This window comes from Azospirillum sp. P4_B5, assembly GCF_056402275.1.
Map to the genome: position 1 here is coordinate 1 of NZ_JBFUHT010000015.1, position 57671 is coordinate 57671.

Sequence of the window (57671 nt, forward strand, 5' to 3'; positions counted from 1 at the left end):
CGCTGCGGGCGCCCTTTTCGTTTTGCGCGAAACAGCTTACTCGCCGAGATCCTTGAAGCCCATGTCGCTGTCGGCGGCGGTGACGAACCAGTTCTTCGGATCGCCGATCAGCGGCGTCAATTCCGGACGGTCGGCCGCGGGGCGGGCCATCATCCGGGTCGGTTGGCGCAGTCCGTTCTTCAGGCACAGAAAACCCATCATCGACAGGGGACGGGCGGCCTGCGCGTTCAGCGTGCGGCAGACCAGGGCGGCCAGCCGGTCCCGCCGGGCGCGCTCGACCAGCAGGGCGAAGGCGGGCATCAGCCAGCCCGGACGGGCCAAATAATCGCAGACCACCCCGACGCTCTCGCCGCGCCAGCGGTCCACGCGCAGAACCACATAGGCCATCACCGTGTCGCGGCGCATGACGAGGAAACGGCGGTGCCGCGCCGCGTTCGGGATCTTGTCGAAGCGCCACTGGAGATAGGCGTGGTCGCGTCGGGCGGCGCAGAGATGCTGCGGGGCCGCGGCCTCCCACAGCCCGTCCATCCGCTCATCGAAGCGGTCGACCTCGACCAGCCGGGCGCCGAAGGTCCGAGCCGCCGCGTGGCCGATCAGCGAGGCGGCGCTCATCGCCGGCTTGCCCAGCCGCGCCATCAGGCGGGCCAGCCCGCCGTCGTAGGGGCTGACGCGCAGGCAGCGCTGCGGGTCGATCACGCGCAGATAGGTCGGGATGTTCCCGAGATCGAGCCAGCCCGCCCGCTTGTAGGATTTGTAGGCGGCGTCGGTCATCGACAGGGAGACGCTCACCTCGCTGGCGGCGGCGTGGGTCTCCGAGAGGCCCGGCCCGACGCCGCGCAGCCGCCATTCCGGGGCGACCATCAGGTCGATCGCCCAGGAGGCGCGGCGCACCCGCTGCCCCACCTTCAACGCGAAGGGAATGCCCGCCTGCTGGCCGACGATCCCCCCGTTCCGCTTGCAGACCCAGAGCTGCATCCCCTCCGGATCGGGGGTCGGCGGCTCCTCGAACAGCCAATTGAAATGGGTGTCGTCCAGCAGCGGGGAGTCCGCGCCGAAGTGGTCGCGCTGGAAGGACTCCAGCGCGACGCGATCCTCGGACATGAACCGTTCCACACCCCGCTGAAGCCAGGGCATTGCGGTCATGCGTCGCTCCCATCCACCTCGACCGGCTGCACCAGCGCGGCGTTCCGCAGGATGCGGCCCGACGTGCGGCGCTTCAGGACGATGTCCTTGTAGACGCGGCGGACCTGCTCGACCGACAGGTTGAGGGCGCGGGCTGCCTCGTCCTCCGGCACGCCGCGGCCGTAGGCGCAGAGCGCCAAGTCCAGCTTGTCGTAGGGGATGGCGTAGTAGAACTCCTCCTGCGACTGCGGCAGGGTGTAGGTGTCGGTGCTCGGCGACTGGCTCTGGATGTCGTCGGGCAGGCCGAGGTACGCGGCCATCTGGTAGACCTGGGTCTTGAACAGATGGGCGATCGGCTTCAGGTCGGCCAGACCGTCGCCGCCGCGCACGAAGAAGCCCAGCTCATACTCCAGCCGGTTCGGCGTGCCGAGGACCGCGTAGTTCAGCCGGTCGGCGTGGGTGTATTCCATGGTCTTGCGGACGCGCTGCTTCAGGTTGGTGGCGGCGACCACCGACAGATAGACGTCCACCGGCATGCGGCTGGTCTGACGGTCGCCCTCCGGCGATTCCACCGTCATGGTGAAGTAGTTGACGCGGTCGGCGTCGAGCAGGCCGGCGGCCAGACCGATCTTCTGCTTCCAGCCCGGACCGTATTCCGGGAAGAGGCGGCGGATGGCGCTGTCGCGGCGGTCGTAGCAGCCGAGCGCGGTCAGCGGAGCGGTAAGGTTCTCCATGATCGGCTCGATGCCCAGGCTCTCGCAGAGCAACCGGCCCCGGCGGGTGCTGTCGGGCGAGGATTCCTTCTCCGGCATCAGGATGGCCAGGACGCGCTCCGGCCCAAGCGCGCGGACGGCCAACGCCGCGCAGACTGAGCTGTCGATGCCGCCGGACACGCCGAGCACGATGCCCTGGCGCTTCAGGTCGTGGGCGACGGTGCGCTGGATGAACTGTTCGATCTCCCGGGCCGCGGCCGCGCAGTCGAGCGAGAGGGCGTTGGCGTCGAAGGGATGCAGGGCGTTCAGCATGGTGTCGGTTTTCCCGGTTGGCGTTGTTGCATCGACTGTGGAAGGGGGACTGTGGAAGGGGGACTGTGGAATGGACTCTGCCTTGGGGACCGCGCCGGTCCGCCCGATCAGGCGGCGGCGGCGCTGTCCAAATGCTCTTCGAGAATGTGGATGGGCGCGGCGTCCAAGCGGGCGCGGAGCGTCGAGGCCCGGCCCGGCAGCTCGTCCAGCACGTTCCGGGCGAGCATCTGGAGGGTGAGAACGCCGACCAGGGCCATCTCCTCGCGCTCGCCGGCCATGCGCCCGTCGGTGCGGTGGGCCTTGGCGGCCAGCGCGGCGACGCCGGCGGCGTCGACCAGCCCGTAGCGGTTCAGCGACTCCTCCGACAGCAGGTCCTGGACATAGGCCGGGGCCTGGGCGCCGAAGAGGGCGGTGGTCATCGGGGCGCGGTAGGGGCGCTTCGGGCGGTGGAAGATCTCCGCCGGCAGCAGGCGCGAGGCGACCCGGCGCAGCGCCAGCTTGTCGCGCAGCCCCAGCATCTTGACCCGGTCGGGCAGGGCGGCGCAGAGGTCGTCCACCTCCGGGTCGAGGAAGGGGTAGCGGACCTCGATGCTGTTGGCCATCGCCACCCGGTCGCCCTGGCTGGTCAGCAGGTAGGGCGACATGAAGGCGGCGATCTCCGTCCACTGGGTGCGGGCGAGCGGGCTCCAGCGCGACCAGCCGGCGGGCAGATGGGCGGAGACGACGTCCTCGAAGGCCTGCGCGTTGGCGGCGGAGCGCACGTCCGGCGCCAGCAGGCGCTGCGTCCAGGCGGTGTTCTGCCAGCGGATGCGGTGGGCGTAGAAGGGATCGTCCGTCTCCGTCATGCCGCGCTTCCAGAAGGCCTGCCAGAGCGGGCTGTCCTTCTGGCCGCTGGTGGCGGCGTAGGGATGGATGCGGCTGAGCAGCTTGGGGCGCGCCGTGGATTGCGGCTGCCGCGCCCAGAAGCGGCGGACCTTGTCCTCCTTGAAGATGTCGTAGCCGGCCAGCCACTCGTCGGCGCCCTCGCCGGACAGCACGACGCGGATGCCGCTGTCGCGGACGAGGCGGGAGAGCAGGAAGAGCGGCGCCGGGGCGGTGCGGACCAGCGGCGACTCGCCGTGCCAGATCACGTCGGGCAGGGCCGCCTGGATGTCCTCCGCCGTGCAGAGGATGTCGTGATGCTCCGTCCCGACATGGCCGGCGACCAGCCGCTGCTGCGGCGTCTCGTCAAAGGCGTTGTCGGCGAAGCGCACGCCGAAGCTGTGCATCTGCGTGGTGTCGAGCTTGCGCGCCAGCGCCGCGATCACCGAGCTGTCCAGCCCGCCGCTGATGTAGACGCCCACCGGCACGTCGGCGCGCAGCCGCAGGCGGATGGCGTCGAGCAGCTTCTCCTCCAGCCGGTCCGCCGCCTCGTCCAGCGTGATGCCGGACAGGGCGGGATCGCCGGCCATGTCCGGCTCCCAATAGCGGGCCTCGTGCAGGCGCAGGTCGGCGTCGATGCGGATGGCGGTGGCCGGCGGCACGCTCTGCACCCCGGCGAAGACGCTGCCCTGGGGGGCGACGCTCCAGTGGGTGAAGACCTGGGCGAGGCGGGCGGCGTCGAAGCGCGGCTCGATCCGGCCGCCGCCGAACAGGGCCTTGGCCTCCGACGCGAAGGCGAGATGGTCGCCGCTGCGGGCGTAGAACAGCGGCAGGATGCCCAGCCGGTCGCGGACTAGCCACAGCTCGCGCTTCACCGCGTCCCACAGGCCGATGGCGAACTGGCCGTTCAGCTTGGCCCAGGCGGCGGGGCCGTACTCCTCGAAGGCGTGGACGATCACCTCGGTGTCGGTGCGGGTGTAGAAGCGGTGCCCGCGCGCCTCCAGGTCACGCCGCAGCTCGACGTGGTTGAAGATCTCGCCGTTGAAGGTGATCCACAGCGTCCGCTCCTCGTTGTGGATCGGCTGGAAGCCGCCGGCCAAACCGACGATGCTGAGGCGGGCATGGGCGAGCCCGATCCGCCCGTCGCGGTAGAAGCCGTAGCCGTCCGGGCCGCGGTGCCCGATCATGGCGATCATGCGCTTCAGTTCGTCGAGTCCGGCGGGCTCGGCACGCGGCCCGGCGAGAACTCCGGCGACACCACACATCGCACGCTCTCCTGTGTGTTGAAGGCCAGCGGAAAAGGATCAGGCGGAAAAGGGTCAGACGGTTTCGGCGAGCATCGCGCGCTTGATCTTGCCGGACTCGGTCTTCGGCAACTCGTCGCGGATCTCGATGAATTTGGGCACCAGATGGCTTTCCAGGCGGCCCCGGCAGTGCTGGCGGATCGCCATCTCGGTCAGGGTGGCGCCGGGGCGGACGACCAGATAGGCCTTCACCGCCATGCCGTCGGCGGGGTCGGGCACGCCGAGGACGGCGGCCTCGACCACGGCCTCCAGCTCGTAGAGGGCGTTCTCGACCTCCTTGGGGCTGACCTTCTCGCCGCGGCACTTGAAGACGTCGTCCTTGCGGCTGACGAAGTAGAGGCAGCCGTCGGCGTCCATGGTGAAGAGGTCGCCGGTGTAGAGCAGCGTCTCGCCCTGCGGCCCGCTGCGCAGGCGCTTGGCGGTTTCCTCCGGGCGGTTCCAGTAGCCGCGCATCACGTTGGCGCCGCGGACCACCAGCTCGCCGACCTCGCCGGGCGCGGCGCGGTTGCCCAACTCGTCCACCACATAGGCTTCGCAGTTGGGGATGGCCCGGCCCACCGAGGCGGTCTTGGTGCCGAGGTCCCGCGGGTCGAGGTAGCAGATGCGGGTGCAGCATTCCGTCATGCCGTACATCGAGTAGAAGGCGGCATCGGGAAAGCGCTCGCGCAGGCGGTCGATGTGGGCGGTCGGCAGCGGGGCCGCCGCGTTGGTCAGGTAGCGCAGCGAGGACAGGTCGGCGGTCTTCATCGCCTCCATCCCCAAGAGCGTAGAGAAGAAGGTCGGCACTCCGGGCAGGCCGGTGATGCGGTGCTTCACCATGCGCGCCAGCGTTTCCGCCGGGAAGGCGAAGGAGCGTTCCAGGACCACCGTGAAGCCGACCCGCGCCCCGGTCAGGATCTGCGACAGGCCGTACCCGAAGGTCAGCGGCAGGACGCACATCACGACGTCGTCGGGCGTGTTCTCCAGATAGGTGGAGATCGACCAGGTGGTGTTCACCAGCGCGGCGTGGCTGAGCATGACGCCCTTGGGCCGCCCGGTGGTTCCCGAGGTGTAGAGGATGGCGGCCAGATCCTGGTCGATCAGGCCGCGGTTCTGCGGCTTGGTGCCTCCGGACTGCGGGTCCGGGTGGGTGGCCACGATATCTGTGAAGGAGAGCCCGCCGGCCCCGGCCGGCACGGCGGGCCCGACCCACAGCGTGGTGGCGAGGTGGGGTGCCTCACCAGCCGCCGGCACAACCTGCCGGGCGAGCGCGGCGGGCGCGATGAGCGCCCGCACGCCGGCGTCGGTCAGGATGTAGGCCAGCTTGTCCGCCTTGGTGGACGGGTTGACGGGGACATAGACAGCCCCGGCCTTGAGCGCGCCGAACAAGCCCGCGACATACTCGATCGAGTTCTCCAGCATGACCGCCACTCGGTCGCCGCGCACCACCCCGGCGGACTGGAGCGCGCAAGCGACGGCGTCGCTCTGGCGGTCCAGTTCGGCGAAGGTGACGGCGTTCTCACCCGCGATCAGCGCGGTGTGGTGAGGCCGCCTTGCGGCGGTTTCGCTGAGAAGCTGATGAAGCAGGTGCGCCATGACGCTGTTCCCTTGCCTGGCTTCGGTGACTGTCCCGATGGCCCGTTCCGTCCTGGCGGAAGGATCAGGCCGCGTCCTTCAGGGCCCGCTTGCGCTCGACATAGGCGGCGATGCGGCTGACCGATTCGAGGTTGTCGGCCACCATGTCGTCGTCTTCGACGATGATGCCGAAGTGCTCCTCCAGGAAGGCCACGACGTGCATGATGCCGGTGGAGTCGATGATGCCGGTCTCCAGCAGGGATTCGGCGTTGTCGAAGCCGGAGTCGCTGCCCAGCAGGAAGTTCTCCACGATGAAGGCGCGGATCTCCTGGGTGGCGGGTGCGCTCAGGGTCGTCGTGTCGGTGGGGATGGCGGTCCGCATGTCGCTGGCAACTCCTGTGGGTTTGGTCGTCGATCCTTGGCCGGCAGATCGGGACGGAGAGGCCGGCCCCAGAGGGGGTTAATCCAAAGGGGCCGGTCCGTTCCTTTCGGTGCTACCGCCTCGTTGCGTGGGATCGGGAAAGGCATTTCCCGTTCTTTGCAGTGAGGTCCCGGCAACGCCGCCGAGTACGTCATTCTTTATTGCATTCGAATGCGGTGTTTTCGAGAGTGCAAAGGATGATCGGGCGGTGAAGACAGTGGCTAACCACTCAGGGTCATTGCAATTGATCAGGGAATACCTTCTCGTACACTTGGCGAGCCCTCTCTGACTTGCGGCGTAGGCGGGCCTATCGCTCACGTCGTGGTTGCTGAGGGGTGGCGGGCATACGAACCCCCACCCTAACCCTCCCCCGCTCCGCAGGGGAGGGAACTGCCGCCGCTTCGCAGAAATCGCCCTCCCCTGCGTTAGCGGGGGAGGGCCGGGGTGGGGGCCGAGAGAGTGATTTTGCCAGGATCACGCCGCCGGAAGCGGATCGCCGTGCGTCGGGGCCGGGGCGGGTGCACCGCCGCCGTTCTTGCGCTTGCGCAGCCAGGCCGGAATGCCGGTCACCTGCACCGACAGCCAGTCCACTGAGGCATCATCGGAAATGGGCACGGCGTGCAGCCGCAGCGGGTCGGTCTTCGGGCCGTTCCAGCCCGGATCGATGGTGCGCGCGGTGCGGTAGCCGGCCTGCCGGATGATCGCCACCTCGCGGTCGCTGAAATCGCCGTTGGGGAAGGCGAAATGGCGGCAGGGCTGGCCGATGGCCTCCTCCAGCTCGGTCTTGCACAGCGCGATCTCCTCGGCGCAGCGCTGGTCGTCGCATTGCAGGAGGATCGGGTGGGTGCGCGTGTGGGCGCCGTAATCGGTGACGGCGGCAAGATGTCGCACCTCGTCCCAGGTCAGCGACTGGCGGTCGGCGCCGTCCCGGTCGGGATCGTCGCCGGCTTCGGCGAGCCGGCGGCGGCGCTCGGGGTCGGGGAGGCGTTTCAGCGTCTCGGCGCCGATTCGCCCGGCCGCGGCGGTCTTCCACCAATAGGGGCGGGCGGTGCCGACCACCCGGCTGCACAGGTAGATGGTCGGGCGAACCCCGAACTCCTTGAACAGAGGTTCCAGGCGGGCGTTGTTGCGGTGGCCGTCGTCGAAGGTGACGACAAGCGGATAGGGCGGCAGGTCACCCCACCGCCCGCTCTCCATCGCGTCGGCCACCGCGTCCAGCGTGGTGAAGCTGTAGCGTTCGGCGTACCAGGCGAGGTGCGCGCGCATCACCTCCGGGTCCGGGTCGTGATACACGACGATGGTCACGTTCCGGCGCGCGAACAGGTTTCGGAACAGGGCACCGACTCCCGTCCAGCGCACGATTCCGGCCGCGATGGCTTGCTTCATGGGGATTGGACCTCTGCTGTGTGTCCGGTCCTTTGTTCACGGCTGGCGAGGCGGTTGCGGACCGGTTGAAAGGCAGGACGGGCCCGGTTCGGAAGCGGGCCCGGATCGGCGGGACGGTCAGCCGGACCGCGCCCGGCGCGGCCCGATGGATGCGGCCGGCGCCGGTTCGGACATCCAGCCGCGGGCGTTGCGTCGGTAGATCTCGACGATGCGCTCCCGGTAGACGGCGATGTCGAACTGGCGCTCGAAGCGGCGGCGGGCGCCCTGGCCCAGCCGGCGGCGCAGCTCGGCGTCGTCGATCACGCGGGCCAACGCCTCGGCCAGGGCCGTCCGGTCGCCCGGCGGCACCAGCAGGCCGGTCTCCTCGTCGGCGATGGCGTCGCCCACGCTGCCGACCGGGGTGGCGACGATGGTCAAGCCGTTGGCCATGGCCTCCAGCACCGACATCGGCAACCCCTCGAACATCGAGGGCTGGACCAGCACATGGGCCTGCACCAGCTCCTTGCGGCAGCCGGTCTGGTCGAGCCAGCCGGTGAAGCGCACACGCTCCTCCAGCCCCAGCGCCTTGGCCTGGGCGCGGTAGGTCTCCAAGTCGCCGTCACCGGCGATGGTCAACTGCCAGGAGCGGCTGCGGCAGGTCTCCGACGCCAGGGCGTCCAGCAGGACGTCGATGCCCTTCAGCTTGATCAGGCGGCCGAGGAACAGCAGGCGCACCGGCCCGTCCTCCGCACGCTCCGGGATCGTCTCCGGCCCCGGCACGGCGTTGTGCAGCAGGGTCGCGCGGCGCACGGTCGGGAAGGTGGTGACCACCCAGTTGCGCCAGTATTCGCCGAGCACCACCACCTCGCTGGTCATCTCCATCATGTGGCGGATGGCCCAGCGGGAGAGCGGCTTGGCGTCCTCGTAATGCTTCGGAAAGCGGCCCCCGTGCAGATGCAGGACGACCGGCACCCGGAACAGCGAGGCCATGGCGACGATCAGCCCCTTGCGCAGCACGCTGCCGTATTCGGCCATGTGGATGTGCACGAGCTGGGCCTTGCCGGTCGCGAAGCAGCCGAACAGGCGCAGCAGCGCGGCGGCGAAGTAGAAGGGCATCAGATGAAATTTCGCGTCCGGCCCATAGCTGTCGATCACCTCGAACTTCACGTCGGGACGGTTCTCCCGTAAGTCCGTCGTGAAGTTGTCGACGATTCGCCCCATGCCGCCCTTTTCGAGCGTGCCGCCGGGTGAAACGATGTAGATCATATCCGCTCCTGACTGTCGCGCTCCCCTCGCGAAGCTTCAGGGAGGAAGGAATTAGGGACGCCGCGGAAAAATGGGTTCTTACTGCCGGCCCGCGCGGGTCAGCGATGGCTTGGCCGTCGCGGCGTCGGGCAGCGCCCCCAATGAGGGGCGCCGAACGGCGTCGGGGCGGTTCAGCTCCGCATAGATGTCCTGAAGGCTGCGGCCATAGGACTCGATGACGAATTTCTCCAGGAACAGCCGGCGCCCCTGCGCCGACAGGCGCGCGTAGAGCGCCGGCCGGGCGGCGAGGTCGCAGACCGCGTGGGCCAGCGCCTCCGGGTCGTTGACCGGGACGATGCGCGCCGTTTCACCGTCGGTCAGCACCTCCGGGATCGAGCCGACCGGGGTGGTGACCACCGGCATGCCGGTGGACAGCGCCTCCAGGATCACCATGGGCAACCCCTCGTGGGTCGAGGGCAGCAGCAGCATGTCGTGGTCGCGCAGATGGGCGTGCGCCTGCTCGCGGGAGATCCAGCCCTCGAACCGGCATTCGCCGTCCACGCTCAGCTCCGCCGCCATGCGGCGGTAGCCCTCGACGTCGCCGCCACCGCCGATGGTCACCCGGAAGCGGAAGCCCCGGTCCTTCATCAGCCGGCAGGAGCGCAGCAGCGTGCCGATGCCCTTGCGCTCCGACAGGTTGGCGAGCACGAGGAGCGACACGATCGCCCCCTCCGGCGGAGCCGCGCGGACCGGCAGGTCGGCGCCAATGTCCGGCACGGCATTGTAGAGCACGCGCACCTTGTGCGGGTCCGTCCCGACCGATTGCACCAGGAAGTTCCGCCAGCTCTCGCCGAGCACCAGGGCGATGCCGCAGCGGTCGAACAGCCAGCGGCTGATCGCGCGGGACACCGGCCCCTTGTCGAAATACTCCATGAAGGACGCGCCGTGCAGATGCACGACCGTGGGGCAGGAGAACAGGCCGGCGAAGAGCTGGACCACCGCCTTGCGCCAGACGCTGGCGTTCTCCGACACGTTGATGTGCACGACCGTCGGGCGGCGGCGCAGCATCATCGCGCCAAGTCGTGCCAGCGTGCCGGCCAGATAGAGCGGCGACAGCAGGGCGCTGCCGGTGCCGCGGGTGTCGAGCACCACGGTTTCCGGAGCGGCGGGGCTGTTCTGGAAGGCGTCGACGATGTAGCCCGTCATCCGCCCGATCCCCCCGCCGCCGTCGAGCGCGCCGGGGGTGGCGAAGACAATGCAGGCGCGGGACGCCTTCTTGCGCCGGAAACCCCTGTCGATCAAACCCATTCTGCCCTCACGCTGCGCCGGGAGCCGAGAAGATGGCCTGACGCAGCCGGCGCCGCAGCCCGACCGGCATCAGCGAATGCATCAGGAAGGTGGTCAGCGCCATCGGGGTCGGCGCGCCGTCCCGCAGCGCCGATTTCAGGATGCGCTTGCGCACCGCCGGGGTCCGCGCCGCCTGTTCCCCGCCCGTGGCCTGGAGCAGCAGGCTGGCGTAGGCACGGGGCGACAGCCGGGGCCGAACCGACTCCGCCCAGTTCAGGGCCATGTCGATGTTGTGGCAGGTCGACAGGGTGATGCGGTCCGATTCCGTGTAGTGGATCGCCAGCACCTCCGGCACCGTCACCAGGGCGCAGCCTTCGATCTGGCCGCAGGCGATCAGCCACTCCCAGTCGTCGAAGGCCGATTTCGGGATCGGCTGGCGCTGGAGCAGCGCCTTCGGGGCCAGCAGGGTGGTGGTGGGGGCGAAGGTCTCGCCCTTGAACAGCCCGTGCCGGACGAACAGGTAGTCGCCGATCCGGTCCCGCGGGGTGCACAGGCGCCGCGGCCATTCGAAGTCGCCGCGGGCGGTCACCACCTTGCAGCGGCAGCTCATGATCGGGTAGCGCACGCCGGGCGGGCGGGCGGCCATCTGAAGGGCGACCTTGCCCGGCATCCATTCGTCGTCGTCGTCGAGGAAGGCGATCCAGGCGCCCTTCGCGCGGTCCACGCCCAGATTGCGGGCGCCGGCGGCGCCGCGGTTCTGTTCCAGCGCGATCACGGTCAGCCGCGGATCGCCGAACGCCCTCAGGCGCTCCTCGGTGGCGGGGTCGGGCCCGTCGATGACGACGACCACCTCAAGCGGGGCGTAGGTCTGTCCCAGGGCGCTTTCCACGGCCCGCGCGACCATGTCCGGCCGGTTGCGGGTGGGAATGACGACGGTGACCATCTCTTGCGGGGCCATCTCTTGCGGGCCCGTCTCTTGCGGCGGCGTCATGACACTACCTTCTGTCGCGACGGAGAATTCGGGGGGCGGAACATGCGGGGGCTCCTTTCCGTCAGCCGGGCCGGACCGGACCGCTCCAGCCGGCGGCCGGAGGCCCGCCGTAGGAGGTTCCGTAGGGGGAGGAACTGGCGAAGGCGGCGTGGGACGCCTGATGCTGGTCCTGAATCCGGGTCTGCATCTTCGCCCAGCGGCGGCGTTGCACGAGGCGGGTCACCGCGATCACCAGCACGATCCAGTTCAGGGAATGGCGTTCCAGGAACACGCTCTCCGACACCGAGATCAGCAACAGGGCGCAGCCGACGGTGAAGATCCAGGCGGGCTCGGCGCGGTTCTCGCTGTAGCGGATGGCGGCGAAGCCCTGGATCAGCAGGCGGCCCATCAGCATCGCCGTCAGGATCACGCCGGCCAGGCCGAGGTCGAGCCACGCCTCCATCCACCCGTTGTGGGCGGAGTTGATGCCCCAGCCCTGGGTGAAGGTGCTGCCCGGACCGTAGGCCCCGTACCAGTAGGCGCCGTAGCCCCAGCCGAGCATGAAGCGGTCCTGGATCGACATCAGCGTGTGTTCCCACAGCACCGTGCGTCCGGTCAGCGTCGGATCGCGCCCCAGCATGTAGAGGATGTCGTGCCAGAAGGTGGTGCCGCTGGTGATGCCGATCACCGCGACCAGCAGGACGAAGGCCATGGCCGGCGCGAAGCTGCGGATGCCGCCGCGCACGAAGCCGCTGACCAGCAGCAGCCCGGCGACCAGGATCGAGGTCACCAGGCCGGTGCCCGACCGGCTCATCACGATCAGCAGCAGGGCCATCAGCAGCAGCGGGCGGACCACCCAGCGTTTGCCCTCGCGCGTCCAGTCGAGCCAGAGCAGGCAGAGCACCAGCCAGACCATCATGCGGCCCGTGACGTTCTTCTGCCAGAAGACACCCTTCCAGGCGCCGACATGCTGCTCGTGGTCGAGCCCGACCGCCGGCATGGCGAAGACCGAGACGTAGGACAGCACCATCAGGATCGACAGACCCGTCGCCAGCATCCGGACGATTTCCGGAAAGGTGTAGCGCAGGGCCAGATAGACGGCGAAGGCGGTGGTGAACAGGAAGGCCACCGCGCGGCGCAGCGTCACGTCGGGGTAGATCGACCACAGGGCCGACAGGAAGGCCAGCGCCACGATCAGCGACACCGCCGGGCTTCCCGTCGGGATGCGGAAGGCCAGGCTCGGCCGCAGCGCCATCAGGCCCAGGATCATGACGTAGACGGCCATGAAGTAGATCACCGCGCCCGGTGCGTCTGGATCGGTCGCGCCGCCGCCGGTCAGCAGCGCCGGGAGCACCGACCCGCCGAACGAGACGATGCAGAAGACGGTGATGCTCTTTTCCAGAACTTCGAGGACTTTCATGGGGCCGCTGTTCCGGTGAAAAGGGCTGCTATGGCAGTGAACGCCCATGACGGGCGCACCGCATCGTTTTCTGAAGATGCCAACCCGATGCCCGGACCTGTAGCCGGGCGGAGGCATTAGGCCTAAGGAGGTCGTCCCCGTCAGGGCTACCTCCGCTTGGGCCACCCACCCCGATCTTGCGGGTCCCGCAGGGCATATGCAGCCCAGGTCCGGAAAAGACCCCGGAAAAGGGAAAGCCCCTCTCCCGCGTGGGAAGAGGGGCCTGGATGGGGCGCCGCAGGGTCATGACCCGTCGCCCTTGAGGACGATCACCGCGGTCTTGCACAGGATGTAGAAGTCGAACAGCAGGCCGCAGTTGCGGACGTAGAAGACGTCCATGGCGACGCGTTCCTGGAAGGTGGTGCGGTGGCGCCCCGACACCTGCCAGTAGCCGGTCAGGCCCGGACGGACGGAGCCGATGACCTCGGCCGAGGCGCCGACCTCCGGCAGTTCCTTCGGCATGTAGGCGCGCGGGCCGATCAAGCTCATGTCGCCCATCAGAATGTTCACCAGCTGCGGCAGCTCGTCGAGCGAGGTCTTGCGCAGGAAGCGGCCGACCGGGGTGATGCGCGGGTCGTAGGTCAGCTTGTGGTAGGTCATGTACTCTTCGCGCATCTTCGGATCGTTCTCCAGCAGGCGCTGGAGATGCTCTTCCGCGTTGATGTGCATCGAGCGGAACTTCAGCACGTCGAAGGTCTTGTCGCCGCCGGCCCAGCGCTTCTGGCGGAACATGACCGGGCCGGGGCTGTCCAGGCGGATCGCCGCGGCGATGCCCAGCATCAGAGGCGCCACCGCCACCAGCAGGATGCCCGACAGCAGGATGTCCAGCGCGCGGCGGATGCGCAGGTAGCTGGTCGGCGGACGGACCGAGACGCGCAGCGCCAGCGAGCCGTGCAGGTTGTGGTAGGTGGCGTCCACCGCGCTGACGTTGCCCTCGCCCAGCAGGCAGTAGACCTGCTTGAAGGGCAGCCGCTCGACCAGGGCGGTCAGCTCCTTCTTGTGGCGACCGATGTCGGCGACGATGGCCGCCTGGGCCTGCTGGGCGTAGGCCGGGGACTTGGCGAGCAGGTCGGTCGAGCCGACCACCGGCAGGTTGGCGACGCGGGTCTGCCACAGCGTGTCGTCGTCGTCGAAGAAGCAGACCGGGCGCATCCCCAGCCAGGGCAGGCGCTGCAGCTTCTCCGCGATGGCGGCACCCTGCGGGCCGGCGCCGACGATCACCACCGGCGTCCGCCAGTTCAGCGCGCTGGCCATCAGGCCGTGCACCAGCAGCAGGTCGGCGGCGTAGGTGATCGCGAAGCCGATCAGGGCGACCGACAGCGCCTCGACGAAGAAGGAGCGGAAGCCGTCCATCACGATGAAGGGCACGGCCAGCACGGCGACCGACAGCAGGGCCGCCTGGAAGGTGCGGCGGGTCCGCTCCAGATAGTCGAAGCGGCCCAGCGAATAAATTCCGAAAACCGATTTCACCAGCGGCACCAGCATCAGGCCGGTGACCAGGGCGCGCTGCGACAGGTCCGCTTCCGCGGTCAGGGTGTCGCTTCCGAACAGCTGGATGAGCGTCCAGCCGAGCAGGGCGAGCATGAAGCCGTCGGACAGCGCCAACAGCAGCCCGGGTCCCACCGTCGGCATGGCCGTCTTCTTCACCGGGGCCAGATTGATGACCGCTTCTGGGTCGAGTTTGCTCATCGCAGGTCCCATTTATATGTGAAACGGAATGTCATCCGTCTCGCGCCTGACCTAACGCGCGGCAGCGAAAGACGGTTTCTCATCAGCTTTTTCTTTGAGTCTTTCTGTGTTCAGAAAGACACACAAATATCAGCGCATGCCTCGCCTCTGTGCAGACAGATCAGAAGGTTGCGCTGTTCTCCACGAATTAGGATAAAGGCTGCCGTCAATCAACAAATCACAAGAGGCCTCCTGCGCCAGCGGCGATACCCCTTACATCCAGCGTGGATTCCCTCGGGTGAGTTTGAAGAGATTAAGGAAAGCGGGTGACTTCGTCCGGGTCATCCGGATCGGTGGCGACGCTGCCACCGCCGTTCCCCGGCTACTCCTTTTCTTCCCGCAAATTGGGGGTATTGGGGGGATGTTCCCCGTCTCCTATGGTCGGGGGCGAAGCCGGGTGGTGGCGGGTTTCGCCGGGTTGGACCGCCCGTCCCTCCGAGGCGGCGGCACGGACGTATCCCATAAGAAGCCGCCGGACGATTCCGGATGAGACGGTGTCTCCAAAGCCCCGTTGATCGCGGTGGAGTGCCCTCGCAGGCTGGGTCGGTTGTCTGCCGGGTGGTTCGGCCGATTGCCCCCACCCCGGCCCTCCCCCGCTTTTGCAGGGGAGGGTGCCTTCTGCGAAGTGGCGGCAGTCCCCTCCCCTGCGCAGCTCTCGCGCAAACCATAGGTTTGCGCTGACGCGACAGGCGGACCTTCGGTCCGCCGAGAGCGGGGGAGGGTTAGGGTGGGGGCGGGGACGCCGCCGATGCGCCTTCATGGGGATAAGCCTGAAGAACAGCGCGACGGCACCAACGCGAAATTGAAACGTCCCGGTCCGGTTCCAATCATCGGAATTGCGTTCGCGGGTGCGGCAGTGCCGCCCCACCGGAGTTCTAGGCGGAGTTCCTGATGGCGTCCGAAGCAGCGACGATCTTGAAACACGGTTGGCTGTTCATGCTGGCCAACGTGGTGAACCGGGCTGCCGGGCTTCTGCTCCTGCCGCTCTACACCCGGCTTCTCAGCCCTTCCGAATTCGGTGTCTACGCGCTGGTGGTGGTCGTCGCCGACCTGCTGGCGGTCATGCTGATGATCGGCATGAACAACGCCTTCACCGCTGTCTATTTCGAACACGCGGAGGAGAGCGACCGGCGACGCGTCGCCAGCACCTGCCTGCTGGCGGTGGTCGGCACGTCGGTGGCGATGGTCGGGCTGGCCTGGCCGCTGGGCATGGCGGGAAGCTGGGCGATGTTCGGCGACACCGGCCACGCGGCGGTGATGGCGATCGCGCTCGCCGGCGTCGCCCTGACCACCCTGTTCGAGCTGGCGCTGGCCTATTACCGGGCGCGCAAGCGGTCGGGCCTGTGCCTGCTGGTGTCGCTGGCCAAGGTGGTGGCCCTGCTTGCCTTCAACCTGCTGTTCCTGTGGGCGCTCGGCCTCGGGGTGGAGGGCATCTTCCTGGCGAACGGCGCGTCCTTCCTGGCGCTCGGCCTCCTGCTGGTGGTGGCGATCCTGAAGGACACGGGGTTCTCCTTCTCCTTCCCGATCCTGAAGCGGGTGGCGGCGCTGGGGCTGCCCTACGCGCCGCAGTCGCTGCTGGACATCGCCAACAATTTCGTCTCGCGCTGGCTGCTGAACATCCTGCTGTCCACGGCGGCGGTGGGGCTGTTCGCCTTCGGGATGCGGCTGTCGCAGATCCTCTTCATGTTCCTGACCGCCTCCTTCCTGCAGATCTGGTCGGTCAGCCGGCTGGAGGCGCAGCATGGCGCGGCGGACCACGGCCAGGCGGACTTCGTCTTCCACCTGTTCGTCGTCCTGCTGACCGGGGCCGGGCTGGGGCTGGCGCTGACCGCGCCGGAAATCCTCTGGCTGATCGCGTCCGCCGACTACACGCCGGTGCTAACCAGCATGCCCTTCCTGGTGCTGGCCTATGTGCTGCACGGGGTGCGTATGAACCCGGAGGTGGCGATCCTGAAGGCCAAGCGCGTCGGCGTGCTGCCTTGGATCTCCGCGGCCAGCCTCGCCGTGGGGTCGGCGTTGGCCCTGGCGCTGGTCTGGCAGTGGGGCCTGCTCGGCGCCGCGCTGGCCAATCTCGGGCGCGAGGTCTTCCAGATCGCCCTGACCGAGACGGTGCGCCGCCGCATCTGCCGCGACGAGGTGCCGCTGAACGCCGTGCGGATCGGCTGGATCCTGGTGCCGGCGGCCTTCGCCTACGCGGCGGGCTGGTACCTGTTCGGCACCGAGGTCGACCCGGCCTTCACAGCGGAGAAGGTGGTGCTGGTGCTGGTGTTCCTGGCGGCGGCGGTGTTCGGTCCGGGCATGGGGTCGACGGGCCGGGCGATGCTGGGCAAGCTGCTGCTCGGCCGCGTCCGCCGCCTGCAATCGGCGTCCTGAGAGCGCATGCCCTGGAAACGGAACGGGCCGGCGGATCGCTCCGCCGGCCCTTCCTCATGGTCCGCTTTCGCGGTCGTTACGCGGCCTGATGCTCGAGCAGCAGGTTCGCGGCGTCCACCGTCATCATGTGCGAGAAGTCGATCGACGACAGGTCGATGGCGGACTGCACGCCCACCGACTGCACCGTCGCCGTGTCCTGGGCCAGGGTATGGGCCAGCAGGTCCGCCGACAGGGCCTGGGCGCTGCCCGGCGCGTTGATGGTGCCGATGCCGGTCCCGTCGGCGATGGTCGCCTGCGTCGGGTTGGAGAGCTTCAGGTTGAAGGTCTCGACGCCCTCCGTCACGTCGTCGCTCAGCACCTTGACGGCGACCGTCTTGGTGGTCTCGCCGGCGGCGAAGGTCAGCTTGCCGCTGGTCGCCAGATAGTCCGACCCGGCCTTGGCCGTGCCGTCCGCCGTGGCGTAGTCCACCGTCACCGTCTGGCTGTAGGCCTGGGACAGCTTCACCGTGAACACCGCGTCGGTGGTGACCGGGCTGGCGGCGGTGCTGCTGTACAGGCCGGACTTGATGGCGTTGTACTTGTTGTAGTCCACCTTCCAGCTGTCGTTCATGATGCCGCCGGTGTCGCCCGAACCGGGGCTCCAGGCCCAGTAGGTCCAGCTCGCCCCCTGGTCGCCCGCGGCGAGATCGATCTTGCCGTCGCCGTTCCAGTCGCCGTTCATGTACTGGATCAGCTTGGGCATCCACGCCTTGTCGATGGCGGTTTCCATGCGGCTGCCGAACTCGCCGACCAGGATCGGGGTCTCGTCGTTCTGGATGAAGTGGCCCCACATCTGGTCCCACTTCGCCGGCATGTTGTTCGGGAAGTTGTTGGCCTTGAACCAGTCCATCATGTAGAGCGACGGCCCGTAGTCGTGGACCGAATAGACCAGCTTGCCCGGCTCGTTGAACTTCACCTCGTAGTTCTTCTCGCCGAGCAGATTGCCGCCCCACCAGTACCACTGGTTCTGATAGGTCTCGACGCCCTCGACGATCAGCAGCCAATCCTTGTTGACCGACTGGATGGCGTTGCCGATGCGCTCCGCGGCGCGGGCCCAGTCGTTCGGGCCGCCGTCGCCCCAGGTGGCTGGGTTGTGCGGCTCGTTGTGCAGGTCGGCGCCGATGACGGCGTCGTTGCCCTTGTAACGGGTCGCCAGCATCTTCCAGTTCTCGATCATCTTCGATTCCGGGTACTGGCTGGTGTACCAGAGCCCGTTCTCGTTGGCCGACGCGCCATCGCCGGAGCGGTGGTGGTCGAGGATGATCTTCATGCCGATCTTGTCGGCGTAATCGATGATCTTGTCGAAGACCTCCAGCGAGGTCTTGCCGCGCAGGTCGGGGTTCTTCGAATAGTCGATGCCGGTCGGCATGCGGCCATTGTCGAGCATCGCGTCGGAGTAGGGCAGGCGGATGGTGTTGAAGCCCAGATCCTTCATCTGATTCATGTGGCTCTGGTAGCTGTCCATCCACAGCCCCTGCGGCGCGAAGGCGTAGCCCTCGGACCCGAACCAGTTCACGCCGGTCAGCTTCACGGCCTTGCCGCTGCTGTCCATGATCTGGCCGCCCTCGGTGTGCAGGAAGCCCGGCGCGATGCCGGTGGTCTTGCCGGTCGGCTCGGTCACCGACACGTCGCTGACCGTCAGGGTCGGCTTTGTCGGGGTGGGGGCCGGCGGCGTGGTCGGGTTGGAGGAACCGGGGAAGAAGCTCTTGTCGGCGTCGACCACCAGCGTGCCGTTCCACCACAGGCCGGACTGGCCCTTGACCACGTCCTTGCCGTCCAAGGCACCCTTGTCATAGGTGACGTTGCTGTCGGTGGGCATGACCGACTTGCCGTTGATGGTGATCTTGTTGACCAGCAGGTTGCGGTCCTGGCCGTTCACCGTGGCGTCGTTGTCGTACTGGATCTGGACCTTGTGCGCCTGATCCGCCGTGGCGTTGATCGAGAAGGCGTAGTCCTTGGCCGACACGCCGGCCATGCCCTCGCCGACCTTCTTGCCGTCGATCAGCAGGTTGAAATGCGCGTTGACGCCGCCCGCGGCGTTGCCTTGCAGGTTCAGGATGACCTGGGTGTTGCCGGCGGGGGCCGGCGGCGTCGGGACCGGGAAGTAGTCCTTGGTCAGGGCGAAATCGAGCGAACCGTCCCACCACATGCCTTCCTGGCCGGGAATCACGTCCTTGCCGTCGGAGGCGCCGCGGTCGTAGCTGACCAGCGAGCTGGTGGAGGCGACGGGCTTGCCGTTCACTTCCAGCGACTTGACGAGCAGGTTGCGGTCCTGCCCGTTCACATAGCCGTCGTTGAAGTAGACGATCTGAAGCTTGTGAGCCTGGTCCGGAGCGACCTGGGCCTTGAAGGTGTACCGGCCGTCGCTGGTCGAGCTGACCGTCGCCTGGCCGAGGTTGACACCATCCAGGAGCAGCCGGAACTGCGGCCAGATCCCGCCGGCAGCCTGCCCCGAGGCGTTGACGACGAAGGTCGTGTCGACGAGACCCGTGGTGGTCGTTGCCATTGGAAGTAACCTCTCTCCATTTTCGGTGGAGCAAAGGTGGCGCCCAATTGGTTAACGAGGTATTTCGTATTTTAGGGAAATGCGGCTCAAAAGCCACGCGGAGCTGTGAAAAGAATGAGGCGCGAAAAACCGCTTTCGCTGCGGTTTCCGCGCCACAGTGGGGCTTTGCGGCCACGAGGAGGGGAAAGTGTAAAGTCTTGTTACAGAAAGGTTTCCGGAATCCGCCGCCTCAGCCCTCGGGACTTTTGTGAGCCACCATGAAGACCTCCGGGCGGAACAGGTAGAGCTGGCCGAGCTTGCCGAGCTTGCGGCGCAGGGTTAACGGCATCGCCCCCATGACGGATTCAACGGCCTTCACGTAGGCCAGATAGCCGGCTCCGGAGCCGTGGATGGGCAGGCGCTTGCGGACCGCCATCGGGGCGACATAGACGGCCTCCATCCGGGCGAAGCCGGCCTCGCGCAGGGCGCGCTCGGTCTCGCTCCAGGTGTATTCGCGCAGATGCATGCAGATCGGCTCGTCCAGCCCGAAGACCTCCGACAGGTCCATCGGCCCGGCGTGCTTGTGCGGCATGCTGAGCACGTAGCGGCCGCCCGGCTTGAGGATGGCGTGCACATTGGAGAGGTGCACGGACACGTCCTCCGGGTGGAGATGCTCGATGACGTGGGTGGAGACGACGGCGTCGTAATGGCCGCGCGGCTCGAACTCGGCGAGGTTGACGCCGTCGCAGCAGCGCCACGTCACGTTGGAGCGTTCGTCGGTCCAACGCTCCCCGCGCTCGCGGGTGATCTCGGTGGCGACGCAGCGGTGGCCGTGGCGGGCCAGATAGGTCAGCAGCCGGCCCTTGCCCGACCCGACCTCGTAGACGTCCCGCGCGCCCTTGAGCAGCGTCAGGAAGTGGCGGAAGTCCAGCTCGTCGTTCTGCGCCGCCGTGTCCACCGCATCGTTCAGCCAGGGGCACTCGCTGTAGAGGGTGGTGTAGTTCCGCTCGAACACCGTCCAGCGCTCTTCGCGGCGGGAATCCAGCAGCTCGCGGGCGAGCTGGCGTTCCAGGTCCCAATGCTGGCGGACCATGGTTTCGCTGAGGGGGTAGTTCGGGGCCAGACCGAACTTCCGCTTGTAGCGGGCGACCAGCTCATCCGACGTCAACGTGTCCACAGATCACCTCGTTGGGAGAAACGCCGCTGTTCCGATAATCTAAGGGCGCTGTCGGAAATCCTTACAGGCGCGGACGGCGGAGCGGGCCGCGCGATCGGGCGGGGTAGCGGGACCGGAAGAGGTACCGCACCGCTTCCTGACCGGCCTCAACCAGACCGGTTGCGCCCGCGCAGCGCCTGCACCGACGCCTCATAGAGCGGCAGCGGGCGCGACGCCGCGTCGTAGGGGGAGGGGTGGGGCTTCAGCTCCGGCATCTCCCGGGAAATGTAGTTCAGGTCGGAGCGCAGGTGCCACCAGCACAGCTCGGCCAGCCGGGCGTTCCCGGCGATGTCGCCCAGATACTGCCCGGCCAGGAAGGCCATGGCGCGGTCCTTCTCCGCCCGCGACCAGGAGCGCGGCAGATGCTTCTCGTTCACGTCGAACTCGGTGACGTGGATGGGCAGGCCCAGCCGGTCCATGGCCCGCAGGAAGCCCTTCATGCCCTCGCGGTCGTAGGGCTTGCCGGCCATCAGGTGGCTCTGCAGCCCCACCCCGTCGATCGGCACGCCGCGCTTGACCGCGTCGGTCAGCCAGGTCTGGAAATAGGCGCGCTTGCGCTGCTGCCAGCCCTCGTCGATCTCGATGCCGAACTCGTTTATGACCAGCTTGGCGGAGGGAAACTCCTTGCGGATGTGGTGGAAGAAGGGGTCGAGCCATTCCGGCCCCTTGGCGCCGCCGGCCACCACCCACCACATGCCCTTGCGGAAGCCATAGCGGTCCTGCTCCTGGGGGTGGCTGCGCTCGGTCTCCCAGAAGAAGGCCTCGTTCATCACGTCGATGCGGTAGAAGCTGTCGCCGTAGCGCTGCTTGACCGCCGCAACCATGGCGGTGAAGCGCGGCCAGTAATTGTCCTCGGACAGCGTGCCGTCTGAGGAGAAATAAGCGCTCTCGCCGATGCCCAGCGCGCGCTGGCGGCTGGCCGGCAGCGTCATGTAGTCGGGCATGCCCATGTGCTGCCACAGGACGCAGTGCCAATTGGGCTTGGCGCCGATGCGGCGGGCCAGTTCCACCCCGGCGTCGAAGCGGCCCCACTCGAACTTGCCCTCCTGCGGCTGGAAGACGGCCCATTTGCCGCCGTTCTCGGGAGTCACCACGTCGCATTCCCGCGCCATCAGCGTGTCGAGCATGGGGTCTTCCGGCTCGATCAGATGGTCGCGGGCGGCGCCGTGGAGGATGCCGGCGGCCCGGCAGGCGTCGCGCAGAGTGGGGTGGGGCACAACGTTCGCCCCAGTGGCGGAGGCCGCCTCGGCGACGGACGGGCCGGCGGCGGCCTTGCAGCTTGCCAGCACCGCGGCGGCGGCGGCGGCGCGCAGCGCGTCCCGGCGGGAGAGTGAGGTTGTCTTTGGCGAGGTCTGGGCCATGGGCGTCGGGCCTCGTGTGGTTTGATGGAAAATGAAAATCCCCTCTCCCCTCTGGGGAGAGGGTTAGGGTGAGGGGGTTGCGCCTGTGCCGGACGAACCAACAAGCGCACCCCCCTCACCGGCCCTCCGGGCCACCCTCTCCCCTGAGGGGAGAGGGCTATGCGGGCAGAGGTGAAGGAAGCGTCGCTTACGGCGCGGCGCGCAGGGTCTGGTCGCCGTAGTATTTCCGCGTGGCGACGTAGCTGTTGTACGGACCCTGGTAGCCCTTGCTGGCAGCCTTCTTCAAGTTCACGTCGGTCATCACGCAGACGAACTTGCTGTGGTCGATCGGACCCAGGTCGGCCACCGCGTCCAGGTCGCTCGCCGTGGTGTGGCCCCAGCGGGTGACGAACAGCACCTTGGAGGCGGCGCCGCAGACGATGCGGGCATCCGACACGGCCAGCGCCGGGGCTGTGTCGAACACCACCAGATCGAAGCTGGGCGACAGGCCGGCCATCAACTGCACCAGGCTGTCGACGTTGAAGCGGTCCAGCGTCATCGGGTTCAGCTTGCCCGCCGGAACCATGGCGAAGGGCACGTCGTCGGAGGTGTGGACGATCTCGTCCAGCATGGCGTCGCCGGCGATCCAGTCCGACAGACCCTTCTTGGTGGACAGGTCGAACAGACCCTCCATGCGGGAGCGGCGGAAGTCGGTGTCCACCACCACCACCCGGCGGCCGGCCTGGCTGGCCACCTGGGCGACGGCGAGCGTCAGCGAGGTCTTGCCGTCCTGCGGGCGGGCCGAGGTCACCGCCAGCGCACCGACCGGACCGAGATCCGACAGATGGTTGCGGAACAGGGCGCGCAGGGATTCGCTGAACAGCGAGAAGGGGTGGCGCTGGAAGATCTTGTAGAGCCGGCCCTTGGCCCCGCGGTCGCTGTGGTGCGGCACGATGTGGACGGTGCCGACGCCCAGGATGCGGCGCACGGCGTCCGGGGTGTGGATGCGGCGCTGGAGAAGCTCCAGACCGAAGACGCTGAAGATGGCGAGCGCGAGAGAGGCGACGAAGCCGGCCAGCAGCAGCAGGACGCGGAGAGGGCCCGACGGCTCGTGCGGCACCTGCGGCGCGGAGACCAGCTTGACGGCGGCCGGGAAGGCGCGGCTGTCCTTCTGGGCCTCGACCTCCTCCAGACGGCCCAGCAGGCTGTCGAGAAGCTGGCGCTTGGCGGTCGCCTCGGATTCCAGGGTGCGCAGCGGGATGGCCTGCTCCTGCATGGTGGCGTAGCTGCCCTCCATGCGGGTGATCATGGAGCGGAGCGCGGTCTCCTGCTCGACCGCGACCTGGGCGGCTTCGCGGACACCGTTGATCTCACGGCGGATTTCCTGCTGGAGCGAGGAGTTGGCCTCGTTCAGGCGGCCCTGAAGTTCGAGGATGCGCGGATGCTTCGGCCCGTACTGGCGGGAGAGCTGGGCCATTTCCGTGGAGATGGCGGCGACCGTGGCGCGGAGCTGGGCGACGACCGGCGAGGCGATGCTGCCGCCGATGGCGTTCCAGTTGCCGGCCTTCAGGTTGCGCTCCAGCGTGTCGGCCTGGGCGACCGAGCGGGCGCGGATGGCCGACGCCTCGCTCAGGCGCAGGCGGGTCTGCTCAAGCTCGTTCTGGGCCATCAGGCCGGTGCCGCCCTTCAGCAGGCCGCCCTTGACGCGGGCCTCCTCGACCTTGGAGTCGGCTTCGGCAACCTCGCGGCGCAGCAGGACGATGCGGTCCTGCAGCCAGGAAATCGCGCTGGTCGACAGGTCCCGGTCCATCTGCTGGCGGGTTTCCATGTAGCGGCGGACGATGCCGTCCACCACGTCGCGGCTCAGCTGCGGCTCCTTGGAGGTGAAGCGCACCTGGATCACGCGCGACCGGCCGACGATGGCGACGTCCAGCTTGCGGTGGATGCGCGCRATGATCTGGTCGTTGCCCAGCGCCGCGTGCGCCTCGCGCGCCCGGATGTCCTGCGCCACCTCGTCGCCATGGCTCAGCAGCCAGGCGACCGGGGCCGGCGGGGCGCCTTCCCAGAAGCGGTCGGCGAGGCCGCGGCCATAGGCCACCGCGCGCTCGACCAGCGGGAGCGTCTCGTCCTCCTGCGCCGGCGGGTTGAATTCCGGATGCTGGGCGAGCTGGAGATCGTTCACCACCTGGTTCAGCACCTGCGGCGACTTCAGGATCTCGATCTCGCTCAGGATGGCGGCGTCCTCGGTGGGGATGGCACCCACCACCTGCTCGACCTCGCGGACGACGCGGACCTGCCGGTTGTCGACCAGCAGAAGCGCTTCGGAGGTGTATTGGTCCTTGAGCGTGGAGACGCCCAGGGCCGACAGGCCGGTCAGCACCACCACGATGGCCATGATCAGCCACTTGTGGCTGCCCAGCACGCGCAGGATGAAGCGGAAGTCGGGACCCATGGACGGGGTCTGGGATTCGAACTCGCTGCGCCGGGACGGGCCGGGGGAGGCGGGCCATGCCGGAACCGGAGCCGGCATGTTTCCCGGGTTATGCCCGCCGTGATGGCCGCCATGATTGACTTGGGGCAGATTTTCCACGTCTCAAAGCTCCTTATGCATGGGCGCTGGTGCTGGGGCGCTGGACGAACGCATGGCGGCACGGCGCATAAGCATGACGGTGTGGGCGAAGCCGAAAGCGCCGACGCAATAGCGGCGAAACAGACGGCGGGGCTCCTGGACCAGCCGGAACGCCCATTCCAGCCCGATGCGCTGGACGGCGGCGGGGGCCCGGGTGAAGCGCCCGGCGAGGAAATCGATGATGGCGCCGCCGTTGACGATCAGCACCTTATGGTCCAGCGCGCGCTTGAGCTGCACCGCGACCTCCTCCTGGCGGGGCATGCCCATGGCCAGGATGATGATGTCGGGCCGAAGCTCCCGCGCACGGGCGATGTAATGCTCCACGGAGTGAAAGCCGTGCTGGGCATCGACATAGTCGTGCGGGGTCCGCTCCTTCAGCCGCTCGATCCCCTCGTCCAGCCAGGGCGCGGCGGTGCCGTAGACGGCGACCCGACGGGGCGACAGGTGGCGGAGGAGAAGCGGGATGAAGTCGGTGCCGTTCATGTTCAGCCCGACCGGCTGGTCGAGCCACGGCAGGGCGGTCTCCAGCGCCACCCCGTCCCGCAACAGGACGTCGGAGGCGCGGAAGGCCGACCACGCGGCGGAGGACCCCGCGCAGAGGTTCACGCCGTGAGCGTTGAGGAACGACAGGATGGTCGGTCGCTCGACGGCTGACAATGTCTTTATCAATGCATGGCGCTCGTCCTCGCAAGAAATACACCGTATTCTCTCGATCAGTGCCAGGACGTCACGAGGGGTCGGCATGCACATCTCCTAACCAAATCTGCGAAGCGACGACTGTTACGTTGTCAGTGCAACGATGATGCCCGACGGTTTGCGGTGCAGTAAGACGATATTGCTTGCTAACACTTTCGATTGGTGGCAGCCGGTAAGAGCGCTGCCGGTTACCCCTTTCGACGCGACCGCTCGGACAACAGGGAATGATGTGGCCGGCACCGCCCCTTTTTCGCAGCGGTGGGATGGGAGAGGGGAAAGTTCAGGCGAATTAGCCCGGCCACGCCGGTGGAACCCCTGAATCGGCTTGCCCTATCCTATGGCTCCGACCATATAGGTACGCCCGTGGGGTGCCGGTGTGCAGAATAGGGGGTGGGCGTCCGCCCCGCGGCACGGCACTGTTCGAGGTCCGGCAAAGCCCCCTAGGACCGCCAGCCCCAACCAGTTCCTTGAATCCCCAGGCCGATCTCTCCGGGGGCGGCGACGGAAGAAGACCAGTCCATGAGCAACGACGAAACCACCCCTCGCCAACCGGGCACCGCCGACGAATTCGACCGCCGCGACGCGCTGCGCGCCATCGCCGCGGTGGTGCGCGGCGACGGGATCGAGGTGGATGCCGACAGCACCCCGGCCCGCTGGTCGGTCGCCGTCGTCCACGAGGTGGTCGTTCCCGGAACCGACCGGAAGCTGAAGCTGCGCTTCCGCGTGGCGCTCGGCCCGCTGCCCGACATCGAGGCGGACCTCTGGGGCCTGATGACCGCGGAGGAGGGCTTCGGCCGTCCCCAGGCGAAGGCGCTGGGCAAGCGGGTCAAGGCGGCCTGCCTGTCCTCCGCCGCCATCGAGAAGGCGCGCGGGCGGGTGGACGGCTGGTTCGCCTCCATGGCCCAGCGCGCCAACGGCTTCGGTGAGGCGTGGCGGCCCAAGGGTTTCGCCGACGAGCTGGGCCGGGTGATCGGCTTCGGCGGGCGCATCCCGCGCCTGCAGACCCTGCTGGACGCGCTGGAGGAGGCCTTCTCCACCGCCGCCGCCCGCGCCGGCCTGAAGGTTCGGCGGGAGCGGCTGGAGAACGCCTCCGGCCTCGGCGTCTATCTCGACAGCTTCGCCACGGCCCGCGCCATGGTGCGCAAACTGCGGCTGTTCGTCGGCCCGACCAACTCCGGCAAGACCCACGCCGCCATGGACCGGCTGGCCGAGGCGCAGAGCGGCTGCTACCTCGCCCCGCTGCGCCTGCTGGCGCTGGAGGGGCAGGAGGCGCTGGAGACGCGCGGGCGCCCGTGCAGCCTCGTCACTGGTGAGGAGCGCGACGTGCGGCCCGGCGCCTCCTTCACCTCCTCGACCATCGAGATGGTCAACACCTCGAAGGTCTGGGGCGCCTGCGTCATCGACGAGATCCAGATGATCGGCGACCCCGACCGCGGTTGGGCCTGGACCCAGGCGGTGGCCGGCGTGGCCGCCCCGGAAATCCTGATGACCGGCTCCGCCGACGCCATCCCCTACGTGCAGCGCCTCGCCACCGCGCTGGGGGAGGAGCTGGAGGTCGTGGAGTTCACCCGCAAGTCGCCGCTGCGCGTGCAGGAGGAGCGGGTGCCGCTGGAGAATGTCCGCCGCGGCGACGCGGTGATCGCCTTCTCGCGCAAGGACGTGATGGGGCTGCGGCGCGAGCTGCTGGCCCGCGACCACACGGTGGCGGTGATCTACGGCGCCCTGTCGCCGGAGGTGCGGCGGGCCGAGGCGCGGCGCTTCCGCGACGGCTCGGCCGACGTGCTGGTGGCGACCGACGCCATCGGCATGGGGCTGAACCTGCCGGTCGCCCGCGTCGTCCTGTCGACCACCCGCAAGTATGACGGGCGGGAGGAGCGCGACCTGAATTCCTCCGAAATCCGCCAGATCGGCGGGCGGGCGGGGCGCTTCGGCATGCACGAGGAAGGCCGCGTCGCGGTGCTGGAGGGGGAGAACATCAACCCGGTGCGCCGGGCGCTGACCACCCCGCCGGTCCCGCCGGAGGACCCGCGCGCCTGGATCAGCCCCAACCTGACCCATGTCGAGGCCATCGCGCGCGAGTTGGACACCGACAGCCTTGCCAAGGTGCTGCGCACGGCGGGGCAGGAGCTGCTGCGCGCCAACCAGACCTTCCGCATGACCGACCTGGAGCAGCGCATCCAGGCCGCCACGGCGGTGGACCGGGCGAAGCTGCCGCTGGCGGAGCGCGACATGCTGGCGCGCTGCCCGATCGACGTGCGCGACCAGAACAATCTGCGCCTTCTGGCGCTGTGGGCGACGAACCAGGGCAAGGGCGTTGCCAATTCCGCCCCCGACGCCGCCGAGCGCTTCCACCACCGCGTCGGCACCGACGTGGAACTGGAGAAGGCGGAGCGCGCGGTGAAGGAACTGACCGCCTACGCCTGGCTGGCCTACCGCTTTCCCGACGCTTATCCGGACATGGACCTGTGCCAGGAGCGCCGGGCCATGCTGAACGCCTTCATCGAGCGGACCTTGGCTGAACGCTCGCTGGCCCGCGCCTGCCCGGTCTGCGGCACACGGCTGAAGGCCAACCACCGTTTCCGGGTCTGCGACAATTGCTACGCCGGGCGTGTGGAGGAAAGGCAGGGTGAACGGCATGGCCGTCGCGGTGCCAACGGCGGCCCGCGCAGGGATGGCCGAGGCAGCGCGCCGTCGGACAACGCATCCGGTCAGCCGCAACCGCCGCAGGGTGGGCACCCGCACTTCCACCATCCCTTGCCGGGCCGCAAGCGCGGGAAGGGCGGGGCCGGTCACCGCGGGCGGAGGCCGGCCTCGTCCTAGACGCCCGGCCCGCCGCTTTCCATGCGATCGAACTCGCCGGCCTTGGAGCCGGTTCATCCATGATGTGATTTCACGGACTTCTCTGCCCCCTCGTCCTCCAAGAGCGACCGGTGGTTCCCGTTTCGGGCGCTTCCGCCGGCGGGAAGAGGGGGCAGAAGATGTTTCACATAATCTACAACCTGATCAATTCCGCGAATTGCAGTGGAATGGCGCCTGAACCGGCCGACGGCGGCGGATTCACCAACGCCACCCTGCCGGACGGCATGGCGATGCCTGGCTTCTACATCATCGTGAACACGCTGACGAACAACCGCTACATCGGGATTTCAGGAAACATCAGGGAGCGCTTCAAGACGCGGCTCGCCACCGTGACGGAGATGGGCTTCAACGCTGCGGTGATGCGGGCGATCGGGGTAACCTGGGGGAGGGTTCAAGCACTGGACTCCGACCGCGATCAAGTGCTTGAACTCCCAACGGGTCCGGTATGGAATCCCATCAACCACGGTGCGGTCATCCCGCCCGGAGACGACAGCACCTTCAAATTGACGCTGGACGGCGTCGACATCAACCTGGAGAGACTGCTGATCCGCTTCGTCTTGATCCAGTTGGGCGCCGGAGGGACCGTGTCGAACAACCAGATGGCGGCCACCCCCTATGTCAACCCCACGCAGAACACGATCAGGGTCTGGCTGGGCTGGGACGGAATGGGCGGGCTGTTCGATCCCGGCTGGCAGAGGGCCGATTGGCTTCCCGGCGACGACGGCGCTTGGTGAGCCTTCGGCCCGGACGCCCTGGAACGGTCCGGCCCGATCAGGCGACCGCGCTGCCGGTGTCTACCTCCCTGTCCGGGCCGGTCCAGGCGATCTCCTCCACCGCGCCGCCTTCGGTCAGGAAGTAGCGGCGCAGCGGGACCAGATCGGCGCCAAGCTCATAGACCAGCGGACGACTGGTGGGAATTTCAAAGAGCGGAATGTCCTGGTCGGGCACCTTGTCCAGATGCTTGACAAGGCCGCGCAGGCTGTTGCCGTGGGCCGACACCAGCACCCGCGCACCCAGCCGAAGGGCCGGGCAGATGCCTTCCTCCCAGAAGGGGATCACCCGGTCCGTGGTGTCCTTCAGGCTTTCGCCGCGGGGCAGATTCGCGCGGCCGATGCCGGCGTAGCGCCGGTCCGACACCGCGGAGCACGGGTCCTCGGGCTCGACCGGAGGGGGCGGAACGTCCCAGCTCCATCGCCACAGGAAGACCTGATCGGCGCCGTGGCGGGCCGCCGTCTCCGTCTTGTTCAGCCCCTGGAGCGCGCCGTAATGACGCTCGTTCAGGCGCCAGTGCTTGTGCACCGGCAGCCACATCCGGTCCATGTCCTCCAGAACGATGTCGAGCGTCCTGATCGCCCGCTTCAGGACGGAGGTGAAGGCCACGTCGAAATCGAATCCGGCCTGCTTCATCAGACCGGCGGCGTGGCGGGTCTCGGCCATCCCTTGTTCGGTGAGATCGACGTCGGTCCAGCCGGTGAACAGATCCGAGCGGTTCCAGACGCTCTGACCGTGCCGCAGCAGCACGAGCCGATGCATGGTCCCTCCTCCTGACGTGACGGTGTCTCCTTCCGGGAACGGGAGGGCGGCGGAAGGGTTCCGGACGCGGAGTCACAAAGGGCGCGGCTTTATGTCAACTTGGAAACACGCGCGACACATTCGGACAACAAAGGCGGGGTAGCCTGCGGAGCAAGCGAAATTATCCGTCCGGCGCCTGCGCAGCCGGACTGCGACGCCGAGCCAACTTGCGTTCCGAGGCCGCCATGCAGCATCATGACCTCCTCTCCAGGACCGTTTCGACCGATCGGGACATCACCCTGGAGGCGCTTCGTGTGTTCACCTACCTGAGCCGGCGGCTCCACTTCGACCGTCCCGTGCCGGTGCTTCAGTCCGAATTGGCTGACGCGCTCGGCATGCAGCGGCCCAATGTCAACCGGGCCATCAAGCTGCTGGAAACCAAGCAGATCCTTCTGCGGGATTCCAAACTGGGGCGTGCGATCACGTTCCGGTTGAACCCGGAACTGGAGGGCGGCCGGGCCTGAAACTGGTCCGGAATGATTTTCGAAACGCGTCACCTTGTCTTCACGAACTCGGCCCTCAAGAAAGCCTTCGGCTGGTACCAGAAGGTGCCGAATCAGACCGATCTTCCGTTGGGCATGATCTCCTCCGTCGTTCCGAAATCGGACGGGGGCGTGGTGGTCATGGTGCAGCAGGGGGCTGCGAAGGTGCGGGACGTCGCCTTCATGCCCAGCAAGACGCTCGGCATCCTCCTGCTCTTCTGCCGTCGTCAGAAAATTCCCATCCCACGCGACGCCGACAAGGACATCTTCCCGTCCGACGACGGGATCATGCTGACGATCCGCGGCAGTTGCAGCACCACGCCGCCGCCGCCGTGACCTTGCCCCGCCCGCTCAGTCGGTTCCGCAGCCGGCGGGTTGGGCCACGGCCAGGGGAATGTCCGCCTCGGTGAACCGAAAGCCGTGACCGGCGGCGAAATCGACCAGATCGCCCAGAGTCAACAGGCCGCGCGACGCCCGCCGCAACGCCGCGCGCAGGGCCGGGTCGGCCTCGGTCGCGACCAGGAATCGGATGTAGTCGCCATGACACATGCTCAGACCTCCTGGAGTCGTTGCGGTCGTTCTTGGCCCTGGAGCACGGGAACGCGGCCAATGCGGCGTTGCGTACACAAGCAATGGCCCAGGACAGACTGTCCGATGTCTTGATATCGCCGATTTGCCTAAAATTGTAGACAAAAATGAGAAAGGAACGGTGCGGCGTCCGGCCGCACCGTACCTTGATGGCCTATCCCGACCCGTCGATCACTCGCCCGGCTGATGCACCGTCTCGGCTGGGCTGGCGCCCGACGCGATGCTGTCCGGCGTGATGGCCGCCACCGGCTCACCGGGCCCGGAGGCGGCGCGCAGAGCCCGCGCGGCGGCCTTCAGCCCGATGTCGGAATGGCGGTCGGGCATCAGCTCGAACAGCAGCAGGGAGCGCCCGTTGACCGGGATCTCATCGCCGGTCTGGGCAGTGGCGACCTCCAGACGGTCGGGCTCCGTGGTGTCCACCAGGGTCAGCCAGCGGCTGCCGCCGGCGACCTCCGGCAGCTTGAAGGGCACCACGTCGTGGTAGGCGTTGATGATCAGCAACAACGTGGCGTCGGACGCCACCTTCTTGATGCCGGTGGCCTGCGCCCGCCCGTCGAGCAGCATGCCCAGGCAGCGCGCCATGGGGTCCTGCCACTGCTCGGTCGTCTTCTCCTCGCCGGCGGGGGTGATCCAGGTGAGGTCCTTCACCTCCAGGTCGGGGTTGTAAGCCCCGGTGAAGAAGCGCCCGCGGCGCAGCAACGGATGGCTCTGCCGCAGCCCGATCAGGTGGCGGACGAAGTCGGTCAGCGCCCAGCCCTCGTCGCTGACGCCCTCCCAGTCGATCCAGCTGATCTCGTTGTCCTGGCAATAGGCGTTGTTGTTGCCGTTCTGGCTGCGCGCGAACTCGTCGCCGGCCAGGATCATCGGCGTGCCCTGGGACAGCAGCAGCGTGGCCAACAGGTTGCGCATCTGGCGGAAGCGCAGGGCGTTGATCTCCGGATCGTCGGTCGGCCCCTCCGCCCCGTGGTTCCAGGAGATGTTGTGCGAATGGCCGTCGCGGTTGTCCTCGCCGTTCGCGTCGTTGTGCTTGTCGTTGTAGGAGACGAGGTCGTGCAGCGTGAAGCCGTCATGGGCGGTGACGAAGTTGACGCTGGCCCAAGGCTTGCGGCCTCGTCGGTTGAACATATCCGCCGAGGCGGCCATGCGGGTCGCCAGTTCGGGCAGCTTGCCCTCGTCGCCCTTCCAGTAGGAGCGCACGGTGTCGCGGAACTTGTCGTTCCACTCCGCCCAGCCCGGCGGGAAGCCGCCGACCTGATAGCCGCCGGGGCCGCAGTCCCACGGCTCGGCGATCAGCTTGACGCGCGACAGCACCGGGTCCTGCCGGCAGGCGTCGAGGAAGCCGCCGCTGTGGTCGAAGCCGTAGGTCTCCCGCGCCAGGATGGTGGCGAGGTCGAAGCGGAAGCCGTCCACATGCATCTCGGTCACCCAGTAGCGCAAGCTGTCGGTGACCATCTGGAGGACGCGCGCATGCACGAGGTTCAGTGTGTTGCCCGTGCCGGTGTCGTTGATGTAGTAGCGCGGGTCCGGCGCCAGCCGGTAGTAGGAGGCGTTGTCGATGCCCTTGAAGGACAGCGTCGGCCCCATCTCGTTGCCTTCGGCGGTGTGGTTGTAGACGACGTCGAGGATCACCTCGATCCCGGCGTCGTGCAGGCGGGCGACCATCTCCTTGAACTCGTGGATCGCGCCGGTCGCCATATAGCGCGGGTCGGGCGCGAAGAAGGAGATGCTGTTGTAGCCCCAGTAGTTGCGCAGCCCCTTCTCCAGCAGGTAGCGGTCGTCGACGAAGGCGTGGACCGGCAGAAGCTCCACCGCCGTGACGCCCAGCGAGCGGATGTACTCCACCACCTCCTGCTGGGCGAAGCCGGCGAAGGTGCCGCGGTACTGCGGCGGCACCGCCGGGTGCCGCATGGTGTAGCCGCGCACGTGGGTCTCGTAGAAGATCGACTTCTCCCAGGGGATCGCCGGGTGGCGGTCGTGGCCCCAGGTGAAGGCCGGGTCGATCACCACGCATTTCGGCATGCCGGGGGCGCTGTCGCGCCGGTCGAAGGACAGGTCGCCGCGCGGCGAGCCGACGCGGTAGCCGAAATGCGCGTCCGACCAGCGCAGCGGTCCGACCATATGCTTGGCGTAGGGGTCGAGCAGCAGCTTGTTCGGGTTGAAGCGGTGGCCCGCCTTGGGCTCGTACGGCCCGTGCACGCGGTAGCCGTAGACCGTACCGGGGCGGGCGTCCGGCAAATAGCCGTGCCACACCTCGTCGGTGTATTCGGGCAACTCGATCCGTTCCAGCTCGCGGCGTCCGTCCTGGTCGAACAGGCACAGCTCCACCTTGGTGGCGTTGGCGGAAAACAACGCGAAGTTGACGCCCAGCCCGTCCCATGTGGCGCCGAGGGGATAGGGAAGACCTTCCCGGATGCGGGACTGGCGGAAAACCTTAGGAGCGAACGGCGGCTTCTTCACGGTTGAACCTCGTGTGGGCGCGTTGCGGCATGAAGCAGCACAGGAACGCGCAGACCGCCTTGGTGATCCCGTCATCGGCACAATTTCCGATGTTCGGCGAAGCTTCAACTCCTGGCCGAACCATTTCGTGCCACCTCACCCAAAGAGTGGGTCCGGTATGAGCATTGTCATAGTCGTCATGGCAGGTCGCGCCGATATCTATCGCGTGCTATCATCGGTTCCAGACAATAAAGGCAAATAAACTTCTAGGGGATGTCCGGGAGCTGTCCGACATAAGACCAAGGAAGCGGGTGTAACGCAAATGACAACTTTCGCTGTGCCGCGTCATCACCGCTTCTTTCGTGCTGAAGACGTGGCGAGTTCAGCGTCCAGCAGTTCCGAAGGCCAGTCCTCTCCGGCCTTTGCGGCTCATGAGCGATTTTCTATCCAACAATCCGTAGACCATTGAGTCCGCTCTCCACACATCGGTCATCGCCCCCGGCTCCGGCATCGTCGGTGCCCGGCGGCATCGTGCATTCGGCGGACCGGCGGCGCCGCTCCCGATCCGCCTCACCAAGACGCCCCCGCCCATGATCCGGCTTTCGGTCAACGCCCTGCTCAATTTCCACCCGAAGGCCATCCTGACGGCCATCGTCCTGGCGATGACCCTGCTGGGCGGCGCGGCCTGGGGGTCGCTGTCGCTGGTCGATTACGTCAACACGCTTGACCGGGCCGAGCGCGGCACCCGGCAGGCCGCGGCCTTTCTCGAAGGCCACGCCGACGCGGTGCTGGACGGTGGCGCCGCCGTCCTGGCGCGGGTGGCCGACCGGCTGGAGGGAGGTGGGCTCGCGTCGCTTTCCGACAGCGCCCTGGGCAGCGCCCTGGGAGAGGCGCTGGCGGCGTCGCAGTTCGCCGTGCTGTCCATCCTGGACGCCGACGGCCGGACGGTGTTCGGCCCCTCCATCGAACCGGACGGCGGCACCGCCAGCCTCTTTCACGGGGCGGCCGGCGGGTTGGAGCTGTTGCATGGGCAGGTCGACGGGCAGGATTCCATCCTGATGGTCCGCCACATCCTGGGGCGCGGGGGCGCCGTGGACGGCGCGGTCCTGCTGGCGCTTCCCTCCTCCAGCCTGCACACGGTTCTCGATGTCTTCAGCGACGGGCGGCACAGCGTCGCGGGCCTGTTCCGCCTGGACGGCACACGGCTGGCCGGCATTGGAGGGGCTGGGATCGGCGGCATCGGCCCGCTGCCCACGCTGGAGCCGGGGGCGGAAAGCGTCGAGGGCGACTGGACCATCGGCGGTCAGGACGGCGGAGAAGGCGTGGTCATCGGCCTGAAGCGGATGCGCGACTTTCCGGCGGTGGCGGCGGTGGCCCTGCCGCGCGCCGTCGTTCTGGAGCCGTGGAGCAGCCGTCTGCAGCACGGCTTCACGATGGTCGGCGTCAGCGTCATCGCGCTGTTCGGGCTCGGCGCACTGGGTTGGGCCAGCCTGCGGCGCGAGGCGGCGGCCCGCGACGCCCTGCGCGACGCCAACGCCCGGCTGGAGCAGCGGGTGGAGGAGCGCACCGCCGACCTGCGCTCCCTGAACCAGAAGCTGGTCCGCGCCCTGGCCGAGAAGGAGCGCGCCAATCAGGCCAAGGCCCGCTTCCTGTCGGCGGCCAACCACGACCTGCGCCAGCCCTTCCAGGCGTTGCGCTTGTTCCATCACCTCCTGATGGAGCGGCTGAAGGAGTCGCGCGAGCGGTCCATCGCCGAGAAGATGGGCGAGGCGCTGGACAGCGGCGAGAAGCTGCTGCACGCGCTTCTGGAGGTCGCCACGCTGGACGCCGGGGTGGTCCGCCCGAACATCGCCGAGGTGTCCATCGCCACCGTCCTGGACGGCGTGGCGGCGGAGTTCCGGGGACTGGCGGCGGACAAGCGGCTGGATTTGCGGGTGCGCGGCTGCGCCGCCATGGTGCGCACCGACGCCACCCTGCTGACCAGGATGCTCGGCGATCTGCTGCGCAACGCCATCGCCTACACGCCGGCGGGCGGGGTGGTGGTCGGCTGTCGGCGGCGCGGCCAATGGCTGCGCATCGAGGTGTGGGACACCGGCCCGGGCATCGCGGCGGAGCATCTGGACGCCATCTTCGAAGACTTCGTGCAGCTGGGCAACCCGGAGCGCGACCGCCGCCGCGGCTTGGGATTGGGGCTGCCCAAGGTGCGCCGCAAGGCCGCGCTGCTGGGCCACGCGGTGGAGGTTCGCTCGCGGCCGGGCCAGGGTTCGGTCTTCTCCGTCATGGTCCCGTTGGCCGCCAGCGAATCGCGGGCGGACGCGGCGGCCCCGGCCCCCGCCGGCCGGGCGGAGGATCCGACGGCCCGCCTGATCCTGATCGTCGAGGACGACCCGGTGCAGAGCGCCGGGATGCAGCTCCTGCTGGAAAGCTGGGGACACGACGTGCTGCTGGCGGCGGACGGGCCGGCGGCGTTGGCGGTCTTGCGCGCCGCCCCGCGCTGCCCGGACGTCATCCTGTCGGATTTCCGTTTGCCGGGACCGCTGACCGGCGCCGAGACGGTCACCCGTGCGGCGGAGCAGGAAGGGCGGCCCATTCCCGGCATCATCCTGACCGGCGACACCGGCCCCGAACGCATCCGCGAGGCGGTGGCCGCCGGCTGCCGCCTGCTGCACAAGCCCGTCACCCCCGACGTGCTGCGCGACGCGCTGAACGCCTTGGGAGCCGAGCGCGTGCCGGTGCGGCAAAGCCAGTCATCCGCGGCGTGAAGGCCGGAGGACGCTTTTCCCGGCAGGAAAAGCATCCCATTGTGGGTTGCATTAATCATTCGTGAAGGCTGCGAAGGGTACTCTGAAACCGTGATCGGAGGCGAACACGGCCATGCAGCAGCGTCCTCTCACCCGTCTGGATCAGGTCCAGCTCGACGCGGTGGTGCGCCGGCACGAGATGTTCCGGAATGCCCGCATCGGCGGGGCGCGGGCGACGCTGTCCTTTTTCGACCTGAGCGGGCTGGACCTCACGGGGCGTGACCTCGCCCACGCCGACTTCGTCGGGGCCAGCCTGCGCGGCGCCAATCTGGCCGGGGCGCGGCTGGACTGCGCGTCGATGTTCGCCACCGACCTGCGTCTGACCAACCTGGAGAACGCCAGCCTCATCAAGACCGACCTGCGCGGGGCCTGCCTGCGCGGGGCCATCCTGATCGGCGCCAACCTGTTCGAGGCCGACCTGCGCGACGGCTCGCTGGCGGAAAAGGATCGCGACGGCAGCCTGCGCGTCATCCGGGTGGAGGGCCAGCCGACGGAAGCGTCGGGGGCCGACCTGTCCGGCGCCAACCTGACCAACGCCCGGCTGTCCGGGGCCATGGCGATCCACACCGACTTCACCGACGCGCTGATGCGCGGGTGCAAGCTGGTGCGCGCCACCATGCGCGGGGCCAACTTCACCGGGTCGAACCTGGAGGGGGCGGACCTCTCGGGGGCGGACCTGCGCGGCGCCTGCCTGCGCGGCGCGGTGCTGACCGGCGCCACCATGATCATGACCGAGCTGGCGGACGCCGACCTGGAGGACGCCCTGACCGACGATCCGGTGGGCCGCGTCGTCGCCGAACTCGGGCGCCCGCTGGACGAGCTTCTGCACGAGCACATCCGCTGGGTCGGGTCCAGCGGGGCGGAGGGAACGGCGCTCGACCTCTCGGGCTTCGACCTGCGGCACGCCCCGTCGCTGGCCCACACCTGCCTGACCATGCTGCGGGCGGTCGGGGCGACCCTGTACGGGCTGGACCTGACCAGCGTGCAGTTGCAGGCCGCCGTGCTGGAGAAGGGCGACCTGCGCCTCGCCAAACTGATCAACGGCGACCTGCGCGGCGTGAACCTGCGGCTTGCCAAGCTGAACAACGCCGACCTGCGCAAGGCCAACCTGCGCCCGCTCTATTTCGACGAGAAGCGGTCGATGGCCTCCGACCTGTCGGGCGCGCGGCTGCGCTACGCCGACCTGCGCGGCGCCTGCCTGCGCGAGGTGAATTTCGCGGGCGCCGACCTGTCCTTCGCCAACCTGTCCGGCTGCGACCTGACGAACACGGACCTGACCAACGCCCGCATGTTCGGAGCGAAGGTGGACCTGCGCTCGCTGTCCGACGGGGCAATTCTCGACGGTGTGGCGGGGCTCAAGCTTTAAGGAAAAAGGCCCTTCCCCCGGCAGGAGGAAGGGCCTTTCTTTTGGAACCGGTGGCGATTACCAGGCCGGAACCACGGCGCCCTTGAAGCGGTCGAGGATGAACTGCTTCACCTCGTCGCTCTGATACACCTTCACCAGCGTGGCGACCCACGGCTTGTCCTGGTCGACCTTGCGGACGGCGATGACGTTGGCGTAGGGGCTCTCGCTGGCCTCGCGGGCGATGGCGTCCTTGTTCGGGTCCAGGCCGGATTCCATGGCGAAGTTGGTGTTGATGACCGCCACGGTCACGTCGTCCAGCGAGCGCGGAAGCTGGGCGGCGTCGAGTTCCAGGATCTGCAGCTTCTTGGGGTTCTCGGAAATGTCGAGCGGCGAGGCCTTCAGGCCGGCGCTCTCCTTCACCTTCAGCAGCCCCTTGGCCTGGAGCAGAAGCAGGGCGCGGCCGCCGTTGGTCGGGTCGTTGGGGATGGAGACCTTGGCGCCGTCGGGCAGCTCGTCCAGGCTCTTCACCTTCTTCGAGTAGACGCCCATCGGGAAGATCACCGTTTTGGCGACGCTGACCAGCTCATAGCCGCGGTCCTTCACCTGATTGTCCAGGTAGGGCTGGTGCTGGAAGGAGTTGGCGTTCAGGTCGCCCTGCGACAGCGCCTGGTTCGGGATGACGTAGTCGGAGAACTCCAGCACCGTCAGGTCGAGGCCCTCCTTGGCGGCCAGCGGCTTGACCTTCTCCAGGATCTGGCCGTGCGGGCCGGGGGTGACGCCGATCTTCAGGGCTTCGGCCGACGCGCCGACGGCGGTCGCCAGGGTCGCGATGCCGGCCACCAGACCAAAGGCCGCGCCGAGCACACGGGTACGGAACATCTCCAACTCCTCAGGACTTCAGGTTGCGTTTGTTGACGCGGCGGGCGATCCAGTCGCCCGTCGATTGAACGATCTGCACCAGCACGATCAGCACGATGACCACGGCCAGCATCACCTCCGGCAGGAAGCGCTGGTAGCCGTAGCGGATGCCGAGATCGCCCAGCCCGCCGCCGCCGACCGCGCCGACCATGGCCGAATAGCCGATCAGGCTGACCACCGACAGCGTCAGGCCCAGCGCGATGGCGGGCATCGCCTCCGGCAGCAGGACCTTGCGGATGATCTGGAAGGGCGTGGCGCCCATGGATTGCGCCGCCTCGATCAGGCCGCGGTCGACCTCGCGCACGGCGCCCTCGACGATGCGGGCGATGAAGGGCACGGCGGCGACCGTCAGCGGCACGATGGCCGCGGCGGTGCCGATGGAGGTGCCGGCGATCAGCCGGGTGAAGGGGATGATCGCCACCACCAGGATGATGAAGGGGGTGGAGCGCGTCATGTTCACCAGCACGCCGGCGATCCGGTTGAAGGCGAGATTCTGCAGCAGCTCCCCCCGGCCGGTGACGGCCAGGAGCACGCCCAGCGGAAGGCCCAGCGCCGTGCCCAGAAGGCCCGACACCGCCACCATGTAGAGCGTGTCGAGAAGCGCCTTAAACAGCAGCGCGTAGATTTCCGGGGACAGCATGACCGAGCACCTCGACACCGAGCTTGTTGACGTTCAGGAGGCTGATGGCCGCCTCGATGGACTGCGGGTTGCCGATGGCCTCCACCACCAGCGTTCCGAAGGGCGCGCCCTGGATCTCGTCGATCTGGCCGTGCCAGATGTTCAGGTCCAGGTTCAGCTTGCGGCTGATCGCGCTGATCACCGGGGAGGTCGCGCGCTCCCCCGTGAAGGTGATGCGCAGCACCATGTTCGATCCCGGAACCGGCGTGGCCGACAGGCGGGCGCGCAAGGACTCCGGGATGCCGCGGTTGATCACCGGATCGACGAAGGTCTTCGTCGTCTCGTGCTTGGGGTGCGCGAAGATGTCGAAGACCGGCCCCTGCTCGATGATCCGCCCGTTCTCCATCACCGCCACCTTGTGGCAGATCTCCTTGATGACGGCGATCTCGTGGGTGATCAGGACGATGGTCAGCCCCAGCCGCTTGTTGATGTCGGCCAGCAGATGGAGGATCTGGGTCGTCGTCTCCGGATCGAGGGCGGAGGTCGCCTCGTCGGACAGCAGCACCTTGGGCTTGCTGGCCAGCGCGCGGGCGATGCCGACGCGCTGCTTCTGCCCGCCCGACAGCTCCGCCGGGTAGCGGTCGCGCTTGTCGGTGAGGCCGACGAGGTCGAGCAGCGGCTCCACCGTCGCGCGGATCTGCGCCTTCGCCACCCCGGCCAGTTCCAGCGGCAGGGCGACGTTGTCGAACACCGTGCGCGAAGACAGCAGGTTGAAGTGCTGGAAGATCATGCCGATGCTGTGCCGCGCCTCGCGCAGCGCGCGGGGCGACAGGGCGGTGACGTCCACCCCGTCCACCAGGACGCGGCCGGAGGTCGGCTTCTCCAGCAGGTTCACGGTGCGCAGCAGCGTGGATTTGCCGGCGCCCGACCGCCCGATGATCCCGTAGATCTCGCCGCGCCCGATGGTCAGGTCGATGTCGGCGAGCGCCTGGACCGGCTGCCCGGTGCCGCGGGACGGATAGGTTTTCTGAAGCTGTTCGAAGGTTATCATACGCTCTTGGCCTCCCGACGCGCGCCCAGATCGCGGGCGGCGTCGCGCAGGACGGTCTTCTGGATTTTACCGGTCGATGTCTTCGGCAGATCGCTGAACACGACGGTGCGGGGCACCTTGTAGTGCGCAATGCGGTCGCGGCACCATTGAAATATGTCGGACTCAGAGGGGCGCTCCGCGCCGGGCTTCACCGTGACGAAGGCGCAGGGACTCTCGCCCCAACGGTCGTCGGGACGGGCGACCACGGCGGCCTCCAGAACGGCGGGGTGCCGGTACAACGCCTCCTCCACCTCCAGGGAAGAGATGTTCTCGCCGCCGGATATGATGATGTCCTTGCTGCGGTCCTTCACCTCGATATAGCCGTCGGAATGCAGCACGCCCAGATCCCCGGTGCGGAACCAGCCGTCCTTCAGCGCCTCCTTCGTCGCCGCGGGATTCTTCAGATAGCCCTTCATCACCGTGTTGCCGCGCAGCGCGATCTCGCCGATGGTCTGGGCGTCGGCGGGGACCGGCCGGCCGGTCTCGCGGTCGAGCACGGTCGCGTCCTCCACCGCGACGTGGTTCACCCCCTGCCGCGCGAACTGCAGAGCCAGCCCGTCGGCGTCCAGATCCTCCCAGCCGTCCTGCGGCGCGCAGACGGTGGCCGGGCCGTAGCATTCGGTCAGCCCGTACATGTGCACAACCTCGAAGCCCAGCGCCGCCATGCCGGCCAGCACGGCGGACGGGGGAGCGGCCCCGCCGGTCCCCACGATCACCTGGCGGGGGGCGGGCCGCCGCACCGCCGCCGGGGCGTGGATCAGCATGTTCAGCACGATCGGCGCGCCGCACAAATGGGTGACGCCCAGCTCCGCGATGGCGTCGAAGATCGCCGCCGGCTCCACCCGGCGCAGGCAGACATGGGTGCCGCCCGCGGCGGTGACCGCCCAGCTGTAGGTCCAGCCGTTGCAGTGGAACATCGGCAGGGTCCACAGGAAGACGCTCTCAGGCCGGACGTTCAGCGTGAAGGCGTTGCCCAGCGCGTTGAGATAGGCGCCGCGGTGGTGGTAGACGACGCCCTTCGGATTGCCGGTGGTGCCGCTGGTGTAATTGAGCGCGATGGCCTGCCACTCGTCGTCCGGCCCGCGCCAGGGAGCGGGGTCGGCGGCGGCGAGGAAGTCCTCATACTCCACGGCACCCAGCGACGGGGCGTCGGGCGCCTGCTTGTCGGCGATCTCCACCACCGTGACCGGGCGTTCGGTCAGAGCCAGCGCGGCCTTGGCGACCGGGGACAGCTCGCGGTCCACGATCAGCAGCCGCGTCTCGCTGTGGTCCAGGATGAAGGCGATGGCCGCGGCGTCCAGCCGGGTGTTCAGCGCGTTCAGGACCGCGCCGGCCAACGGCACCGCGTAATGGGCCTCCAGCAGCGCCGGGACGTTGGGCGCCAGCACCGACACCGTGTCGCCGCGCCTCACCCCGGCCCGCAGCAGCGCCCCGGCGAAGCGTCGCACCCGGTCGTGGAACTGGGCGTAGGTGATGGTCCGGCGGCCGTGGCGGATGGCCGGCTTGTCCGGATAGACCTTCGCGGCGCGCTTCAGGAAGCTGAGCGGGCTGAGCGGGATGTGGTTCGCGGGATCGGGGGCGAGGTCGCGGTCATAGATCGAGGCGGTGCGGCTGAACGGGCCGGTCATGACGGAGCTTCCTGGAAAGGAGGAGTTTTCTGGCCTTCAAATCCCCTCTCCCGGGACGGGAGAGGGAATCGGCGGACAGCGCTCACCAGGTCGGGATGATGGTGCCGTTGAAGCGCGTGTTGATGAAGTCCCGCACCTCGGCGGATCGGTACAGCTCGATGAAGCGCTTGATCGCCGGGTCCTCGGCGCGATCCTTGCGGACGGCCCAGACGAGGTGCCATTTCGACTGGTCGTCCTCCAGCACCAGGGCGGTCTTGGGGGTCAGGCCCGCCAGGACCGCGTAGTTCAGCGTGATGACCGAGGCATCCACATCGTCCAGCGAGCGGGGAAGCTGGGCGGCGTCCAACTCCACCAACTTGATCTTCTTCGGGTTGGACGCGATGTCGGCGATGGAGGTGTTCAGCCCCGCCCCGTCCTTCAGCCCGATCACCCCGGCCTTGGCCAGCAGGAACAGCGCGCGGGCGCCGTTGGTCGGGTCGTTGGGGATGGAGACGCTGGCCCCTTCCTTCAGGTCGGCCAGCGACTGCACCTTCTTCGCGTAGATGCCCATCGGCACGACGATGCTCTTGGCGACCGGCACGATGTCGTAGCCGCGCTGCTTGATCTGGTTGTCCAGGAAGGGCTGGTGCTGGAAGTTGTTGGCGTCGATGTCGCCGGACTGGAGGGCGGCGTTGGGCATGTTCCAGTCGGTGAACTCGATCACCTCCGCCTTCAGGCCCTCCCTGGCGGCGATCTTCGCCGTGTATTCCAGGATCTCGCCATAGGGGCCGGCGGACACGCCGAGCTTCAGGGCCGCGGCGCCGGCGCCGGTGGAGACGGTGAGCAGGGCGGCGGTGACAAGGGACGTCAGAAAGGCTTTCACGGAACAAGTCCTTTATGCGTGGTGTGGAATGGCTTGGTCGAGCGATGGAGGCGTGTGAAATGCAGCCGCGCGATCAGCGCCGCCGCACGCCGGAGCGCCGGGCCGCCAACTGTTTGGCGGCGCGCTCGGCCTGCCCGACGTTGCGGAAGGTCTTGCGGTCCAGGTCCTTGAAGGACCAGTCGGACACGAAGAAGGTGAAGCCGCCCTGGCCGGCGACGACGATGCCGGCGGACCGGCCCTGAACTTCAATGGCGTAGGCGTTGGAGGTGCTCATGACGGCGTTCTCCCTCGGCCCGCGGCGCTGCGGCGCGCGGGCTTCATGCGGATCGGATGCTGGACGGAACGGGTCGGCGCGCTGGGGTCAGCGGCGACACGAGGCGTTGCGCATTCGGCAACACAGGCCCATCGCAGTGCCGGTCCGATCGGCGGGGGAGGTGAGGGGCATCATGGTCATTCCGGTCACTCCTGTCAGAGTTCCACGACCGGTATCGTGGCGCTTTAGCGTTTGGTGACGCGGCGCAAGCTGGCGATCAAATTGCCGCGGGGCGCCCCCCTTGGGCGTCCGGGGATTTATCTACAATGTCGATGGGCATTCGGTCAAGGCGGAAAATGAGAGTTGATTTGTGAAAATGCGCATAGGACATTTTCATTATGTTGAATTTGCCGGCAGGTGAAGCGTGGGGGCACGGACGGCGATCGGCACCAACAAGGCCGCCCTGCACCGCACTTATGCCTCCTAAGACCGTGACGGCGGCGCGGAATGTGGTATATCCGGGCAGCGGTTCAGCCCGAGGAGAGTTCTTTGCCCGCCGATACCCGTGCTCTTGGCGCGCCGGCGCCCAGCACGCCGGCCGATGCGTCGTCGAACGTGTCGGCCAGTCAGCCGCTGGTTCTGGCCCTGCCCAAGGGACGCATCCTGAAGGAGCTGCGCCCGTTGCTCGCCCATGCCGGCATCGAGCCGGAAGCGGCGTTCGACGACGAGGACAGCCGGCTCCTGCGCTTTGCGACCAACATCCCGAATCTCAGCATCATCCGCGTCCGGTCCTTCGACGTGGCGACCTTCGTCGCGTTCGGCGCCGCCCATCTGGGCGTGGCCGGCAACGACGTGCTGATGGAATTCGACTATCCGGAAATCTACGCGCCGCTCGACCTCGGCATCGGAAAGTGCCGCCTGTCGGTCGCCGAGCCGGTCGAACTGGGGGAGAGCGACGATCCGTCGCGTTGGAGCCACGTGCGGGTCGCGACCAAATACCCGGAGGTCACCAGGAAGCATTTCGCGGCGCGCGGGGTGCAGGCGGAGTGCGTGAAACTGAACGGCGCGATGGAACTTGCCCCGACCCTCGGCCTGTGCCGCCGCATCGTCGATCTGGTGTCCACCGGCTCGACGCTGAAGGCGAACGGGCTGGTGGAGATCGAGCACATCGCCGACGTCACCTCCCGCCTCATCGTCAACCGCGCCGCCTTCAAGACGCGGCCCGAGGAAATCTCCGGCTGGATCGACCGCTTCCGGGAGGCTGTGAATGCCCGTCAGGCTTGATGCCCAGGACCCCCGCTTCGCCGACGGTTTCGAGGGTCTGCTGCACGCCAAGCGCGAGGCCAGCGAGGACGTGCAGGTCCTGGTTGCCGGCGTCATCGACGACGTGCGCAAGCGCGGCGACGCGGCGCTGATCGACTACACCGCCCGCTGGGACCGCCAGACGCTGACCCCCGCCACCCTGCGCATCTCCCAGGAGGAGGTGGACGCGGCGGTCGGGCAGTGCGACGACGACCTGCTGCGCGCGCTCGACACAGCGGCCGAGCGCATCGAGAGCTTCCACCGCCTGCAGGTGCCGGAGACGACGGACTACCGCGACGCCCAGGGCGTGCGGCTGGGCGCCCGCTGGACGGCGGTCGGTGCCGCCGGCCTCTATGTGCCGGGCGGCACGGCGTCCTACCCCAGCTCCGTCCTGATGAACGCCCTGCCGGCCAAGGTCGCCGGGGTGGAGCGCATCGTCATGGTGGTGCCGACTCCGGACGGGGCGATCAACCCGCTGGTCCTGGCCGCCGCCAAGCGCTGCGGCATCACCGAGATCTACCGCATCGGCGGCGCCCAGGCGGTGGCCGCGCTGGCCTACGGCACGGCGACCATCGCCCCGGTGGACAAGATCGTCGGCCCCGGCAACGCCTTCGTCGCCGCCGCCAAGCGGCTGGTCTACGGCACCATCGGCATCGACAGCATCGCCGGCCCGTCGGAGATCCTGGTGGTCGCCGACAACCGGAACGATCCCGCCTGGATCGCCATGGACCTGCTGTCCCAGGCGGAGCACGACACCTCGGCCCAGTCGATCCTCATCACCGACGACCCGGCTTTCGCCGACGCGGTGGCGGCGGCGGTGGACCGGCATCTGGAGACTCTGCCGCGCGCCGCCATCGCCGGGGAAAGCTGGCGGGAACACGGCGCCATCATCGTGGTGCGCGACCTGCTGGCCGAGTCGCCGGCCCTGATCGACCGGCTGGCGCCGGAGCATCTGGAACTGGCGGTGGAGGACCCCGACGCTCTGGCAGCGAAGGTCCGCAACGCCGGGGCCATCTTCCTCGGCCGCTACACGCCGGAGGCCATCGGCGATTACGTCGCCGGCCCGAACCACGTCCTGCCGACGGCGCGCTCCGCGCGCTTCTCGTCCGGCCTGAACGTGCTGGATTTCATGAAGCGGACGACCTTCGTCGCCTGCGACGCGGACAGTGTGAAGGCGATCGGCCCGGCGGCGGTGACGCTGGCCCGGTCGGAGGGTCTGGACGCGCACGCGCTGTCGGTGGCGCTGCGCCTGCCGGGGGGAGGTCAGGGGTGAGCACCAAGGGCAACCGCCGCATCGTCCACGTGACGCTCGACGAGAAGACCGTGATCCGGCGCAAGCCGGAGGTGGAGCACGAGCGCGCGGTTGCCATCTTCGACCTGCTCGAAGACAACGAGTTCTGCCCCTGCGACCACGCCGATTGCGGCCCCTACCATCTGCATCTGTCGATCGAGGACAACCGGCTGGTCTTCGACGTGCGGCGCGACGACGACAGCGCGCTGGACAAGATCACCCTGCCGGTGACCGGCTTCCGGTCCATCGTCCGGGACTATTTCCTGATCTGCGAAAGCTACTATCAGGCGATCAAGCGCTCCACGCCCTCGCAGATCGAGGCGATCGACATGGGGCGCCGTGGCCTGCACAACGAAGGATCGGAGATGCTGCGCGAACGGCTGGCCGGAAAGGTCGAAATGGATCTCCAGACGGCGCGTCGGCTGTTCACGCTGATCTGCGTCCTCCACATCCGCGGCTGACGGGGTCGGGCGGCGCATGGCCCCGGTGCTGCAACCGCTCCCCGTGACGAGCGTGTTGTTCGCCTGCACCTACAACATGATCCGCTCCCCGATGGCGGCGGCGATCATGCGGCATTTCCACGGCACGCGCGTCTATGTCGATTCGGTCGGCGTGCGCGAGGGCGACGAGGTCGATCCCTTCGCCGTGGCGGTGATGGAGGAGATGGGCATCGACCTGTCCCGCCACCGCTGCCGCAGCTTCGAGGATCTGGAGGACACGAATTTCGATCTGATCGTGTCGCTGTCGCCGGAGGCGCAGCACCGCGCCATCGAGATGACCCGCACGATGGCCTGCGAGGTGGAGTTCTGGAACACCTTCGACCCCACCCTTGTGGACGGCAACCGCGAGGCGATGCTGGACGCCTACCGCAAGGTGCGGGACGGGCTGCTGGGCAGGGTCAAGGAGCGGTTTCCTCTGTCCCGCGGTCCGACGGTGTGATCGTCCGCCAGTTCGGCGACGGGATTTTGTGAAGTCCTTTTTCAAGGATGGGTTGAGGTGGTATTGAGATGAATCATCGAATGACGTGCGCACCTCCGCCTAGTCTCTAGAGGTCCTTGAGAGGTTCTTCGCGTGATGCTCGCCGGTTTACCGTCCCGCCTGTTTCGTGTCACCGGCCTGCGGAGTCTCCGTCTGCGTCTGATGGGCGTCGTTCTGGCGTCCCTGGCCCTGCCGCTGGCCGGGGCACTGTATTTCTTCGACCAGCAGCTCGACCAGCGCCTGAGCAGCGCCCGGGAACTGGCCCGGCACCTGACCGAGGACGGGGTGGAGCGCCAGCGCGACCTGATCGGCGAGGCGCGGAACCTGCTGAGCGTTCTGGCCCTGGTGCCGGCGATCCGCGATGCCGACCACAGCAGCACCGACTCGTGCGTCGCCACGCTGGCGCCGATGCCGCGGCAGCACCGCTGGACCACCGGCGTGTGGGTGACCGACCCGAACGGCCTGATCATCTGCGACACGACCGGCCCCGGTTCCGGCATCAGCCTGCGCGAGCGCGAGTATTTCCAGCGGGCGCTGGACACCAAATCCTTCGTGCTGAGCGACGTGGTGATCGGCAAGCGGTCGGGAAAGCCGCTGATCCTGGCCGTGCAGCCGGTGCTGGCGAACGGTGAGGTCGAGCGGGTTCTGGGGGTGGCGATCGATCTCGCCTGGCTGACCGATCTGGTGAAGGTGACGAAGCAGGACGACGCGCGCATCCTGGTGCTCGACCGCCGCGGGGTCCTGATCGCGCGCCAGCCCGATCCAGAAGGCTGGGTCGGGCGCAGTCTGGGGGATTTCCCATACATCAAGCGCATGCTGGCCGAGGGCAGCGGCGTGTTCGAAAGCGAAAGCGCCGACGGGCGCACCCGCATCTGGGCTTTCCGCCATTCTCCGGAAACCGATACCGTCTTCGCAGTGGGCATGCCGACCGGACCGATCGTGGCGGATGCGCAGCGCGACCTGTTGCGCGGGCTGGTCCTGCTCGGCATCGCCGGGCTGTTCAGCGTGGCGGCGCTCTGGTCGCTGCTTCATGCCTCGGTCCTGCGCTGGATGCGCGTTCTCAGCCAAGCGGCGACCCGGATCGGCGCCGGCGACGTCGGGACCATGGTGGAGGCTCGCGGCGCTCCCGACGAGATCCGGCTGGTGGCCAACGCCTTCAACGACATGTCGGGCCGGCTGAAGCGGCGTGAGCAGGAACTGCGCGCCGCCATGGAGGAGGCCCGCGCCGGCAGCCGCGCCAAGGAGGACTTCCTGGCGACCATGAGCCACGAGATCCGCACGCCGATGAATGGTGTGATCGGATTTGCCGACATGCTGATGGAGACGCCGTTGACGGCGGAGCAGCGGCGCTACGCCTCCCAGGTGCGGGACGCCGGGCGCTCCCTGCTGACGGTCATCAACGACGTTCTGGACCTGTCGAAGCTGGAGGCGGGCAAGCTGGATCTGGTCTGCGTGCCGTTCCGGCTGGACGATCTGGCCGACCGCTGCCAGGCCATCGTGCGGCTGACCGCCGAGCAGAAGGGTCTGGAGATGCACACGTCCGTCTCAGCGGCGGCGCGCGGCTATGTGCTGGGCGACCCCGACCGTGTGCGCCAGATCCTGCTGAATCTGCTGGGCAATGCGGTGAAATTCACCGACACGGGCAGCATCCGCCTGACCGTCAAGGCCATGGGCGACGAGTCCGGCCCCCGCCGCTACACCTTCACCGTCAGCGACACCGGCATCGGCGTGCCCGAAGACCGCCAGCGCGAGTTGTTCCAGCGCTTCAGCCAGTTGGAGCGCGGGCGCGGCGGCACGGGGCTGGGATTGGCCATCTGCCGCCGTCTGGTGGAACTGATGGGCGGCGAGATCGGTGTGGAAAGCCGTCCCGGAGTCGGCAGCACCTTCTGGTTCAGCCTGCCGCTGAAACCGGCCAGCGCCCCGGAGCGGGACGACCACGACGGTGGCGCCCTGCATCAGCACGAACCGTCCAGCCGCGGCGCACGAATCCTGTTGGCCGAGGATCTGGCGATGAACCGCGATCTGGTCATCGCCATGCTGGCCCGGGCCGGGCACCATGTGGACGCGGTGCCCGACGGCGCCGCCGCCGTGGCCGCGGTGCAGGAGCGCGCCTACGACCTCGTGCTGATGGACGTGCAGATGCCGGTGATGGACGGGCTGGAGGCGACGCGGCGCATCCGGGCGCTTCCCGGCCCGCTGGGCCGCATCCCGATCCTGGCCCTGTCGGCGGGCGTGCTGGCCGTGGAGGTGGAGCGTTGCCGGCAGGCCGGCATGGACGACCATCTGGCCAAGCCCCTGGAAAAAAGCCGCCTTCTGGCCGCCGTCGACCATTGGAACGGCGAGGGGCGGCGGACGGCGGTTGATCCTGGCCCCTTCCGCATGGCCGACACGCCGGGCAATTGAGGCCCGCCGCCATGATCCGGTCAATGATTAAGAAAAATTAAGGCTTTTGTGCTAAAGCTGCGGTGAAGGGTTCCGCCAGAGCGGTTCCGGTTTGACGGTTCCGGTGTTCCATGAAGGTCGCGCTGCCTCCACTCGCCCCGATTCCCGAGCGCAAGCCGGACGTCCCCGCGTTACCATCCTCGGCTGGCGCCGCGTCGGGCGGGTCGTTCCAAAGCGCGCTGGCGGAGGTCCAGCCGGTTCCGCGCGGGCGGCTGGCCAACGGACAGAAGGTTCCGCCCCTGCCGACGACGAAGCCGGAGGCACCGATCCAGCTTGCCGATGGGACCCGTGTGCCGTTTCCCACCCGCAAGCCCGACGCCGCCACGGTCTCCGCCCAGCAGCCGACGGCCATCAGCACCGCCTTGGCCGGCAACCCCGCCGCCGGGCAGGTGATTCTGGCGGCCCAGCAGGTCGCCGGCCTGTCGGGCCACAGCTTTACCGCCATCCTCGCCCAGGCGACCCAGGAAAGCGGCCTGGACCCGGCGGCCCGCAACCGCTCCAGCTCCGCCGCCGGTCCGTTCCAGTTCCTGGAGCGGACGTGGTTGGACCTGTTCCGCCGCCATGGCGCCGCCTACGGCCAGGGGGAACTGGCGAGCGCGATCCAGAGCCGCAACGGCATCCCCTCGGTCAAGGACCCGGCGGTGCGCCGCCAAATCCTGGCGCTGCGCCACGATGTCGACCTGTCCGCCGGCATGGCCGCGCGCTACCTGTCCGAGGGGCGCGACCGGCTGGAGGAGCGGCTGAAGCGCCCGGTGTCGGAGACCGAGAGCCGCATCGCCTATGTGCTGGGGGTGGGCGGGGCCGCCAAGTTGCTCCGCGCCGCCGAGTCGTCGCCCAGGGCGGCCGCCGCGGAGCTTCTGCCCGCCGCGGCGCGGAGCAACCGTGGCCTGTTCTACGACCGCGCCTCGGGCCGGGAACTCACCGCGTCGGAGACCGTCGCGCGGCTGACGCGGCGCATGGACACTGACCAGAAGGAGATGTTCGAGCGCATCGCGCAGGCCGCGGAACCCCGTGTCCGGCTTGACGGCGGCCCGTCGCCGCTCAGTTCTTTCCAGTCGGCGGCGCTCGGCGGCACCGCGGGCATGGACGCGGACGGCGCGTCGGAGTATGAAAACGGCGACGGAAACCCGTTCGGCTGAACCGCCGGCTGTTTCCGTCCCATCTGGAAGGCTTTGGCCAACCCCCACGCCGGAGGCTCACCGCCCCCGGTGGAATCCCCCTTGACCGGGCGGCTTCGGGAGGTCAGTTATTGCCTCGAAACTGTTACGGACTTAAGGGGCTATGGCTAAGGAAGATCTGATCGAGTTCTCCGGAACCGTCGTCGAGCTGCTGCCGAACGCGATGTTCCGTGTGAAGCTCGACAACGAGCATGAAGTGCTGGCGCACACCTCCGGCAAGATGCGCAAGAACCGCATCCGCGTGCTGGCCGGTGACCGCGTCAACGTCGAGATGACGCCCTACGACCTGACCAAGGGCCGGATCACGTTCCGGTTCAAGTGATTGAACCGGTTTCCCGCGTTGAACCGGTTTCCACCGTCGGCCATTCTCCCCGCGTTATGAGCACCGAAACCACCCACCGGCTCGTGCTGGCGTCCGCCTCGCCCCGCCGGCTCGACCTGTTGCGCCAGATCGGCGTGGTGCCCGACGCGGTCGACCCCGCAGACATCGACGAGTCGCCCCTGCCGCGGGAGCTTCCGCCCCAGCACGCGCTGCGTCTGGCCGGCGAGAAGGCCGCAGCCGTGGCCGCGCGCCATCCCGGCGCCTTCGTGCTGGCGGCCGACACGGTGGTCGCCTGCGGCCGCCGCATCCTGCCCAAGGCGGAGGAGGAGAAACAGGCCCGCGCCTGCCTCGGCCTGCTGTCCGGGCGGCGGCACCGGGTGTTCGGCGGGGTCGTGCTTCTGTCGCCCACCGGCGAAGGCGAGGCCTTGCGCCGGTCGGATCGGCTGGTGCGCACCGACGTGACCTTCAAGTCGCTGTCCCACGAGGAGACCGAGTCCTACATCGCCTGCGGCGAATGGCAGGGCAAGGCCGGCGGCTACGCGATCCAGGGCCGGGCGGCGGCCCATGTCCGCTGGATCGGTGGCTCCTACAGCAACGTGGTCGGGCTGCCCCTGTTCGAGGTGGCGGCGCTGCTGCGCGGCGCGGGGTTCCCGCTGCCGTGAGCGGCCCGGCGGGCGGGAGCGGATCGGAGATCCTGATCGACCGCAACGGTCCGCTGACGCGGGCCGCCGTGCTCACCGGCGGGCGGCTGACCGACCTCTACATCGACCATGCCGAGCGTCCGTCCCTGCTGGGCCATGTGTTTCTCGGCCGGGTGGAGCGCATCGCGACGGGGCTGGATGGCGCCTTCGTCGATCTCGGCACCGGCAAGTCCGGCCTGCTCTCGGCGCTGGACGCCCGCGGGCCGCAGGGGCGTCCGAAGGCCAAGGGCGAGCGGATCGGCAACCTGCTGCGCACCGGCCAGACCGTGCTGGTGCAGGTGAAGACCGACGCCACCGGGGCCAAGGGGCCGTCCCTGACCATGGACATCACCCTGCCGGGCCGCTTCCTGGTGCACGCGCCGCTGGGCCGCGACGTGGCGGTGTCGAAGCGGCTGGGCAGCGGGCCGGAGCGCACCGAACTGGCCCGCCGCATCCAGGACATCGCCCCCGGCGCCGGCTGGATCGTTCGGGCGGGCGCCGCCACCGCCCCGGACGGACTGCTGGCCGCGGAGTCGGACGCGCTGCATCTGGCGTGGCGGTCGATCCGCGACGCGGCGGAGCGGGGCGGCGGACCCTCATTGCTGCTGACCGGCCCCGACGCGCCGCGCCGTGCGCTGATCGAGCATGGGGGGGGCGTTCCGTCACGGATCATCGTGGACGACGCGGCTCTGGCCCGCGACCTCGCCGACTGGTGCGCCGACCGCGCGCCGGACCTGGAGGGGCGGGTGGAGCCCTTCGACGCACGCCTGCTCGCCACGCCGTCCGACAGTCGGCAGCGGCTGTTCGACCTGCGCGATCTCGACGCTGAGATTGACACGCTGCTCGGCACGCGGGTGCCGCTGTCCGGAGGTGGGTCGCTGGTCATCGAGCGGACCGAGGCGATGACCGTCGTGGACGTCAACGCGGGGGAACGCGGCAACCCGCTGGATGTCAATCTGGAGGCGGCGGCGGAGATCGCCCGGCAACTGCGCCTGCGCAACGCCGGGGGGATCGTCGTCGTCGATTTCGTCAACATGCGCAACCGGGGCGACGCCGAACGGTTGCTGAACGCCCTGTCCCGCGCGGTGGAGGATGACCCGGCGCAGACCCAGGTCTATGGCCTGTCCAAGCTGGGTCTGGTGGAGATGACCCGCGCCCGGCGCGGCACGGCTCTGGCTGAATTGCTGGGTGCCGGCCGCAGGGCAGCGGCGGAGGATTGAGCGATGAACGACAACCAGAAGCCTTCTGAGAAAGCCTGCCCGATTTGTGGCCGCCCGGCGGCGGAGGAGACCAAGCCCTTCTGCTCCAAGCGCTGCGCCGACGTGGATTTGTCGCGCTGGCTGGGGGGCGTCTACCGCATCGAAAGCCCCGACCGTCCGGACGCCGAGGAGGCCGACGAGCGGGAGTGACGGGGCGGCGGATTTCTGCATTTTAGGGCTGGACAGGCCCGGCGAATTTGCCTACAAAGCGCGCCTCGACGCGCCGCGGTCTCCACCGCGGCCTCGGTGCCCAGGTAGCTCAGTTGGTAGAGCAGGGGACTGAAAATCCCCGTGTCGGCGGTTCGACTCCGTCCCTGGGCACCACTTCATTCCCTTACGGGATCGTGGTGTTTCGAACGCTCCGTCATTCGCGGGGCGTTTTTTGTTGTCCGCGTCGCTCCACCCGACCCGTTGACCGCGTGGAAGGGGTGGCGTTCCCGCCGCGGCGACCGTATCGTGCGTCGCGCAACGATCCGGCACGGATGGCGGGATGCTCGATCAGCGGACAAGCGCGTTTCTTGAGGAATTCCTGGCGAAGCCCGGCGGCGATCCCGAGCGGCTCGACCGCTTCCTGCTGCACGGTCCCTACCGCGGACGGCGCGGCGGCAAGCCGCGGCTGAAGCTGGCCTTCCACGACTTCTGGCCGGAGTTCGACTCCGGCACGAACTTCTTCATCGAGATTTTATCCAGCCGCTTCGACCTGTCGGTGGTCGAGGACGACAGCGACCTCGCCATCGTGTCGGTCTTCGGCGGGCGGCACCGCGAGGCGCGCAGCCGGCGCACCCTGTTCTTCACCGGGGAGAACGTCCGCCCGCCGCTGGACGGCTTCGACATGGCGGTGTCGTTCGACCGCGTCGACGACCCGCGCCATTACCGCCTGCCGCTCTACGTCATGCACGCCTACGAGCACATGCGGGAGGGGGCGGTGCCGTATTTCTGCTCGCCCGTCCTGCCGCCGTCGCCGCCGTCGCGGGCGGCCTTCGCGGAGCGCAACTTCTGCGCCTTCCTCTACAAGAACCCGAACGGGGAGCGTCGCAACCGCTTCTTCCCGGCGCTGGACGGGCGGCGGCGCGTCGATTCGGTGGGCTGGCACCTGAACAACACCGGCAGCGTCGTCAAGATGGGCTGGCTGGCGAAGATCCGCGTCTTCGAACGCTACCGCTTCGCCTTCGCCTTCGAGAACGCCAGCCATCCCGGCTATCTGACGGAGAAGATCCTCGACGTCTTCCAGGCCGGGGCGGTGCCGCTCTATTGGGGCGATCCCGACCTGGAGCGGGAGGTGGCGGCCGGCAGTTTCATCGACGTGTCGCGCTTCGCCACGGACGAGGAGGCGGTGGAGCACATCCTGGCGGTGGACAACGATTACGACGCCTATTGCGCCCACCGCGCCGTGGCGCCCTTCCTGGGGACGGAGGAGTTCCATTTCGACGCCTACCGCCTCGCTGACTGGATTGAAAGCCGGCTGTGAGGGCCGGAGGGGAGGCGGAATGGCGCGGGTGCTTCTGAATTACGCGGACGGAGCCTTTCTGGCGGCGCAGAAGCGCAACGCGCGGAGCGGGATGGAAATCGGCGGCTTCGACTCTGTGGCCATGCTGGGCCGCGGGCACATCGACCCGGCCTTCGTCGAGCGCAACCGCTTCATCCTCGACCAGCCGCGCGGCGCGGGCTATTGGCTGTGGAAGCCCTGGGCCATCTGGACCCTGCTGCGCGACCATCTGAAGGACGGCGACGTGCTGTTCTACTGCGACAGCGGCGCCCATTTCGTGCACCGCGCCGACCCGGTGATCGACCTCTGCCGGGAGCGGCGCGACCTGCCCATCCTGCTGTTCACGCTGCAGGACGCGTTCAAGAACCGCGGCTGGACCAAGCGGGACTGCTTCCATTTCATGCGGCTGGACCGGCCCGAATACACCGACGCCACCCAGATCCTGGCGAGTTTCATCGTCTGCGAGCGGACGCCGGAAACCATCGCCTTCGTCTCCGAATGGCTGCGCTTCGCCCAGGACGAGCGCATCCTCACCGACGCGCCGAACGAGTGCGGCAAGCCCGACTACCCGGAATTCCGCGACCACCGGCACGACCAGAGCATCCTCAGCCTGTTGGCCCGCCGCCGCGGGGTGAGCACGATCCCCGACATCTCGCAATGGGGCGACGACCGCCGCCCGCCGGAGATTCCGCGCATCCTGCTGCACACCCGCCAGCGGGATTGAGGGGGAGCCCATGGACCTTTCCGAAACCGCCGAACGGGCCGCCGCTCTGCACCGGCAGGCCGTCGTCGCCCAGCGCGAAGGCCGCGTCCGCGAGGCCGTGGCGCTGTTCCAGCAGGCGCTGGCGCTGTGCCGGGACGTGGACATCTATCTGGATTTCGGCGGCCTGCTGGCCGGCCTGTCGCAATGGGGGCCGGCGGGGGCGGTGTACGCCGCGGCGCTGAAGCTGGCGCCCGACTCCCCCGACGCCCATTACGGGGTGGCGCTGGCTCTTCACGCCCAGGGGCGTCCGGTGGAGGCCGAGCCGCATTACCGCGCCGTCCTGGTGGCCTGCCCCGGTCTGGGCGAGGTGTGGAACAATCTGGGCGTGGCGCTTCAGGAGCAGGGCCAACCCGGCGCGGCGGAGGCGGCCTACCGTGAGGCCCTGCGCCACCGGCCGGAGGACGCCGGTACCTGGAAGAATCTGGCGGTCGCGTTGGACGCTCTGGGCCGGACCGGCGAGGCCGAAACCGCCTACCGCGCGGCGCTGTCGCGCAATCCGGAGCACGCGGTGTCCCTGAACAATCTCGGCGTTCTCGCCCTGGCCGCCGGGCGCCGGGACGAGGCGTCGCGGATCGGCCGCCGCATGGCGGCGCTGAATCCGGCGGACCGGCATGGTTGGATGCTGCTGGGCAACGCCGCCCACGCGGCGGGTCGCTGGGCCGAGGCGGTATGGATGAACGCGGTGGCGGTGCGGCTGGTGCCCGACGATCCCGCCCTGCGCCACAACCTCGCCAACGCGCTCGCCGCCGCCGGCCGGCGGGAGGCGGCGGTGGCGGAGTACCGGACGGTTCTTCAACTCCAGCCCGACTTCCCGGAGGCGGCGGTCAATCTGGCGGCGGAGCTGCGCGGCCTGCACGACACGGTGGGTGCCCTGGCGGTGCTGCGCGGCGCGATCGGACGGCGTCCGGACCATGGCGTGGCGTGGCGGATTCTCGGCCAGACGCTGACCGGCGCCTTGCGGCCGGACGCCGGGCTCGACGCGCTGCGCCGGGCGGTGGCGCTCGACCCCGGCGAATCGGCGGGCTGGGAGGATCTGGCCGCCGCCGCGACGCTGGCGGACCGGATCGCGCCGTCCATCGAGGCCCTCCGCCGCGTCCGCCGGCTCTCCCCCGCCTACAACCCGGCGCTGGCGCAGCTGGTGCAGCAGCAGAGGCACGCCTGCGACTGGCGCGACCTGCCGGCGCTGGAACGCGACCTGATCGGACGGATGCGCGCCGGGGCGCTGGGTGTGCCGCCCTTCGGCCTGCTGGCGGTGGACACGACCCCGGCGGACCAGCGGGCGGCGTCGGAGCGCTGGGCGCGGCAGAAGGCGCGCGGCGTGCCGACGGTGGCCCGGCCTGCCGTCCCTGCCGGCGGGCGCCTGCGCATCGGCTACCTCTCCGCCGATTTCCATGAGCACGCCACCGCCTATCTGATGGCGGAGCTTCTGGAGCGGCACGACCGGACGCGCTTCGCCGTCGCCGCCTATTCCACCGGCATCGACGACGGCAGCCCGATGCGCCGCCGACTGACCACGGCGGTCGAGCGCTTCGTGGATCTGCGCGACCGCTCCGACCGCGACGCCGCGCAAGCCATCGCCGCCGACGGCATCGACATCCTGGTGGACCTGAAGGGCTACACGGCCTTCGCCCGCACGGCGATCCTGGCGGCGCGTCCCGCCCCGGTGCAGGTGAACTGGCTGGGCTATCCCGGCACCATGGGGGCGGACTTCATCGACGTGATCCTGGCCGACGCGGTGACCATCCCGCCGGGCGAGGAGGGCTTCTACAGCGAGGCGGTGGTTCGGCTTCCCCACTGCTACCAGCCCAACGATCGCCACCGCGCCATCGCGGAGCGCACCCCGTCGCGCGCCGATTGCGGGTTGCCGAAGGACGGCTTCGTCTTCTGCTGCTTCAACAGCCCCTACAAGCTGACGCCCGCTGTGTTCGACGTCTGGGCGCGGCTGCTCCACGCCGTGCCGGGGAGCGTGCTGTGGCTCTACGCCGGCAACCCGCTGGTGGCCGGCAACCTGCGGCGCGAGGCGGCGGCCCGCGGGGTGGCGCCGGAACGTCTCGTCTTCGCGCCTCCGCGCGCCCTGGCGGAGCATCTGGCGCGGCACCGGCTGGCCGACCTGTTCCTCGACACGCTGCCCTACAACGCCCACACCACGGCCAGCGACGCTCTGTGGACCGGGCTTCCGGTGGTGACCTGCCGTGGCGCCACCTTTGCCGGGCGGGTGGCGGCCAGTCTTCTGCAAACCGTGGGACTGCCGGAACTGGTGACGGACACGCCGGCGGCCTACGAGGCGCTGGCCCTGGACCTCGCCCGCGATCGGGCACGGCTGGCCGGGCTGAAGGCGCAGCTGGCGGCGGCGCGAACGGCCAGCCCGCTGTTCGACGGCGACCGCTTCGCCCGCGATCTGGAGGACGCCTACCGGACCATCTGGCAACGATTCGGACCCGCAGGAGACAGGCCATGACGATCACGGACCGGCGGCTTCACATCGTCGTGCCCTACCGCGACCGCGCGGCGCATCTGCGGGACTTCGTGCCGCGGGTCGGCGCTTACTTCGCAACGCTCCCCGATCCCATCGACTACAGCGTCACCATCGTGGAGCAGGAGGCCGGGCTGCCCTTCAACCGGGGCGCCATCAAGAATGTCGGCTTCCTGCTGGGCGAGGCGGAGAGCGGCTACACCTGCCTGCACGACATCGACTATCTGCCCGTGGACGCCGATTACTCCTGGGTCGACCGGCCGACCCCCATCCTGTCCTTCGGGGCCGAGCAGCGGCCGGTGGCGCCGGGCCGCTCGGACCAGACGGTGACCACCGACCTGGACAGCACGATGGGCGGCGTCCTGCTGATGCCGAACGACGTGTTCCGGCGGATCGATGGCTATTCCAACGCCTATTGGGGCTGGGGCTACGAGGATTTCGACCTGTCGCTGCGCATCCGCTCGCGCCGCATTCCGACTGCGCGGCGGCCCGGCCGGTTCGCGCCGCTGGACCACGACAACGAGGGCTTCAACCCCGACGCCTCGGCCTCGCCCATCTCGCGGGTCAACAAGCGGGTCTTCCAGGCGAATTGGGCCGGCGGAACGATCCCGGAGGAGGACGGCCTGTCCAGCCTGTCCTTCGACATCCTCGACCGCCGCCCCTGCGATGGCACCCATCCCGGCGCCGAGGGGCGGTGGCAGATCGTGCGCGTCCGCCTGACCATGGCGCCGCTGCCCGGCCAGCTGGCGGCCTTCAAGGCACGCTGAGGCTGTTACCTTTAAGGGACGCCGGCGCATCTGCGGGAAGACACCGGCACGTTCCAATGCGTATAGTGCGCCGCTTTCGGCGGCTCTTGGCCCGCAGGACGAACACCCGCGAAACGACGAAGCGGAATGGACATGACCAGCCACGAAGACGTCTTCGA

At 68.6% G+C, this 57671-nt stretch carries 47 protein-coding genes and 1 tRNA gene (1 of these 48 running past the window's edge); 23 read left to right on the forward strand and 25 right to left on the reverse strand.

Annotated features, from left to right (window positions below; genetic code table 11):
* Positions 1-36: 36 nt before the first annotated feature.
* The 11 genes from AC1DVI_RS13705 to AC1DVI_RS13755 all read right to left on the reverse strand — a co-directional run bounded on the left by AC1DVI_RS13705 (position 37) and on the right by AC1DVI_RS13755 (position 14302).
* On the reverse strand, positions 37-1101 hold the full coding sequence (locus AC1DVI_RS13705; RefSeq protein WP_476958437.1) for a GNAT family N-acetyltransferase: 1065 nt from the start codon (positions 1099-1101) through the stop codon (positions 37-39).
* 38 nt (positions 1102-1139) lie between these two features.
* Positions 1140-2147 carry an NAD(+) synthase gene (gene nadE, locus AC1DVI_RS13710; RefSeq protein WP_137141467.1) on the reverse strand — a complete coding sequence of 336 codons (1008 nt, stop codon included), beginning with the start codon at positions 2145-2147 and terminating at the stop codon, positions 1140-1142.
* A 107-nt stretch (positions 2148-2254) separates the two neighbouring features.
* A complete protein-coding gene (gene asnB, locus AC1DVI_RS13715; RefSeq protein WP_476958438.1) occupies positions 2255-4273 on the reverse strand; it encodes an asparagine synthase (glutamine-hydrolyzing) in 2019 nt (672 codons plus the stop codon).
* Positions 4274-4327: 54 nt separating this feature from the next.
* Positions 4328-5887, reverse strand: a complete 1560-nt coding sequence (locus tag AC1DVI_RS13720) for a class I adenylate-forming enzyme family protein (RefSeq protein WP_476958439.1) — start codon at positions 5885-5887, stop codon at positions 4328-4330.
* 64 nt (positions 5888-5951) lie between these two features.
* Positions 5952-6248: an acyl carrier protein gene (locus AC1DVI_RS13725; RefSeq protein WP_476958440.1), complete on the reverse strand. Its 297-nt coding sequence runs from the start codon at positions 6246-6248 to the stop codon at positions 5952-5954.
* Positions 6249-6761: 513 nt separating this feature from the next.
* A complete protein-coding gene (locus AC1DVI_RS13730; protein ID WP_476958441.1) occupies positions 6762-7673 on the reverse strand; it encodes a polysaccharide deacetylase family protein in 912 nt (303 codons plus the stop codon).
* A 117-nt stretch (positions 7674-7790) separates the two neighbouring features.
* A complete protein-coding gene (locus AC1DVI_RS13735) occupies positions 7791-8918 on the reverse strand; it encodes a glycosyltransferase family 4 protein (protein WP_476958442.1) in 1128 nt (375 codons plus the stop codon).
* 78 nt (positions 8919-8996) lie between these two features.
* Positions 8997-10205: a glycosyltransferase family 4 protein gene (locus tag AC1DVI_RS13740; protein ID WP_476958443.1), complete on the reverse strand. Its 1209-nt coding sequence runs from the start codon at positions 10203-10205 to the stop codon at positions 8997-8999.
* A gap of 7 nt (positions 10206-10212) precedes the next feature.
* Positions 10213-11175, reverse strand: a complete 963-nt coding sequence (locus AC1DVI_RS13745; RefSeq protein WP_476958444.1) for a glycosyltransferase family 2 protein — start codon at positions 11173-11175, stop codon at positions 10213-10215.
* Between the two features lie 61 nt (positions 11176-11236).
* Positions 11237-12574, reverse strand: a complete 1338-nt coding sequence (locus AC1DVI_RS13750; RefSeq protein ID WP_476958445.1) for an O-antigen ligase family protein — start codon at positions 12572-12574, stop codon at positions 11237-11239.
* 282 nt (positions 12575-12856) lie between these two features.
* Entirely contained in the window at positions 12857-14302 is a 1446-nt protein-coding gene (locus AC1DVI_RS13755; RefSeq protein WP_145628309.1) for an exopolysaccharide biosynthesis polyprenyl glycosylphosphotransferase, read from the reverse strand.
* A 930-nt stretch (positions 14303-15232) separates the two neighbouring features.
* Here AC1DVI_RS13755 and AC1DVI_RS13760 point away from each other — a divergent pair.
* Positions 15233-16714, forward strand: coding sequence for a lipopolysaccharide biosynthesis protein (locus AC1DVI_RS13760; RefSeq protein ID WP_476958446.1), 1482 nt, complete (start codon positions 15233-15235; stop codon positions 16712-16714).
* Between the two features lie 76 nt (positions 16715-16790).
* Here the strand turns inward: AC1DVI_RS13760 and AC1DVI_RS13765 are convergent, their stop codons facing one another.
* The 5 genes from AC1DVI_RS13765 to AC1DVI_RS13785 all read right to left on the reverse strand — a co-directional run bounded on the left by AC1DVI_RS13765 (position 16791) and on the right by AC1DVI_RS13785 (position 25080).
* Complete coding sequence (locus AC1DVI_RS13765; protein ID WP_476958447.1) at positions 16791-19259, reverse strand: cellulase family glycosylhydrolase; 2469 nt, start codon at positions 19257-19259, stop codon at positions 16791-16793.
* 229 nt (positions 19260-19488) lie between these two features.
* Positions 19489-20415 carry a class I SAM-dependent methyltransferase gene (locus AC1DVI_RS13770; RefSeq protein WP_476958448.1) on the reverse strand — a complete coding sequence of 309 codons (927 nt, stop codon included), beginning with the start codon at positions 20413-20415 and terminating at the stop codon, positions 19489-19491.
* A 146-nt stretch (positions 20416-20561) separates the two neighbouring features.
* Positions 20562-21815 carry an endo-1,4-beta-xylanase gene (locus AC1DVI_RS13775; protein ID WP_476958449.1) on the reverse strand — a complete coding sequence of 418 codons (1254 nt, stop codon included), beginning with the start codon at positions 21813-21815 and terminating at the stop codon, positions 20562-20564.
* Positions 21816-22002: 187 nt separating this feature from the next.
* Positions 22003-24324 carry a GumC family protein gene (locus AC1DVI_RS13780; protein WP_476958450.1) on the reverse strand — a complete coding sequence of 774 codons (2322 nt, stop codon included), beginning with the start codon at positions 24322-24324 and terminating at the stop codon, positions 22003-22005.
* Between the two features lie 63 nt (positions 24325-24387).
* Positions 24388-25080 (reverse strand): WecB/TagA/CpsF family glycosyltransferase, encoded by a 693-nt coding sequence (locus tag AC1DVI_RS13785; protein WP_145628319.1) that lies wholly within the window; start codon positions 25078-25080, stop codon positions 24388-24390.
* Between the two features lie 558 nt (positions 25081-25638).
* On the opposite strand from AC1DVI_RS13785, the gene AC1DVI_RS13790 reads away from it, so the two are divergent.
* On the forward strand, positions 25639-27939 hold the full coding sequence (locus AC1DVI_RS13790) for a helicase-related protein (RefSeq protein WP_149166961.1): 2301 nt from the start codon (positions 25639-25641) through the stop codon (positions 27937-27939).
* A 158-nt stretch (positions 27940-28097) separates the two neighbouring features.
* Positions 28098-28712, forward strand: a complete 615-nt coding sequence (locus tag AC1DVI_RS13795; RefSeq protein WP_149166981.1) for a hypothetical protein — start codon at positions 28098-28100, stop codon at positions 28710-28712.
* Between the two features lie 37 nt (positions 28713-28749).
* Here the strand turns inward: AC1DVI_RS13795 and gpmA are convergent, their stop codons facing one another.
* Complete coding sequence (gene gpmA / locus AC1DVI_RS13800; protein ID WP_476958451.1) at positions 28750-29511, reverse strand: 2,3-diphosphoglycerate-dependent phosphoglycerate mutase; 762 nt, start codon at positions 29509-29511, stop codon at positions 28750-28752.
* Between the two features lie 224 nt (positions 29512-29735).
* Between gpmA and AC1DVI_RS13805 the strand changes: the two genes are divergently transcribed.
* Complete coding sequence (locus AC1DVI_RS13805) at positions 29736-30014, forward strand: MarR family transcriptional regulator (RefSeq protein WP_236778250.1); 279 nt, start codon at positions 29736-29738, stop codon at positions 30012-30014.
* A gap of 12 nt (positions 30015-30026) precedes the next feature.
* Positions 30027-30368, forward strand: a complete 342-nt coding sequence (locus tag AC1DVI_RS13810; protein WP_476958452.1) for a hypothetical protein — start codon at positions 30027-30029, stop codon at positions 30366-30368.
* Between the two features lie 15 nt (positions 30369-30383).
* Here AC1DVI_RS13810 and AC1DVI_RS13815 read toward each other — a convergent pair whose 3' ends face one another.
* Both AC1DVI_RS13815 and glgX read right to left on the reverse strand, forming a co-directional pair.
* Entirely contained in the window at positions 30384-30581 is a 198-nt protein-coding gene (locus AC1DVI_RS13815) for a Nif11-like leader peptide family natural product precursor (RefSeq protein WP_476958453.1), read from the reverse strand.
* 210 nt (positions 30582-30791) lie between these two features.
* Positions 30792-33077 (reverse strand): glycogen debranching protein GlgX, encoded by a 2286-nt coding sequence (gene glgX / locus AC1DVI_RS13820; protein ID WP_476958454.1) that lies wholly within the window; start codon positions 33075-33077, stop codon positions 30792-30794.
* 569 nt (positions 33078-33646) lie between these two features.
* On the opposite strand from glgX, the gene AC1DVI_RS13825 reads away from it, so the two are divergent.
* On the forward strand, positions 33647-35818 hold the full coding sequence (locus AC1DVI_RS13825) for a hybrid sensor histidine kinase/response regulator (protein WP_476958455.1): 2172 nt from the start codon (positions 33647-33649) through the stop codon (positions 35816-35818).
* 112 nt (positions 35819-35930) lie between these two features.
* Positions 35931-37223, forward strand: a complete 1293-nt coding sequence (locus tag AC1DVI_RS13830; RefSeq protein WP_476958456.1) for a pentapeptide repeat-containing protein — start codon at positions 35931-35933, stop codon at positions 37221-37223.
* Positions 37224-37280: 57 nt separating this feature from the next.
* On the opposite strand, the gene AC1DVI_RS13835 is transcribed toward AC1DVI_RS13830, so the two are convergent.
* From AC1DVI_RS13835 to AC1DVI_RS13860, 6 genes are all read right to left on the reverse strand, one after another.
* Positions 37281-38081 (reverse strand): MetQ/NlpA family ABC transporter substrate-binding protein, encoded by an 801-nt coding sequence (locus AC1DVI_RS13835; protein ID WP_051140568.1) that lies wholly within the window; start codon positions 38079-38081, stop codon positions 37281-37283.
* Between the two features lie 10 nt (positions 38082-38091).
* On the reverse strand, positions 38092-38760 hold the full coding sequence (locus AC1DVI_RS13840; RefSeq protein ID WP_149472059.1) for a methionine ABC transporter permease: 669 nt from the start codon (positions 38758-38760) through the stop codon (positions 38092-38094).
* Positions 38726-39790 carry a methionine ABC transporter ATP-binding protein gene (locus AC1DVI_RS13845; protein ID WP_476958457.1) on the reverse strand — a complete coding sequence of 355 codons (1065 nt, stop codon included), beginning with the start codon at positions 39788-39790 and terminating at the stop codon, positions 38726-38728. Before AC1DVI_RS13845 ends, AC1DVI_RS13840 begins: the two co-directional genes overlap by 35 nt.
* Positions 39787-41457 carry an acyl-CoA synthetase gene (locus tag AC1DVI_RS13850; protein ID WP_476958458.1) on the reverse strand — a complete coding sequence of 557 codons (1671 nt, stop codon included), beginning with the start codon at positions 41455-41457 and terminating at the stop codon, positions 39787-39789. Before AC1DVI_RS13850 ends, AC1DVI_RS13845 begins: the two co-directional genes overlap by 4 nt.
* An 82-nt stretch (positions 41458-41539) precedes the next feature.
* Complete coding sequence (locus AC1DVI_RS13855) at positions 41540-42319, reverse strand: MetQ/NlpA family ABC transporter substrate-binding protein (RefSeq protein ID WP_476958459.1); 780 nt, start codon at positions 42317-42319, stop codon at positions 41540-41542.
* 73 nt (positions 42320-42392) lie between these two features.
* Positions 42393-42593, reverse strand: coding sequence for a hypothetical protein (locus tag AC1DVI_RS13860; protein WP_014198188.1), 201 nt, complete (start codon positions 42591-42593; stop codon positions 42393-42395).
* A 528-nt stretch (positions 42594-43121) separates the two neighbouring features.
* Here AC1DVI_RS13860 and hisG point away from each other — a divergent pair.
* The 16 genes from hisG to AC1DVI_RS13940 form a co-directional block, all read left to right on the forward strand.
* Positions 43122-43856 carry an ATP phosphoribosyltransferase gene (gene hisG, locus AC1DVI_RS13865; protein WP_476958460.1) on the forward strand — a complete coding sequence of 245 codons (735 nt, stop codon included), beginning with the start codon at positions 43122-43124 and terminating at the stop codon, positions 43854-43856.
* Entirely contained in the window at positions 43840-45147 is a 1308-nt protein-coding gene (gene hisD / locus AC1DVI_RS13870) for a histidinol dehydrogenase (protein WP_476958461.1), read from the forward strand. The genes hisG and hisD overlap by 17 nt, the downstream gene beginning before the upstream one ends.
* Positions 45144-45626 carry a UPF0262 family protein gene (locus AC1DVI_RS13875; RefSeq protein WP_109070988.1) on the forward strand — a complete coding sequence of 161 codons (483 nt, stop codon included), beginning with the start codon at positions 45144-45146 and terminating at the stop codon, positions 45624-45626. The genes hisD and AC1DVI_RS13875 overlap by 4 nt, the downstream gene beginning before the upstream one ends.
* A 16-nt stretch (positions 45627-45642) precedes the next feature.
* Positions 45643-46104 (forward strand): arsenate-mycothiol transferase ArsC, encoded by a 462-nt coding sequence (locus AC1DVI_RS13880; protein ID WP_476958462.1) that lies wholly within the window; start codon positions 45643-45645, stop codon positions 46102-46104.
* Positions 46105-46239: 135 nt separating this feature from the next.
* A complete protein-coding gene (locus AC1DVI_RS13885; protein WP_476958463.1) occupies positions 46240-48546 on the forward strand; it encodes a hybrid sensor histidine kinase/response regulator in 2307 nt (768 codons plus the stop codon).
* A gap of 110 nt (positions 48547-48656) precedes the next feature.
* Positions 48657-49724 carry a lysozyme family protein gene (locus AC1DVI_RS13890; RefSeq protein ID WP_476958464.1) on the forward strand — a complete coding sequence of 356 codons (1068 nt, stop codon included), beginning with the start codon at positions 48657-48659 and terminating at the stop codon, positions 49722-49724.
* Positions 49725-49866: 142 nt separating this feature from the next.
* The gene (infA, locus tag AC1DVI_RS13895; RefSeq protein ID WP_014198195.1) at positions 49867-50085 is read left to right on the forward strand and encodes a translation initiation factor IF-1; all 219 of its coding nucleotides are present in this window, start codon (positions 49867-49869) and stop codon (positions 50083-50085) included.
* Between the two features lie 56 nt (positions 50086-50141).
* Positions 50142-50747, forward strand: a complete 606-nt coding sequence (locus tag AC1DVI_RS13900) for a Maf family protein (protein WP_476958465.1) — start codon at positions 50142-50144, stop codon at positions 50745-50747.
* A complete protein-coding gene (locus tag AC1DVI_RS13905; protein WP_476958466.1) occupies positions 50744-51985 on the forward strand; it encodes a ribonuclease E/G in 1242 nt (413 codons plus the stop codon). The genes AC1DVI_RS13900 and AC1DVI_RS13905 overlap by 4 nt, the downstream gene beginning before the upstream one ends.
* 3 nt (positions 51986-51988) lie before the next feature.
* Complete coding sequence (yacG, locus tag AC1DVI_RS13910; RefSeq protein WP_454017151.1) at positions 51989-52174, forward strand: DNA gyrase inhibitor YacG; 186 nt, start codon at positions 51989-51991, stop codon at positions 52172-52174.
* A 98-nt stretch (positions 52175-52272) separates the two neighbouring features.
* Positions 52273-52348: transfer RNA gene (locus tag AC1DVI_RS13915), tRNA-Phe, on the forward strand.
* Positions 52349-52514: 166 nt separating this feature from the next.
* Positions 52515-53492 (forward strand): glycosyltransferase family 10 domain-containing protein, encoded by a 978-nt coding sequence (locus AC1DVI_RS13920; protein ID WP_476958467.1) that lies wholly within the window; start codon positions 52515-52517, stop codon positions 53490-53492.
* A 19-nt stretch (positions 53493-53511) separates the two neighbouring features.
* Complete coding sequence (locus AC1DVI_RS13925; RefSeq protein WP_476958468.1) at positions 53512-54234, forward strand: hypothetical protein; 723 nt, start codon at positions 53512-53514, stop codon at positions 54232-54234.
* Between the two features lie 10 nt (positions 54235-54244).
* Positions 54245-56731: a tetratricopeptide repeat protein gene (locus tag AC1DVI_RS13930; RefSeq protein WP_476958469.1), complete on the forward strand. Its 2487-nt coding sequence runs from the start codon at positions 54245-54247 to the stop codon at positions 56729-56731.
* Positions 56728-57513, forward strand: a complete 786-nt coding sequence (locus AC1DVI_RS13935) for a galactosyltransferase-related protein (RefSeq protein WP_476958470.1) — start codon at positions 56728-56730, stop codon at positions 57511-57513. The genes AC1DVI_RS13930 and AC1DVI_RS13935 overlap by 4 nt, the downstream gene beginning before the upstream one ends.
* A gap of 132 nt (positions 57514-57645) precedes the next feature.
* A protein-coding gene (locus AC1DVI_RS13940) for a ParA family protein (RefSeq protein WP_476958471.1) crosses the window boundary here: on the forward strand, positions 57646-57671 show its 5' end (the start). It continues 1054 nt past the right edge of the window; 26 of the gene's 1080 nt are visible here — the first part of the coding sequence; its start codon is at positions 57646-57648; its stop codon lies beyond the right edge, outside the window.

Bases quoted from the DNA above. Each gene is read 5' to 3' on its own strand.
- AC1DVI_RS13790 (WP_149166961.1), top strand. From the start codon at position 25,639: ATGAGCAACGACGAAACCACCCCTCGCCAACCGGGCACCGCCGACGAA.
- AC1DVI_RS13760 (WP_476958446.1), top strand. From the start codon at position 15,233: ATGGCGTCCGAAGCAGCGACGATCTTGAAACACGGTTGGCTGTTCATG.
- infA (WP_014198195.1), top strand. From the start codon at position 49,867: ATGGCTAAGGAAGATCTGATCGAGTTCTCCGGAACCGTCGTCGAGCTG.
- AC1DVI_RS13930 (WP_476958469.1), top strand. From the start codon at position 54,245: ATGGACCTTTCCGAAACCGCCGAACGGGCCGCCGCTCTGCACCGGCAG.
- hisD (WP_476958461.1), top strand. From the start codon at position 43,840: ATGCCCGTCAGGCTTGATGCCCAGGACCCCCGCTTCGCCGACGGTTTC.
- AC1DVI_RS13900 (WP_476958465.1), top strand. From the start codon at position 50,142: ATGAGCACCGAAACCACCCACCGGCTCGTGCTGGCGTCCGCCTCGCCC.
- AC1DVI_RS13705 (WP_476958437.1), bottom strand. From the start codon at position 1,101: ATGTCCGAGGATCGCGTCGCGCTGGAGTCCTTCCAGCGCGACCACTTC.
- AC1DVI_RS13880 (WP_476958462.1), top strand. From the start codon at position 45,643: ATGGCCCCGGTGCTGCAACCGCTCCCCGTGACGAGCGTGTTGTTCGCC.
- gpmA (WP_476958451.1), bottom strand. From the start codon at position 29,511: ATGCATCGGCTCGTGCTGCTGCGGCACGGTCAGAGCGTCTGGAACCGC.
- AC1DVI_RS13810 (WP_476958452.1), top strand. From the start codon at position 30,027: ATGATTTTCGAAACGCGTCACCTTGTCTTCACGAACTCGGCCCTCAAG.
- AC1DVI_RS13890 (WP_476958464.1), top strand. From the start codon at position 48,657: ATGAAGGTCGCGCTGCCTCCACTCGCCCCGATTCCCGAGCGCAAGCCG.
- AC1DVI_RS13755 (WP_145628309.1), bottom strand. From the start codon at position 14,302: ATGAGCAAACTCGACCCAGAAGCGGTCATCAATCTGGCCCCGGTGAAG.
- AC1DVI_RS13830 (WP_476958456.1), top strand. From the start codon at position 35,931: ATGCAGCAGCGTCCTCTCACCCGTCTGGATCAGGTCCAGCTCGACGCG.
- AC1DVI_RS13925 (WP_476958468.1), top strand. From the start codon at position 53,512: ATGGCGCGGGTGCTTCTGAATTACGCGGACGGAGCCTTTCTGGCGGCG.
- AC1DVI_RS13750 (WP_476958445.1), bottom strand. From the start codon at position 12,574: ATGAAAGTCCTCGAAGTTCTGGAAAAGAGCATCACCGTCTTCTGCATC.
- yacG (WP_454017151.1), top strand. From the start codon at position 51,989: ATGAACGACAACCAGAAGCCTTCTGAGAAAGCCTGCCCGATTTGTGGC.
- AC1DVI_RS13815 (WP_476958453.1), bottom strand. From the start codon at position 30,581: ATGTGTCATGGCGACTACATCCGATTCCTGGTCGCGACCGAGGCCGAC.
- AC1DVI_RS13935 (WP_476958470.1), top strand. From the start codon at position 56,728: ATGACGATCACGGACCGGCGGCTTCACATCGTCGTGCCCTACCGCGAC.
- AC1DVI_RS13725 (WP_476958440.1), bottom strand. From the start codon at position 6,248: ATGCGGACCGCCATCCCCACCGACACGACGACCCTGAGCGCACCCGCC.
- AC1DVI_RS13775 (WP_476958449.1), bottom strand. From the start codon at position 21,815: ATGGCCCAGACCTCGCCAAAGACAACCTCACTCTCCCGCCGGGACGCG.
- AC1DVI_RS13850 (WP_476958458.1), bottom strand. From the start codon at position 41,457: ATGACCGGCCCGTTCAGCCGCACCGCCTCGATCTATGACCGCGACCTC.
- AC1DVI_RS13765 (WP_476958447.1), bottom strand. From the start codon at position 19,259: ATGGCAACGACCACCACGGGTCTCGTCGACACGACCTTCGTCGTCAAC.
- AC1DVI_RS13740 (WP_476958443.1), bottom strand. From the start codon at position 10,205: ATGGGTTTGATCGACAGGGGTTTCCGGCGCAAGAAGGCGTCCCGCGCC.
- AC1DVI_RS13745 (WP_476958444.1), bottom strand. From the start codon at position 11,175: ATGACGCCGCCGCAAGAGACGGGCCCGCAAGAGATGGCCCCGCAAGAG.
- AC1DVI_RS13835 (WP_051140568.1), bottom strand. From the start codon at position 38,081: ATGTTCCGTACCCGTGTGCTCGGCGCGGCCTTTGGTCTGGTGGCCGGC.
- AC1DVI_RS13840 (WP_149472059.1), bottom strand. From the start codon at position 38,760: ATGCTGTCCCCGGAAATCTACGCGCTGCTGTTTAAGGCGCTTCTCGAC.
- asnB (WP_476958438.1), bottom strand. From the start codon at position 4,273: ATGTGTGGTGTCGCCGGAGTTCTCGCCGGGCCGCGTGCCGAGCCCGCC.
- nadE (WP_137141467.1), bottom strand. From the start codon at position 2,147: ATGCTGAACGCCCTGCATCCCTTCGACGCCAACGCCCTCTCGCTCGAC.
- AC1DVI_RS13795 (WP_149166981.1), top strand. From the start codon at position 28,098: ATGTTTCACATAATCTACAACCTGATCAATTCCGCGAATTGCAGTGGA.
- AC1DVI_RS13920 (WP_476958467.1), top strand. From the start codon at position 52,515: ATGCTCGATCAGCGGACAAGCGCGTTTCTTGAGGAATTCCTGGCGAAG.
- AC1DVI_RS13730 (WP_476958441.1), bottom strand. From the start codon at position 7,673: ATGAAGCAAGCCATCGCGGCCGGAATCGTGCGCTGGACGGGAGTCGGT.
- AC1DVI_RS13885 (WP_476958463.1), top strand. From the start codon at position 46,240: ATGCTCGCCGGTTTACCGTCCCGCCTGTTTCGTGTCACCGGCCTGCGG.
- AC1DVI_RS13845 (WP_476958457.1), bottom strand. From the start codon at position 39,790: ATGATAACCTTCGAACAGCTTCAGAAAACCTATCCGTCCCGCGGCACC.
- AC1DVI_RS13860 (WP_014198188.1), bottom strand. From the start codon at position 42,593: ATGAGCACCTCCAACGCCTACGCCATTGAAGTTCAGGGCCGGTCCGCC.
- AC1DVI_RS13720 (WP_476958439.1), bottom strand. From the start codon at position 5,887: ATGGCGCACCTGCTTCATCAGCTTCTCAGCGAAACCGCCGCAAGGCGG.
- AC1DVI_RS13735 (WP_476958442.1), bottom strand. From the start codon at position 8,918: ATGATCTACATCGTTTCACCCGGCGGCACGCTCGAAAAGGGCGGCATG.
- AC1DVI_RS13825 (WP_476958455.1), top strand. From the start codon at position 33,647: ATGATCCGGCTTTCGGTCAACGCCCTGCTCAATTTCCACCCGAAGGCC.
- AC1DVI_RS13805 (WP_236778250.1), top strand. From the start codon at position 29,736: ATGCAGCATCATGACCTCCTCTCCAGGACCGTTTCGACCGATCGGGAC.